Here is a 57,671-nt window from a genome sequence, read left to right on the forward strand (position 1 = left end):
CCAACCCCCCCCCCCCCCTAAACTTTTCAATATGTGTTGGGCGCGCGGGCCCCCCACAACTCTTCTAGATCGGGAGTCCCGCGCGGCGACGCGGGCCGGTGTTGGGCGGGGCGTGGCATGCTTGGCAGTCCGACCTTTGAAGGAGTACGCGTGTCGACTGGCGAGGCCGTCCAGGCCGCCCCGGCACGGCGGTCCCTGCGACCGCTGCTGTCCGGCCTGACCGTGACCACCGTGCTGGGGCTGCTGTTCGGCGTGCCCTGGTGGACGCTGCTGCTGTCCGGCGCGCACTGGCCGACCCCGGTGGTCGCCGCCGGCACCGCCCTGTTCGCCGCCGCGGCGCTGGCGTTCCCCTACCTCATGTTCCAGGGCCACGCACGCGGCAAGGACTGGGCGTCGCGCATCGCCGACACCACGCTCGGCGTGATCTGGGTGCTGTTCGTGTGGGCCGTGCTCGGCAACGTGCTGCGTGGCGCGCTGGCGCTCGGCGGCGTCGCCGACCCGCTGCGTTCCCGGATCACGGCCGCCGCGGTCGCCGTGGTCGCACTGGTCCTGGTCGTCTGGGGGTACGCCGAAGCCATGCGCGTGCCCCGGGTGCGCCGGGTCGAGGTGGTGCTGCCCCGGCTCGGCAAGGGGCTCGACGGCCTCAAGGTGGTCCTGCTGACCGACACGCACTACGGGCCGATCGAGCGCTCACGCTGGTCAGCCGGGGTGACCAGGGCGGTCAACGCGCTGAACCCCGACATCGTCTGCCACACCGGCGACATCGCCGACGGCACCGTCGCGCAGCGCACCGCGCAGGCCGCGCCGCTCGGCGACATCCGCGCCACGCTGGCCCGCACCTACGTGACCGGCAACCACGAGTACTACGGCGAGGCCGAGGGCTGGCTCGCGCACATGCAGCACCTGGGCTGGGAGTGCCTGCACAACCGGCACCTGGTCGTCGAGCGCGGCGGTGACCGGCTCGTCGTGGCGGGCGTCGACGACATCACCGCCTCGCACTCGCGTACCGGCCACTCGATGGACCACGCGGCGGCGCTCGCCGGGGCCGACCCGGCCCTGCCGGTGCTGCTGCTCGCCCACCAGCCCAAGCAGATCACCGCGGCCGTCGCGCACGGCGTGGACCTGCAGATCTCCGGCCACACCCACGGCGGCCAGATCTGGCCCTTCCACTACCTGGTGCGCCTGGACCAGCCCGCCGTGCAGGGCCTGTCCCGCCACGGCGAGCGCACCCAGCTCTACACCAGCCGCGGCACCGGCTTCTGGGGCCCGCCCCTGCGCGTCTTCGCCCCCAGCGAGATCACCGAACTCACCCTCCGCACCGCCTGACCCGGCCCCGGGAGCCGCCCCACGGCGCTCGCGGCGCAAGATCGTCCAACTTGCCTGGCACCTGTGCGTATCTTGAGCGTTGATACGCACAGGTGCCAGGCAAGTCCGATGATCGTGGTGTGGTGAGCTCCCGCACCGAAGCCGCTGCGCGGCGCGGGCACGGACGCGGTACGGGTCAGGAGTCGGCTTCGGCTTCACGGCGGGCTTTGGCTCGGCGTTTGCCCTCGTGCATGGCTTGGACGCGGGCGATGGGGATGGCGTGGCCCTCGGCGATCAGGTCGGCGGGCAGGGCCTGCGGGGCGGGCATGGCGTCGGCCCAGGGGTCGGTCTTGGCGACCAGGTCGGGCACGGTGCGGATGGTGAAGTCGGCGGGCGTCACACTCTCCAGGTCCGGCCAGGCCACCGGGAAGGACACGGGCAGGCCGGGGCGGATGCGGGGGCTGTAGCAGGCGACGACGGTCGCGCCGCCGGAGCGGGTGGCGTCGAGGAAGACCTTGCCGTGGCGGTCCTCGCGGATGAAGGCGGTGGTGGCGCGTTTCGGGTCGAGGCGTTCGGCGCGCGCGGCCACGGCCCGGGTCGCGGCGGCGACCTCCTCGGGGTCCGATTTGCCGTCGAGCGGCACGAAGACGTGCACGCCCTTGCTGCCGCTGGTCTTGACCGCGCCGTCGAGCCCGCAGTCGGCCAGCGCCTGGCGTACCAGCAGCGCACCGTGCACGGCCTTGCCGAAGGTGTCGTCGCCCTCGGGCGGGTCGAGGTCGAGGATCAGGTGCGTCGGCGACAGTGGTGACTGCACCAGGGACAGGGCCGCGTGATACTCGACGGCCCGCTGGTTGGCGAACCAGATCAGCGTGCGCCGGTCGTTGCCCAGGGCGTACGTCACCTCGCGGTGGGAGGCCTCGGCCCAGACGGCGGCCCGGGGCACCCAGTCGGGCGTGTACTTGGGCAGGTTCTTCTGCATGAACGCCGGCTGCCCGGGGCGGATCCGGATCACCGACAGGGCCCGGTCCCGCAGCGCGGGGATGATCCGCTCGTGCACCGCGTCCAGGTAGTCCACCAGGTCGCGTTTGGTCGCGCCGGCCTCGTCGAACAAGGGCTGGTCGAGGTTGGTCAGCGCCACCCCGTCGCGGGTCTCACCGTCTTTCGGCATGTGATCACCATTACCCGGCGGCGACCGCCCGTCAACGCGAGTACGGAAAACGGGGTGGGCGAATGCCGCCCACCCCGTCGCCGGTCACGGTGTCACTGCGCGCGCTTGACCTCGGTCGCCGGGTCGCCGTCCACGGCCGCGGCCAGCTGCGGCACCAGCACGTCGAGCAGGTACGGCAGGCTCAGCGGGGTGATGAACGAGGTCGCGCCGCCGAGCAGCTCGCCGTTCTCCAGGAACACCTCGCGGGCCTGGGTCTTCACGTCGAGTTTGGCGTACAGCGGGTCGGCGTGGATCTTGGCCTTGTCGGCGTCGCGCTTGTCGACCAGCCAGATCATCACGTCGGTGTCGAGCAGGTCCGTGCGCTCGCGGCTGATGCTCTTGCCGAACTCCTTGCCGGTGATCGCGTCGAGGCCCTCGGGCATCTTGAAGCCCAGGTCCTGCAGCAGGCGGCCGCGCGGGTCCTGCGCGCCGTACACGTAGTAGCCCTCCCACTGGGTGGCGACGAGCGCGGTGGCCCCGGCGAACTTCGGGTTGGCGGCCTTGGCGGCGGCGAACTTCGCCTCGACGTCGGCGACGACCTTCTCGGCCTGCTCCTTGCGGCCGACGGCGGTGCCGACGATGCGGGTCGCCTGCTGCCAGGAGACGCCGTAGTCGATGGTGTCCTTGGGCTGGGCCAGCGTCGGCGCGATCTTCGACAGCGTGGCGTAGTCCTCGCCGGACAGGTTCGAGTACAGGCCCACGATCAGGTCGGGGCGCAGCGCGGCGACCTTCTCGAACTTGATGCCGTCGGTGTTGGTGAGCACCTCGGGCTTGGCGGCGGAGCCGAGCTCGTCGGTCGCCCAGGGCCAGACCGCGCCCGGGTGCCCGCCGAACCACTCGGTGGTGGCGACCGGCACGACACCCAGCGCCAGCAGCGCGTCCTGCTCGACGAGACCGACGACGACGACCCGCTTGGGCTCTGCCTTGATCTCGGTGGCGCCGTACTTGTGCTCGATCGAGACGGGGAAGGCGGCCGAGGACGCGCCCTGGCTGCCGGAGGTGCCGGACGGCTCCTGATCGGTGCCGCACGCGGCGAGGCCGAGGCCGAGGATCCCCGCGGTCGCGGTGGCCGTCAGCGTACGGACGGGAGAGAGAAGCCGCACGATTGTTCCTTTCTGCGCTGGTGGGACCGCCCCCTGGCGGGTCCCGCCGAGGAGCATAGGTTAGCCTCGCCTAATCTCTAACCCGGGGTTGATCTCAAGGAGCGGTGATGACCCAGACGACCGGCGTGCTGCCCGCGCCGCACGCGGCCGAAGCCGTCCGTGCGGCCCGGCACGCCTGGCGGCGCGGCTGGCTGGTGATCGGCGTGCTCGCGCTGGCCGGCGTCGCCGCGCTGAGCATCGCGGTCGGCAGCCGCACCATCGCGCTCGGCACCGTGTGGCAGGTGCTGTGGCACGACGACGGCTCCGCGCAGTCGGACATCGTGCACCAGCTGCGCATCCCCCGTACGCTGCTCGGCCTCGGGGTCGGGGCGGCACTCGGGCTGGCCGGGGCGCTGATGCAGGCGCTCACCCGCAACCCGCTCGCCGAACCCGGCCTGCTCGGGGTGAACCTGGGCGCGTCCTCGGGCGTCGTCGTCGCGATCGCGTTCCTCGGCCTGACCTCGCCCAGCGCGTACGTGTGGTTCGCCTTCGGCGGCGCGGCGCTGACCGCGACGGCCGTGTTCGCCCTCGGCGGGTCCGGACGCTTCCCCACCCCCGAACGCCAGGTGCTGGCCGGTGTGTCCATCACCGCCGTGCTCGGCGCGCTGGTCTGGGCGGTGCTGGTCACCAACCGCGGCACGTTCGACCGCTACCGGCACTGGGACGTCGGCTCGCTGGCCGACCGCGACGGCGACACCCTGCTCCGGGTCGCACCGTTCCTGATCGCGGGGATCCTGCTCACGCTGACCCTGGGTGGCCGGCTCAACGCGTTGAGCATGGGCGACGAGGCCGCCACGGCGCTGGGCGCGCACCCGGGCCGCATCCGCCTGCTCGGCGTCGCCGCGATCACGCTGCTGTGCGGCGCGGCGACCGCCGCGTGCGGCCCGATCTGGTTCCTCGGCCTGGCCGTGCCATACATCGCCCGGCTGATCACCGGCCCCGACCACCGCTGGATCCTCGCCTACGCCGTGGTGCTCGGCCCGATCCTGCTGCTCGGCGCGGACGTGCTCGGCCGGGTGCTGACCGCCCCGTCGGAACTGCAGGTCGGCATCGTCACCGCGTTCCTCGGCGCGCCGGTCTTCATCGCCCTGTGCCGCCGCCGGAAGCTGGGTGCCCTGTGAGCCGCACGAAGCAGTTCGTGGTGCGTACTCCCGGCGGCGCGCTGTCGCTGCGGGTGCCCGCGCGTGCGCTGCTAGTCGGCGTCGTGCTCGTGCTGGCCGCCGCCGCGATCGCGGTGGTCAACCTGTCCAGTGGGGACTTCCCGATCCCGGTCGGCGACGTGCTGCGCAGTCTCGTCGGGCAGGGCGACCCGGGCACCGACTTCATCGTGCACGAGCTGCGGCTGCCCCGGTCGCTGGTCGCGCTGCTGGTCGGCGCGGCGCTGGGCGCGAGCGGCGCGGTGTTCCAGGGCCTGACCCGCAACCCGCTGGGCAGCCCCGACTTCGTCGGCATGACCGTCGGCGCGGCCACCGGCGCGCTGGTGGTGATCCTGCTGCTCGACGGCAGCGGCGGGCAGGTCGCCGCCGGCGCGATCGCCGGCTGCGTGCTCACCTCGATCGCGATCTACCTGCTCGCCTTCCGCGGCGGCACCCAGGCGTTCCGCCTGATCCTGATGGGTGTCGGGGTGTCTGCCCTGCTGGAGGCGTTCAACTCGTACCTCATCGTGAAGGGCCGCCTGGACGAGGCGCTCGCCGCGCAGGTCTGGCTCATCGGCAGCCTCAGCGGCCGCGGCTGGACCGAGGTCACCATCGTCGGGCTCACCCTCGCGGTGCTGCTGCCCGTGGTCCTGTACTACGGGCGGCACCTGAACATGCTGGCGCTGGGCGACGACACCGCGACCCTGCACGGCGTACGCGTCGAGCGCAGCCGGGCCGTGCTCGCCCTGGCCAGTGTGGGGCTGGCCGCGGGCGCGACGGCCGCCGCGGGTCCGATCGCGTTCGTGGCGCTGGCCGCTCCGCAGCTCGCGGCGCGGCTGACCCGCTCCCCCGGGCCGGGCATCCTGCCCGCCGCCGCGATGGGCGCGGCGCTGCTGGCCGGCAGCGACTGGGCGGCCCAGCGGGTGCTGCCCGACAACGACATCCCCGCCGGCGTGGTCACCGCCGCGATCGGCGGGCTCTACCTGACCTGGCTGCTGGCCCGTGAGTGGCGGCGCGGCCGATGAGCACGAAGGAGCAAGCGATGCGGCTGCGGGCCGAGAACCTCACCCTGGCGTACGACCGGCGCGTGGTGGCCCGCGACCTGAGCGTGCAGATCGCCGACGGGTCGTTCACGGTCATCGTCGGGCCCAACGCCTGCGGCAAGTCCACGCTGCTCAAGTCCCTCGCCCGGGTGCTGAAGCCGCAGTCCGGCACGGTCTACCTCGACGGCGCGGCGATCGCCTCGCTGCCCTCGCGCCAGGTCGCCAAGCAACTCGGCATGCTGCCGCAGTCGCCGGTCGTGCCGGCCGGGATCGTGGTCGAGGACCTGGTCGCGCGGGGCCGCTTCGCCCATCAGCGCCTGCTGCGCCAGTGGTCGGCCGACGACGAGGCAGCGGTGCGCGAGGCGATGGCGGTGACCGAGGTGTCCGAACTGGCCGACCGGTTCGTCGACGAGCTGTCCGGCGGCCAGCGCCAGCGGGTGTGGCTCGCCGTCGCGCTGGCCCAGCAGACCCCGATCCTGCTGCTCGACGAGCCGACGACGTACCTGGACCTGGCGCACCAGTTCGAGGTCCTAGACCTGTGCGCGGAGCTGCACGAGCAGGGCCGGACCGTGGTCGCCGTGCTGCACGACCTCAACCAGGCCTGCCGTTACGCCACCGACCTGGTCGTCATGCGCGGCGGCGAGATCGTCGCCCAGGGCGCGCCCGAGGCGGTCATGACGGCCGAACTGGTCGAGCACGTCTTCGGCGTAGCCAGCGAGGTGATGACCGACCCGCAGACCGGCACGCCGATGGTCGTACCAGCGGATCGTCACCGCCGCCGCGCCGCCCGGACCGTCGGCGCTCACCCGGATCGTCACGTTGGGTGATGGCGAAACAAAGGAGGTGACCGCGTGCGGCTACATCTATTTTGATGTGGCCACATCAAAATAGATGTAGCCGCACGCGGTGGCACCTTTATCCGGCGAGGGCCGGGGCCGCAGCGTGGGTCAGCGAACGCGCGATCTCGCCAGCGCGGACGGCGGTGTTGGACAGCAGCGTCGAGCTGATGCCGTGGGTGTGCTCGGTCGGGCCCTGCACGTAGATGCCGCAGCGCACGTCGCCTCCGGTCGTCACACGGTAGTCGCGTTCGACCTGAAGCTGCCCGTCCTCGCGGCGCAGGCAGTGCTCGCCCAGCTCGCCGAGCAGCTGCAGCGGGTCGCTGCTGCGGTAGCCGGTCGCGCACACCACTGCGTCGACCTCGAACGCGGTGCGCTCGCCGGTCGGCAGGAACTCGACGGTCACCCGGACCCGGTCCGCATCCTCGACGAGGTCCACCACCCGGGAGGCGTGCATGAAGCGCAGTCGCTCCTGGCCCAGCACCTTCTCCTGGTACATGCGGCGGTAGAGGGCCTGGATGACGTCCAGGTCGACGACCGAGTAGTTGGTGGAGCCGTAGTAGTCCATCAGCATCCGCTTGACCTGCTCGGGCGCGTCGTAGAAGTGGTCGACGGCGGCGGGGTCGAAGATGCGGTTGGCGAACGGGCTGTCGTCGGCGGGGGTGTAGCCGTTGCGTCCCCCGATGATTACATTAGGGTTACCTTAGCAAGGTAAGCCTTGCCTTTCGGTTCGCGCCAGCGGGCCGAGACGGTTCAGCGTTCCGGTCCAGAGGAGGGCACCCATGCGGGTCGCGATGTTCGGTTACCAGACCTGGGGGCACCGCACGCTCCAGGCGCTGCTGGAGGCGCCAGACCTCGAAGTGGTCCTCGTCGTCACGCACCCGAAGAGCGAGCACGCGTACGAGCGCATCTGGAGCGACTCCGTCGCCGACCTCGCCGCCGAACACGGCGTGCCCGTCCTGATCCGCGAGCGCCCCGACGACGAGGAGCTGATGGCCGCGCTCAAGGAGGCCGACCTCGACGTCATCGTGGCCACCAACTGGCGCACCTGGATCCCGCCGCAGGTCTTCGCCCTGCCCCGGCACGGCACCCTGAACATCCACGACTCGCTGCTGCCGAAGTACGCCGGCTTCTCACCGCTGATCTGGGCCCTGCTCAACGACGAACCCGAGGTCGGCGTGACCGCGCACATGATGGACGACACCCTCGACGCCGGCGACATCGTGCTGCAGCGTGCGGTGCCGGTCGGCCCGCGCGACACCACCGCCGACCTGTTCCACAAGACGCTCGCCCTGTTCGGGCCGATCACCGTCGACGGCCTGCGCCTGATCGCGTCGGGCCGCACCGACTGGACGCCGCAGGACCGCTCCCAGGCCAGCTTCTTCCACAAACGCGCCGACGAGGACCTTCGCATCGACTGGACGTGGACCGCGCAGGAGCTGGACCGCCTGGTCCGCGCCCAGTGCGACCCGTACCCGAACGCCTACACCTACTACCGCGGGCAGCGCATCCGGGTGACGAAGGCGTCCGTCTCGCAGGCCGTCTACGGCGGCACCCCGGGCCGGGTCTTCTACCGCGAGGGCGACGGCGTCGCCATCGTCGCCGGGGCCGACGCCCGCCGGGGCAGGAGCAAGGGCCTGGTCATCGAGCGGGTACGCCTCGACGACGGCACCGAGCTGGCCGCCACCGACCTGTTCCGGACCATGGGCGGCTACCTGGGACACTTCCCGGCTTGACATCCTCCCCGCCCTAAAGGACGGGGATTCCCTTGGTCGCCCTCGGGTTTTCCTGTTTCGCCGACGACTGCCCCGTCCGAGAGGTTCCTCGTTGAGGTCTTACATCGTCTCCGCAGGCTGTCACCGCCAGTCCGGCGGCCAGGATGTTGCGTGCCGCGTTCACGTCACGGTCGTGGACGGCCCCGCACGGGCACGTCCACTCGCGCACGTCCAGCGGCATCTTCTGCGCGAGTGCGCCGCAGGTCGAGCAGAGCCGGGTCGAGGGGAACCAGCGGTCCACGACGATCAGTTCCCGGCCGTGGTGAGGTCGGTCCTGGGCGCCCTGCCTGCGTTGCCGCTGGTGGGTTTCCCAGGACCGCCTCCCGAACCCGCCGTGCGCCTTTCAGCGCAGCGGGCTCTCCGCAGGTCTCGGTGGGTGGTTTGCGTGTCCTCATCTTTGGGCTGGCCAGGGGTGTGGGATCGCTGCGCCCCGGTAGCGGTAGCGTGTGGTTGCCATCGTGGCGGGGTTGAACAGCTGTCCACGTTCGCTGACCGGCCACCATCCGCCGTTGCAGTAGATCCGGCGGATGGTCTTCCAGTTGCTCTTGGGGTGTTTGCGCCGCGCCCATCTGATGACCCTCTCCCACGCGTAGTGGCCGAGGTACTGGAACGTGGCGCTGGAGACCCCAGGCCGGAAGAATGTGCACCAGCCCCGCAGCACTGGGTTGAGCTCGTGCAGCAGAGCGGGCAGCGGCAGGTTGATGCTGCGGCGGCAGATGTCCTTGACCTTGGCCATCACGTTCTGCAGTGCTTTGCGCGACGGATAGGTGTAGACGTACTGCCGTTGGGTGCCTCGCTTGCGGTGGCGCTGGATGTGCCACCCCAGGAAGTCGAAGCCCTCATCGATGTGGGTGATCTTCGTCTTCTCCACAGACAGGCGCAGCCCCATCGGGGCAAGGACCCCGGCGACCTGGGCCCGCATGTCTTCAGCGTGCTCACGAGTCCCAGCCACCAGCACCAGGAAGTCGTCGGCATACCGGACCAGCCGGTAGTTCGCCTTACCCTGGCGCTTGCGCCTGGCCCGTTCGCCCTGGGTGGAGTTCGGCCCGCCTGCGGTCTGGGCGATGTGCTCGTCCAGGACCGACAAGGCGACGTTCGCCAGCAGCGGCGACAAGATCCCCCCTTGCGGGGTGCCGGTGTCGGTGCCCTTCAGCGTGCCGTCCTCGGCGAGGATGCCCGCCTTCAGGAACGCCTTCACCAGGGCCAGCACACGCTTGTCGGCGACCCGTCGACGCACCCGGTCCATCAGGGCCGTGTGATCGATGGTGTCGAAACACGCCTCGATATCGCCCTCCACCACCCACTCGTAGTAATGGGAGGCGAAGTGGCGGGTCTCGGCGATCGCGTCATGCGCCCGGCGCTTCGGGCGGAAACCATAGGAACACGGCAGGAAATCCGCCTCGAAGATCGGCTCCAGCACCAGCGTCAGGGACGCCTGGACCACCCGGTCGGTCACGGTCGGGATGCCCAGACGGCGCAACTTGCCGTTCGCCTTCGGGATCATCCGCTGCCGGACCGGGACCGGTCGGAAGGCGCGGGCCTTCAACTGCTCCCGCACCCGGCCGAGGAACACCTCGACTCCAGGGTTCGCCTGCACGGCGTACGCGCTGCGGCCGTCGATCCCGGCCGTGCGCGCCCCCTTGTTGCCCCGCACCCGAGCCCACGCCACCAGCAGGAACGCGGGATCGGCCACGAGATTGAACACATCATCGAACCGGCGATGAGGATCATGCATCGCCCAACGGTGCAGCTTGGTCTGGATCTCCAGTACCCGAAGCTCGGCGCGCATCAGCGCCGACTCCAGCTCGTCGGTGTTCACCAGCGGTCTCCCGGCATTCCAGCGTCCTCCCTGCTGACCTGCTGGCCCCCTTCGCCATGCGGCCGGCTCTCCCGGCCTCGGACTACTACGGAGCCTCCGCCCCGCCCCGCGGCCCTCGGTCGGCGATGGACCTGGCCCGGCAGTGCGGCTGGATGCCGCAGCCAGGCAGTCACAGGACGGTTCCCACGTTCACTGAGCAACCGCTCGACCAGGGAGGCACCCGGCTCTACCCCGGCAGCATCGCCACGCCTACGCCGCAGACATTCAGCGTGGCCTCCACAACCGCTGAATGGACGCGACCATGGAGTCGGCTCCCCACCCGAACGGGAGACCGCGCACTGCACAACGGCCCAGATCCGCCAGGTTTCGGGCCGCCACAAGGCTTACGAGGCTTCAACCACCGGTTCGCTTGCGCTGTACCTTCTGGTCTCGCTAGCCGGACCCGCCCCGTCTGGCAGTGCCCGGACGTCCCGACGTTGTCAGGGCTGCTTCCCACCCGCACCGGCATCCCCCGGCCCAGGCTGCCCCCAGCTTCTACGCGGCCGCTGCGACGGCCACGCGATGAAGGCCTTCCACCTCCATACGGTCACTCAGCGCCTCGTGGCGCACCCAGGCCGTCTTGTACTCCAGCATGGTGCGCAGCTGCCGCCAGGCCGCGTCGCTGATCGCGCGGGCCAGGTTGTGATTCTTGACCATGTTCCGTACGGCCAGGTCCTCGATCACGATCGCTTGGGTCTCACGAACGAGCCGAGTCGTCAGTTGGTGCAGGTGGTCGCGCCGCCGGTCGGCGATCCGGGCATGGATCCGGGCGACCTTGATCCGGGCTTTGGTCCGGTTGGCCGAGCCCTTCTGCTTGCGGGCCAGGTCGCGTTGGGCGCGGGCCAGCAGCTCCCGGTCGGCGCGTTCATGCCTCGGGTTGGTGATCTTCTCCCCGGTCGACAGGATCAGCAGGCTGTCCAGGCCGGCGTCGATCCCGACCATGCCCGTGGCGGGGGTCTGGATGATGACGTCGCCGCAGAGCAGGGACACGAACCAGCGCCCGGCCGCGTCCTGCGACACGGTCACCGTCGACGGCGTACAGCCCGCCGGCAGCGGCCGCGACCACACGATGTCCAGAGGCTCGGCCATCTTGGCCAGGGTCAGCGTGCCGTCACGCCACCGGAACGCGCTGGCCGTGTACTCCGCCGAGCGGCGCGAACGTCTTTTGGACTTGTACGTGGGGTGTCTGGCGCGTTTTGCCCAGAAGTTGGTGTAGGCGGTCTGCAGGTGCCGCAGCGCCTGCTGCAACGGCACGCACGACACCTCGTTCAAAAACGCGAGGTCGTCCGTCTTTTTCCACGCGGTGAGCAGGGCCGAGGTGGCGTTGTAGTCGATCCGCTCCTGCCGCTGGGTCCATGCCTCGGTGCGGGCCTGCAGGGCCATGTTGTAGACCAGCCGGACGCACCCGAACGTGCGCGACAGCTGCGCGGCCTGCACGTCGGTCGGGTAGAAGCGGTACTTGAACGCGCGCTTCACCGCCCCGGCCACAACCAGAATCCTAACAGGACGGCCGTGCGGTTTCGTACGGGCGTACGGGTGGACGCCGGTCCGCCTCGGCGGCGGATCGGCGGTGCGTGTCCTGCTGCGCAGGAGTCCCGTTTCCTCCCCGGCCTGAAGGCCGGAGTATCCACGGAAGGAATCTGATGACGGAACTGACCGAGCTGCTGGCCGACCTGGTCCGCATCCCCAGCGTCGGCGGCAGCCCGCACGAGGCCGGCATCCAGGAGGTGCTCGCCGACTGGATGCGCGCCGAGGGCCTGGACGTCGACCTGTGGGAGCTGCCGCTGCCCGAGCTGACCGCCCAGCCGACCTTCCCCGGCATGGAGGTCACCCGGAACAAGGCGTACGGGCTCGTCGGCCGGCTGCCCGGCACCGGCGGCGGCCGGTCGCTGATGTTCAACGGGCACATCGACGTGGTGCCGCCCGGTGACCTGTCCGCCTGGACCGACGACCCGTACAGCGGCCGCGTCGACGGCGACCGCCTCTACGGCCGGGGCGCCTGCGACATGAAGGGCGGCCTGGTCGCCGCGCTGTTCGCGATCCGCGAGCTGAAGCGCGACCGCCCCCGCGGCGACGTGCTCATCGCGTGCGTGGCCGGCGAGGAGGACGGCGGGCTCGGCACGTACGGCCTGCTGGAACGGGGCTGGCGGGCCGACGCTTGCGTCATCCCCGAGCCGACCGGCCTGGCCGTGGTGCCCGCCAACGCGGGCGCGCTGACGTTCCGGCTGTGCGTGCCCGGCACGTCCGCGCACGCGTCCCGGCGCACTGCGGGCGTCAGCGCGATCGAGAAGTTCCTGCCCGTCTTCACCGCGCTGCGGGAGCTGGAGGCGGCCCGCAACCGCGACGTCGACCCGCTGATGCGCCGCTGGGACATCCCGTACGCGCTGGAGATCGGCACCGTGCAGGCCGGCGACTGGTCGTCGTCGGTGCCCGGCGAGCTGGTCGCCGAGGGCCGCTACGGCGTCGCGCTCGGCGAGTCCCCGCAGGCCGCGAAGGCGGAGCTGGAGGCCGCCGTGGCGAAGGCGTGCGCGGCGGACGGCTGGCTGGCCGAGCACCCGGTGACCGTCGAGTGGTGGGGCGGGCAGTTCCTGCCCGGCCGCAACCCCGACCCGGCGTTCACCGCGGCACTCGTGGAGGCGACCGGGGCCGCGCCGGAGCAGTGGGGTGCGCCATACGGCAGCGACCTGCGGCTGCTCGCCGCAGCGGGCATCCCTACCGTCCAGTACGGACCCGGCGCGATCGAACTGGCCCACGCCCCCGACGAGTACGTGCCGATCTCCGAGGTCGTCACCGCCAGCGCCACCCTGGCCCGCCTCGCGGCCGCCCACTGCCGCTGACCTCCCCGAACCAGGAGAAGACATGCCACAGTTCACCAGCGGCCGCGTGCTGCGCGACGCCCTGCGCGGGCAGGCGGGCCGGATCACCGGCAGCGCGCTGCTCAGCACCGGGCACCAGGCCGGCGAGGCCATGGTGCCGGTGGTGATCGGCCTGGTCGTGGACCGTGCCGTCGGCACCGGCTCCTCGTCCGAGCTGCTGGCCTGGCTCGCCGTGCTCGGGGCGGTGTTCGTGACCCTGTCGTTCAGCTTCCGCTTCGGCGCACGCCTGGGCGAACGCGCCGCCGAGCAGGCCGGGCATCTGCTGCGGGTACGCCTCACCGACCGGGTCCTCGACGCGCACGGCGGGGCCGACACCGGTCGGCTGCCCGGCACGCTGGCCAGCGTCGCGACCAGCGACGCCGGGCGCGTCGGCATGGTCGCGCTCGCCCTGCCGCTGGGCATCGCCGGCATCCTGGGCCTGGTCGTCGGCGCGGTCGCGCTGCTGCGGGTGTCGTTGCCGCTCGGCCTGCTGGTGCTGCTCGGCACCCCGCTCATGATGGGGCTGGCCCACCTGCTGGGCCGTCCCCTGCAGCGGCGCAGCGAGGTCGAGCAGGACCGGATCGCGCACACCGCCGGGCTCGCCGCGGACATGGTCGGCGGCCTGCGCGTGCTCAAGGGCATCGGGGCGGAGCGGGCCGCCGCCGAGCGCTACCGGCTCAGCAGCCGGGCCGCGCTCACCGCGACCGTGCACGCCGCCCGTGCCAAGAGCTGGCACGACGGCACCCTGCTCGCCGTCAACGGGCTGTTCCTGGCGATCGTCGCGCTCGTCGGCGGGCGGCTGGCCGCCGACGGGGACATCAGCGTCGGCGCGCTGATCGCCGCGGTCGGCATGGCGCAGTACCTGATCGGGCCGCTGTCGATGCTGGTCTGGGTCAACGGGGAACTGGCCCAGGGCCGCGGCAGCGCCGTACGCATCGCCGAGGTGCTGTCCTCTCCCCCGGCCGTCGGCGGTGGCGCGCCGCTGCCCGGCCCCGTCACCGGCCGCCTCACCGTCCGCGGCCTCACCCACGGCGGGCTGCGCGACCTCGACCTCGACGTCCCCGCCGGGCAGCTCGTCGGCGTCGTCGCCGCCGACCCCGCCCACGCCGAGGCCCTCGTCGACCTGCTCGGCCGCGAGCGCGAACCCGACTCCGGCGCGATCACCCTCGACGGCCACGACCTGTCTACCCTCGACCCCGAGGCGGTACGCGGCGCGCTGCTCGTCGCCGCCCACGACGCCGACCTGTTCGAGGGCACCCTGCGCGACAACGTACTGAGCCCGGCCGCCGACGCGCTGCCCCTGCCGCAACAGCGCACCGGCGACACGACCGCCCCGCCGTCGCCGACGTCCAGCCCGGAGCAGCCGCCCACCGCGGCCTCGAACACCTCACCCGCCGCTGAGCTGCTCGCCACGGCGCTGGCCGCGTCCGGCGCGGACGAGGTCGCCGCGACCCTGCCCGGCGGCGTCGACGGCGTGCTCGCCGAGCGCGGCCGGTCGCTGTCCGGCGGGCAGCGCCAGCGCGTCGCCCTGGCCCGCGCCCTGGCCGCCGACGCCCCGGTGCTGGTCCTGCACGAGCCCACCACGGCCGTCGACGCGGTCACCGAGCTGCGCATCGTGCACGGCGTACGCCGCCTGCGCGAGGGCCGTACCACCGTCGTCATCACCACCAGCCCGGCGCTGCTGGCCGCCGCCGACACCGTCCACTTCGTCGCCGACGGCGCGCTCACCGCGTCCGGCACCCACGAGCAGCTCGTGCGCGAGCACACCGGCTACCGCACGACGGTGCTGGCATGACCGGCCAGGAGGCGACCCCCATGTCCGAGCAGCGGGAACTGCTGCCCATCGCCACCGGCAGGCAGACCGTCGCCGCGCTGCGCGCGCTGCTGCGCCCGCGCCGGTGGCTGGCCGCGGCCGGGCTGCTCGTGCTGACCGCCGCCACGGGCATCGGGCTGGCCGTCGCGCCGCTGCTCGGACACGTCGTCGACCTCGTCACCACCGGCGCGCCCGCGGCCGCGATCACCACCCCGGTCGTCGCCCTGGCCGTCGTCGCCGTCCTGTCCGGCGCGGCCACCGCCTGGGGCCTGACGCTCATCGCCCGGCTCGGTGAAGGAGCCCTCGCCGAGCTGCGGGAACGTTTCCTCAACCGGGCGCTGCGGCTGCCGCTGGGCCAGGTCGAGCGGGCCGGCTCCGGCGACCTGACCTCCCGCGCCGGCAACGACCTCAACGCCGTCGCGTCCGTGGTCCGCTCCGGGCTGCCCGAACTGGCCCGGTCACTGCTGGCGATCTTCCTCACCCTGGCCGGGCTGGCCGTGCTCGACTGGCGCTTCATGGCCGCCGCGCTGCTGGCCGCACCCGTGCAGCTGTACACCGTCTGGTGGTACGGCGGCCGGGCCCTGCCGCTGTACGCCCGCCAGCGCGTCGCCGTCGGCGCACAGCAGCAGCAGCTCCTGGAGACCATCGGCGGCGCGCCGACGGTACGCGCGCTGCGCCGCCGCGAGCAGCACCTCGGCCTGGTCACCGGCCGCTCGCAGGACGCCGTGGACCTGACCATGCGCGGGGTCAACCTGGTCACCCGCTTCTACGCCCGGCTCAACCTGGCCGAGTTCATCGGCCTGTCCGCGGTGCTGGCCACCGGTTTCCTGCTGGTGCGCTCCGGTGAGGTCAGCATCGGCGCGGCCACCGCGGCGGCCCTGTACTTCCACAACCTGTTCACGCCGGTCAACATCGCGCTCGGGCTCATCGACGACGTGCAGTCGGCGACCGCCGCGCTGGTCCGCATCGTCGGCGTCGCCGACCTGCCCGAACCCGCCGCGCCGCCCGCGCCGCGTACGCCCGCCGACGCCTCCCTGCACGCCGACGCCGTCAGCCACTCCTACACCGCCGACCGCCCCGTGCTGCACGAGGTCACCATCGCGGTGCCCGCCGGGCAGCGGGTCGCGCTGGTCGGCGCGAGCGGCGCCGGCAAGAGCACCCTCGCCGGGCTGGTCGCGGGCGTGCACGAGCCGACGTCGGGCAGCATCCGCGTCGGCGGTGTCGGCATCGGCGACCTCGACCCGGCCGGCCGCCGGGCCGTCGCGCTGATCACCCAGGAGGTGTACGTCTTCGCGGGCACGCTCGCCGAGGACCTGCGCCTTGCCCGCCCCGACGCCACCGACGCCGACCTGACCGCCGCCTTGGAGCAGGTCGGGGCCGCCGAGTGGGCTGCCGCACTGCCCGACGGCCTAGCCACCGTGGTCGGCGAGGGCGGCCACCGGCTGACCGCCGCGCAGGCGCAGCAGCTCGCCCTGGCCCGGCTGGTGCTCGCCGACCCGGCCGTCGCGGTGCTGGACGAGGCCACCGCCGAGGCGGGCAGCGCCGGAGCCCGGGTCCTGGAGGCATCGGTCGTCGCCGCGCTGCAAGGACGGACCGGCCTGCTGGTCGCGCACCGACTCACCCAGGCGGCGCTCGCCGACTGGGTGGTCGTGCTCGACGAGGGCCGCATCGTGGAGAGCGGCTCCCACGACGAACTGCGCGAAACCCCCGACGGCCGCTACGCCGAACTATGGCGCGCCTGGTCCGGCCGCCGCGACGCCGACCACGCCGCCTGACCCTCCCGGCCGCTCTGGTGTGCTGCAGTTTCAAGGAAAGTGGCCTTTGGCCGGGGCTCTTTCCTGCACTTTCCTTGAAACTGCAGCGACGCCAGGCGTCGGCGACGCCGGGCGGACGAGATCATGGAGCGAGGGCGTCGCCCTCGGCGGCGGAGCGGGCGGCGATCGCGGCCTGGATGCGGCGCTGGGTGCGCAGGGCCTTCTTCGCCGCGACGCTGACCCAGCCGTCGAACACCGTCTGGCCCTTGTCCTGCGCCATCAGCCGCTCCAGCGTCGGCACCACGCTCTCATCGCCGGTCGAGCCGAGCGCGACGGCCGCCCAGTACCGCAGGTCCGGGTCGTCGTCCTCGGCGGCCGCGAGCAGCCGGGGTAGGACGTCCGGTGTGAACTTCGACAGCGCGCTCGCGAGGTAGCCGATCCGGGTGTAGCCCCGGTGCTCGAACGCGTCCCACAGGGCCGCGAGCGCCTCGTCGCCACCGATCGCGGCCAGCGCGTCGGCCGCGCGCTCGCGCAGCCACTCGGGTTCGGACCACAGCACCTCGGCCAGCGCGGGCACCGCGGACTCGTCGCCGATCCGGCCGAGCGCGCGTACGGCGTGCTCCTGGCCCATCCAGTCGCCACGTTCCAGCAGTGCCAGCAGGCCCGGCACCGCGGCCCGCAGGCGCAGTTCCGCACAGCCCATCGCGGCCCAGGCCTGGCAGTTGTAGCGGGTGTCGGCCAGCGCGGCGAGCAACGGCTCCGCCAGGGAGTCGTCGACGAATACGGCGGCGTGGTTCAGCGCCCGGCAGTAGAGCGAGCGGTGGTAGTGCGGGTAGTCGCCGACGAGCGCGCGCAGCGCCTCCAGCGCGGATTCGTCGCCGCCTTCCTTCGCACGGTCGAGGAGCCGGGACAGGTGCTCCTCGCGCTGGTCGAGGTCGCCGTCCATGAGTGCGCGCTGATCAGGGTTCACCCGGCAACGGTAGTCCCCGCCGCCGCGGCCGGTGCCGCCCGGTGCTGTCCCCGGCGCAACGGCGTCCCTGCCCCGCCGGGCGGCAGGATGACCGCATGACATTTCACATCTCGGTGTACCGCATCGCCGACCGCGAGCTCTTGAAGGAGCGGCCGCCGACGGATATCGGGGCGCTGTACGCGTGGATGGCCGACCGTCCGGACCTGACGGTCTTCGACGAGTTCCTGGGCGCGAACTGGGCGATCGGCGACCACTGGTCCGATCATGCCGAGCGTCTCGGGTTGCCGATCCTGGCGTCGCTTTACGAGGTCGGGTTCACCCACGGTGTGCAGGTCGAGGGCGCGGGTCTGGACGCGCTGGAGAGCGAACTCGATCAGCTCGTCGCGGAGTGGCGACGCCTTTATCCACCGCCGGACGAGGATGGCGGGCAGGACCCGCAGCCGCTGACCCAGCTGCTGGAACGCGCCGATCACATGCGTACGGCGATCCGGATCGCCAGGCAGGTCGACGGCTTCATCGACATCGGCTGAGCCGGCCGTTCCCGGCCCACCCGGCCCTCGTTGCGCAGGATGTGGGCACAGCATGGACGGCCGGTCGCCGGGTCCTGATCTCGGGCGCGAGCATCGCGGGTCCCTCCCTCGCCCACTGGCTGCACGAGTACGGCATGACGGCGGTGGTGGTCGAGCGCCACGAGGGCATACGTCCCGGCGGGCAGACCGTCGACCTGCGCGGGGCAGGACGCACCGTCGCCCGGCGGATGGGCGTCGAGGATGCCGTCCGGGCCGCCTCCACCGGGGAGGACGGGGTCGCCTTCGTCGACGCGCGCGACCGCGTCCGGGCCGCGTTCGCCGCCGACGCGTTCGGCGGGGAGGGCTTCGTCGCCGAGCTGGAGATCCTGCGCGGCGAGCTGGCCCGGCTGCTGCACGAGCGCACCCGCGAGCACACCGAGTACGTCTTCGGCGACCGCATCACCGCCCTCGACGACCGCGACGACGAGGTCCGGGTCTCCTTCGCGCACCGTCCCGATCAGTCCTTCGACCTGGTCGTCGCGGCCGACGGCATCGGCTCCACGACGCGCGCGCTGGTGTTCGGCGACGAGGCGCGGGTGACCCCGCTCGGGCTCTACACGGCCTACCTCACCATCCCCCGCGCCGCGTCGGACGGCTCGTGGGCGCGCTGGCACAACGCACCCGGCGGCCGGGTCGTCGCACTGCGCCCGGACAACCTCGGCACGACCAGGGCGCTGATGTCGTTCCTGTGCCCGCCCCGCGGCTTCGAGCGGCTCGCGGTCGCCGAGCAGAAAGAGCTGCTGCGCCACGTCTTCACCGGCGTCGGCTGGGAGGCGTCGCGGGTGCTGGGCGAGCTGGACGCCGCCGAGGAGTTCTACTTCGAACTCGTGGGCCAGGTGCGCGCTCCGCGCTGGAGCAGCGGCCGGGTCGCCCTGCTCGGTGACGCCGGCTACTGCGCCTCGCCCATCAGCGGTATGGGCACCAGCCTGGCCCTGGTGGGGGCGTACGTGCTGGCGGGTGAGTTGGCCTCGCACGCCGGTCATCGGGCCGCGTTCCGATCCTACGAGCGGATCATGCGGCCGTACGTCACGCAGGCGCAGCACCTCCCGCCGTTCGTGCCGCGCATCGCCCATCCGCGCAGTCGGGCCGGGATCGCTGTCCTCAACACGCTGCTGGCCACGGCCGCGAAGCCCGCCTTGCAGCGCGTCGCCGGGCACGTGCTGTCCCCACCGCCCGAGAAGATCGACTTGCCGGACTACCCGCGCTTGCGCCGGTCACCGCGTTGACACGGCCCCATGCGGGTCACGCCAGCACGGCGGCGCTCACGGTGTCGACGTACCAGCGCTGGAAGCGTTCGGCGGACCAGCCGCGGGTGCGTACCAGCCAGTCGTAGTTGCGGGCGTCCATCGCCAGCCACAGCACGTCGGCGACGCTGCCGGCGTCGTGCTCGGGGCGCACCCCGCCGGTCGCGACGAGTTCGGCGGCGAACATGCCCATGCCACGCCGCCGCTCCTCGACGCTCTTGGACCAGATCGCGGCGGCGTCGGCGTCGGCGGTCGCCGCACCCGCCAGCGCGATCATCACCCCGGCGTTGCGCTCGTGCACCTCGGTGAGCTGCCGGGCGTAGCGGACAAGCTTCGCCCGCGGGTCGACCAGTGCCTGGATCTCGGCGACGAAGGCGCGGTCGGGCAGCGCCACCGGCTCGTCGTCGCCGGCCGTGGTGACGTCGACCAGATCGGACAGCAGCTGGCGTTTGCTGCCGAACACCGCGTAGACGGTCTGCACCGCGACGCCCGCCTCGGTGGCGACCGCGGTCAGCGGTGTGGCGGCGTATCCGGACTCGACGAACAGCCGCCCGGCCGCGTCCAGGATGGCGCGGCGGGTCTGGCGGGCCTGCTCCTGTCGCCGCTCCGACTCGTACCGCCTCTTGACAGCCACCGCCTCACTGTAGTGCTCTATTGGTTAGAGTGACACTCTAACCAAAGGATGTGATCGTATGCCGTTCGGTGTGCTCCAGGAGATGCCCGGCGTGAGCGAGGCCGAATACCGGCTGGTCGAGCAGCACCTCGGCCCGGACCGGCCGCCGGGCCTGCTGGCGCACGTCGCCGGGCCGACCGAGGACGGCTGGCGGATCATCAACGTGTGGCAGGACGAAGCGGCGTTCCGGCGATTCCAGTCCGAACGACTGGTGCGGGCCGCGGGCCTGGCCGCCCAGTCGGACGGCTTCGACGCCGGCAAGAGCGCCGGATTCCGGGCGATGACCGTCGACGGCGCGGAACTGCCGTTCTGATGGCCGACACCGCCGGGCTGCGTGCCCGCAACACCGCGTTCTGGACGCAGGCAGCGCCCGGCTGGATCCGGCACGCCGACCGCCAGGACGAACTCGGCAGCCCACTGGGCGCGGTCGCGATGGCCCGGCTGAGTCCGCGTCCCGGCGAGCGCGTCCTCGACGTCGGCTGCGGCTGCGGCGGCACCACTGCGGAATTGGCGGCGGCGGTCGGACCGACGGGCGCCGTGCTCGGCGTGGACCTGGCGGAGTCGATGGTGGAGGCAGCGGCCGCCCGGTTTCCCGCCGACCGCCACCCTGGTCTGCGGTTCACCGCCGCCGACGTGGAGACCACCGGTGACCTGCCGGGAGCGCCGTTCGACGCGGCGTACTCCAGGATGACGCTCATGCTGCTGGCCGACCCGGTCACCGGCTGCGCCAACGTCCGGCGCGCGCTGCGTGCCGGCGGACGGCTGGCCGCGACCGTATTCCGGGACGGCCCGGCCAACCCGTGGCTGACGCTCGCGGTGGTCGGTGCCGCGCCGCACGTGGCGGCACTGCCGCCGCTTCCCGTCGGCGACGAGCCCGGCCCGTTCGCGTTCGCCGACTCGGCCCGGGTGCGGCGGATCCTCGACACGGCGGGCTTCGACGGGATCACCATCGAACCGCACGACGTGGTCATGACCGCACCCGGCGACCCCGACACGACGGCCGAGTGGCTGATCGAGATCGGACCCGCCGGAGCCGCCTACCGGGCCGCCCCGACTCCGCATCAGGCGGCCGCCCGTGCTGCTACGGCCAGGCTGCTCGACCGGTTCCACGGACGCGGGACCGGCTACCGGCTCCCGGTCGGACTCTGGCTCATCACCGCGACGGCACCGTGACGCCTCCCGAGCCCACTTCTTCGAGCACGTCCCACTCCTCCAGAACGGTAGACCACATGAGAACCCGCAGCCGAAGCATTTCCCTGCTCGCGTCGACGATCCTCGGCCTGACCCTCGGCCTGACCGCCTGCGGCGACGAGGCGGACCCGGCACCACCGGCGGCGGCCGGCACCTCGGCCGCCGCGCCGCCGGACTCCTGCGGCGGGGCAGGCGACCGGGTGAAGGACCATCTGAACAGCGCCGAGGTCAGCTCGGTCGCCGTGAACGGCCAGTGCACCTCGGTAGTGATCACCACGACCCTGGGCGACGACGCCGCCACGGCGGCCCTCCGGTTCTGCGAGTCCGCCGCCGAGGTCGCCTACACCGGGGACGTGAACGCCGTCACCGTGCTGGCCGCCTCGGGCGCCGAGCTGGCCATCGGCATCTCCGGCGCGAAGTGCATGGCCTCGGCCTGAGATGCAGGAACGAGCATAGACAGTGATACATGGCAATGACACCATGTGTCGATGCGTCGCATACCCCTCCTGTGCGTGCTCGCCATGCTCGGCACCACCGCGCTGGCCGCACCCGCCTCGGCGGCACCTGTCACTCCGCTCAGCGACCCGGTCTACGACTACACCACCGCCATCCGCGAGACGGTGTACGTCGAGACGACCCTCGACAACGACGGCAACGGCACCCCCGACAAGGTCGTCGCGGACATCATCCGGCCCCGCGAGGCCGCCACCGCCGGGGTGAAGGTGCCCGTCATCATGGACGCCTCGCCCTACTACCAGTGCTGCGGGCGCGGCAACGAGTCCGAGAAGAAGGTGTACGCCGCCGACGGCACCGTGTCGAAGTTCCCGCTGTACTACGACAACTTCTTCGTGCCGCGCGGCTTCGCGTTCATCGCCGCCGACCTGGCCGGCACCAGCCGCTCCACCGGTTGCGAGGACGTCGGCGGCACCGAGGAGGTGCAGGGCGCGAAAGCGGTGATCGACTGGCTCAACGGCCGCGCCGTCGGGCGTACCGCGAGCGGCGCCGTGGTCAACGCGACGACCTGGACCACCGGCAAGGTCGGCATGATCGGCAAGTCGTGGGACGGCACCGTCGCCAACGCGGTCGCCGCCACGGGCGTGCAGGGCCTGGAGACCATCGTGCCGATCGGCGCGATCTCCAGCTGGTACGACTACAACCGGGCTAACGGCATGGTCAACCCGAAGGTCAGCTCGGTGCCGAGCCTGCACAACACGGTCAACGGCCGCCCGTCGGGCACCTGCACCGCCGTGTCCAGCGCCCTGAGCAGCGGAGCCGTCAGCAACGGCAACTACAACTCGTTCTGGGCCGCCCGCAACTACGTCACCTCCGCGGCCTCGGTGCACGCCAGCGTCTTCGTCGTGCACGGCATGAACGACCTCAACGTGCAGGGCGTGCACTTCGGACAGTGGTGGGACGCGCTCGCCGCCAACAACGTGCCGCGCAAGATCTGGCTGTCCCAGGAGGGCCACGTCGACCCGTTCGACTTCCGCCGCGCCGCCTGGGTCGACACGCTGCACCGCTGGTTCGACTACTGGCTCAAGGGCATCGACAACGGCATCATGAGCGAGCCGATGGCCGACGTGGAACGGGCCGCCGACGTGTGGCAGACCAGCACCGTATGGCCGCCGTCGGGCACCACCACGACCAACTACGTGCTGCAGGGCACCGGCAACCCGGGCGTGCTCACCACGTCCGGCGCGGGCTCGGGCAGCCTGTCGCTGACCGACGCGCCGACGCTCAGCGAAGCCAACGCGGTCAGCTCGCCGACGACCGCACGCACCGGCCGCAAGGTCTACCAGACCCCCGTGCTGACCTCTGACCTGCGCATCTCCGGCACTCCGACGATCACGCTGCGGGTCCGCTCCAGCAAGGCGACCACCACCCTGACCGCGAAACTCGTCACGTACGGCACCGCCACCCGGGTCAACTACCGCGCCTCCGGCGAGGGCATCAGCACCCTGAGCACCGAGTCCTGTTGGGGCTCCTCGTCCAGCACCGACGACGCCTGCTACAAGAACACGGCGAAGGTCGTGTCGAGCGCGGCATACCAGGTGCTGTCCCGCGGCTGGATGGACGGCCAGCACCGTGACTCGCTGACCAGCACCACCGCCATGAACACCAGCACCTACTACACGATCACCTGGAAACTGCGCCCGATCGACCAGGTCATCCCCGCCGGCCACCGCCTCGGTCTGGTCCTGACCCTCACCGACCCCGAGTTCGTCACGGCCCACTCCACCGGCGCCACGGCCACCATCGACCTCACCGGCACCGTCCTCAAACTCCCCATCGCCCCCGCAGGCGCCTTCACCGCCCAGTCCCTCACGCCCCAGCCCGCCGCCCCCGTCATCGTCGACGGCACCTGGAGCCCGACCACCGGCACCCGCTTCCAGTAAGGACAAAGGAAGGGCACCTTCACAACGCTCCGCGTTGTAGAAGGTGCCCTTCCTAACTCGGGATCCGGGCTGACCAGCGCAGGCCCAGCTCACCGGTCGTGCCCACCTGGAGATTGCCGCAGACCACGAAACCGTCGTGCGTTCCGTCGGACACCGACAGGTACACGAACCCGGCCCGATGCCGTTCCGGCACCTCCGGGAAACCCTCGACCTCGGTGAGGTCGCCCACGGCGGCGATGAGCAGCGGCCGGTAGTGAAACCGGGTGTTCATGGCGATCACACCCACGAACATCACGTCGACCGCCTCCTCGAACTCGGCGGATTCATGGCCAGGGTCTGCCCGGCCATGGCTGCGCAGCACGAGTGTCCGGTGAGACGCCGCGTACATCCACGGCTGGAATGTGCGTTCGAACCGCAGCGGCAGATCCGCGTTCAGTTGCCGCACGTGTCTCTCCTTATCCAAGGCGCGGTTCAGCTGCGAATGCTGAACAGCTGGCCTGGCCAAAACTTGTGCTCCTCACCTGTGAGCGGACCTGCGTCGAGCCGAACGATCGGCAGTCCGTGGTCGGCGTCGACACCGATCACCGTGCCGAACACCTGCGGCCCGAAGTCGGTACGGACCCTACTCCCGATCACTACGCGGCTTCCATCCGCGACGAACCACTGCGGCCCGAACGTAGGCGCGGCCACTGCTCGGCCACCTTCCGTCAACGACTGTCGGTCATCCATGCCTCGATCAGATGGCAACACCGTCAGGACCACCAGCAAGCACATGCGGACCACCGGCATGTCCTCATCACACGACGGCGAGGCGTTGCCCCTGCTTCCCTCACACACCGAGACTTCTATCGCAGGTCGTTCCCGGATGGATCGGAGGCACGAGGTGGGTCAGCCGCCCAGGGATCTCGACCCGACGCTTTCGCTCCTGCACTTCTTCGGGGCCGAGGTACGCCGCAGGCGCTGCCTGCTCGGGCTCTCCCAGGCCGCGCTGGGCAGGATGCTGTTCCAGCACAGGGATCTCGTTCGCAAGATCGAAGCGGCGGAACGCACACCGACGAAGGAGTTCGTCGAGCGTTGCGACGAGGTGCTGGACGCTCAAGGCGCGTTGCTCGGCATGTGGCCGCTGCTGGAACGCGAACGTTGCCTCCGTTCGGCGAACGACGCGATGGTGTACCGGTCTGAGGCAGCCGACCGCAGCGTGCTGGACTGGTTGCTTTTCGAGCCCGGCTACCTGCGGCCGGTGGCGGCAACCAGTGGATCTGCTGTGCCGGGCGTTCATACACTTCAACGACTCCGCCAGCGCGACCACGCGGAAGGAGGCGGTGCGACCTACTCCGACGTGCTCAAGCTGCTCGACACCGACGACACCGACATGGTCGGAGGTGCCCTCGAACTGGCCGGTTACCAAGCGGTCGACCTCGGTGCCGACGGGGTCGCACAGCGGCACTATCTCCGAGCCCTGGCCCTTGCCATGACTTCCGGCCAACAGCTCTACGGCGGTTACCTCATCGCGGTCAGCCTCGGCCATCTGGCCCTGCATTGCGGCGATGCACGGCAGGCGGCCAGATTGGCAACCGCCGCGCTGCGCGGCTCCGCATCCCAAGCCGGCCCAGGTGTCACTGCTGCCTTCCGGCTCGTGCTGGCCCGCGCACACGCCCGTCGCGGCGACAAGGCCGCCTGCTGCGCCGCGCTCCAACAGGCCGATGCGGACCTGGCACGGCGCGATCCGGCCGACGAACCGGCCTGGATCCGCTACTTCGGCGAAGCCGAGGTCGCCGACGAGAAGGCGCACTGCTTCTTCGACCTCGGATGGTACGAACCGGCCCAGCGTGAAGCCGCGCGGGCCGTCGCCCTGCTGAACCCGAGCCGTGTGCGGCGCCTCGGCATCGACACCGCGCTGCTCGCGTCGGCACTGGCCCGCGCGGGCGACATCGACCAGGCATGTGTGCAGGCACGGCACGCCATCGACCTGGCTGTCAGGACAACGTCCTTCCGGGCGGCACACCGGGTCGCGATGATGCTGGCCGAACTGCACCGACACCGAAACCTGCCCGCCGTACACGAGCTCGCTGAGTATGCGTTCTCCCGCTCCGCGGAGCTGAACCCGGCCGCCTACGCGACGGTCCATCGGCCGTCGAGCACGGCGCGGTAAGCGCCCAACTCCGCCTCCAGCGCCGAGACCAACGCCGCCGAACTCGACAGGGAGTGCCCGACCCCGGAAAGGCTGATCAGGCCGGCCAGCCGATGGTGCCGGCGGAGGCTGTGCGCCAGTGCCAGCACATCGCCGATCGGCGCGACCTCGTCCCGTTCGCCGTGGATGAGCAGGGCCGGAGCCTTGAATTCGTGGGCCCGCACAGCCGACCTGGCGTGGGCCAGGCGGGCGGCGTGGGCACGCTGGAAACGTGGCGCTGTCGTTGTCCAGCGCACCGGGTCGATGATCGCGGAGCGGGCCACCGCCAGCGCAAAGGGGCCGTCCTCGCAAACCGCGCGCAATGCCGTGTAGCCGCCCGCGCTGGCTCCGGAGATGAAGACCGCGCCCGGCGCGGCCCGGCCGGTGGCCAGCAGATGCCATGCCACGTTGCGGCAGTCCTCGACGTCCCTGATCCCCCACTGTCCGTCGAGCGCCTGACGAAACGGTCGCCCGTATCCGGTGCTGCCTCGGTAGTCGACGTCCGCGACAGCGAAGCCCCGGCTGGTGAAGTACTGGATCTGCCAGTCAAGACGCAGATCGCTGTGGTGGGTAGGCCCGGCATGCGGCCGGACGATCGTCGGGGCGGGTCCGGAGGCATGCCCGGCGGGCGGGTAGAACAACACCGTCACCTCGCCGCCTGCCGAGGAAACCCGCATCACCTCGGGGAGGGCAAGGTCCGCGGACCGGTCCACCGCCTCTGGACAGCGCAGCACCTCGACTTCTCCCGAGCCGCCGACCGCAGCCAACGCCACCTCGGGTGCACGATTCGGCGAGCTGCCGATTATTGCCACCCGGTCACCGACCACGGCCAGGTAGGGCTTCAACGAGGTGTAGGGAAGCTCGACGGTTCGCAAGGGCCGACCGGGTTCGGCCACGGCCAAGCGGCATGACGGGCCCTGTTGGAGCGTCATCGCGACTCGTTCGCCCGGCAAGAAGGCGTAGTTGGCGTAACCCAGCTCCCACGGCGCGGCCGCGCACTCGGCCTGCACCGGCGCGACGGCCTCCACCCTCCCTGCGCGGTGGCGGTAGAGATTCCACCAACCGGTCCGGTCGGACATGAAGTACGGGTACCCGTCCGGGCCCCACCGCGGCTGGACGGCCGACTCGCCCGGACCGCCGGCCACCTGACGTGCATCCCCTATCCGTCGGCCGTCGAAGTCCGCGACCCACACCTCGCAGGAGTCCCACGGCATGGCGTCGGAGCCCCATTGCGACCAGGTGAGCCGTCCAGCGGTCAAGGCCGGAGAAGCGAGAAAGGGGGCTCGTCTGAGCACCTGCTCCTGGCCGGTCTCCGGGCTGATCGCGAGCAGTTGGTCACCCGACCCGGTCTCCCGCACACAGAGCAGAAGGCCGTCGCCGAAGGCCAGATCACCGTGCGCATGGGGTGAGTCCGTACAGGCGGCACCATCCTCTGCCCTTCGGATCTGACCATCGGACGCGCCAACGACCCAGGTGCCCAGAGCGGAGGAGACGATCGCACCGCCACCGTACGCGTGCACGCTGTTGCCGATGGGCAGTCCACCGAGGGTCACCCCGCGCTCCGCTGTCCACGTGGCCATGACCTGGTCGTCTCTGCCAGGCAGCGACTCCAGCCAATGCAGCCGGTCACCCCAGGCCGACAGTCCGTCGTACGACGTCGACCGACGCGCCACCTGCGCGGCGGGAAGGCCTGTCTCATCGCTCACCGGGCCATCCGATCACATGCCGGGGCCGCGTACGGCATGTCACGCCGGGCCACCGGATGCGGACGGTCATCACGTCCGCCCTGGTCGCCTGGATATCCGGGCCCCGGTCGACGTCAATGAACGGGTGGCCTCGCCGGCGTACTGCAGTCAGTGCTGCGACGACGAGCGCCGGGCGGGCCCACAAAACCATCTCCCAGCGGCTTGCGGGCCCGCCCTCCACTCTTGTCCTGAAGCATGATCAAGCCGACCCCAGCCTGGGAACGTTGGCCACGCTAGAGGGCCAGGTGCGATCGCAGATCCTGGGCGAGCCGGTCGAGCTGCTCTCCTGCCTCCACCACGAGCACGATCCGCGCGTGCCAGCCCTCGTCACGTCTCGGTCGCAGCGTGACGCCCAGGGTGACGTGGCCCCGGCCGTCGTGGACGGCGTCGAGGCGCAGTTCGTCGTTCAGCGACCGCCAGCTGCGCGGGCCGTTCCACCCTTGCCAGGCATCAGCCAACCCCTGCACGTACTCGACCAGGTCCCACTCCCCGCCGTCCGGCGGGACGGCCAGCGTGACCTCGGCCTCGGCACGCATCCCGCCATCGTGGATCTCGACGTGCACCCGCGCCACGTACCCGTCCTCCCACGGATCGACCGGGGCTCGCAGGGTCCACTGCGCGGGGCTCGGCGGAAAGCGCAGCACGATCGACTCGGACATGGGCACAGGTTAGCCCGCCGCGCCACGATGGCCGGACGGGCGCTGATCGGTCAGGGGCCGCCGCAGACGGTGACCCCGGTGACGTTGACCGCCTTCCAGGCCGCCTGCACGGTCTTGTGCTCGATCGAGCAGCTGCCGTAGAGGTCGGCCGCCGCCGCCTGGGTGTACGCCCGCATGTTCGTGTACGTCGTGGTGGACACCGCGTACACGTTCAGCGCCCGGTACCAGATCTTCTCGGCCTTGGCGCGACCGATGCCGACGACGTCGGCGACGTCGCCGCAGAGCGGGCTGTAGCCGTACGCGGTCGCGCCGGTGCCCTCGGCGAGGTTGAAGAAGAAGTGTTTGCCGACACCTGCCGACACGTGCGGTGGGGCCCCGGGGGTGCCCGGACCGAAGCAGCTGTGCGACGAGCCGTCCAGCGACGGGTCGAACAGGTTGCCGAACGGCTCACCGGTGCCGAGGATGTCGGCCTCCTCGCCGATCAGGTAGTCGCCGGGGTCGCCGGGCGCGGCGGCGTAGAACTCGACCATCGCGCCCCAGATGTCGCTGCTGGCCTCGTCGATGCCGCCGGACTCGCCGCTGTAGACGAGGCCGACCAGGGCGTCGGTGTAGCCGTGGCCGAGTTCGTGGGCGAGGATGTCGATCGAGGTCAGCGGGTGGATGTTGCCGGCGCCGTCGCCGAAGGTGAGCTGCCCGCCGTCGTAGAAGGCGTTCACGTAGTTGTTGCCGTAGTGCACCCGCGACGTGATCCCCGCACCGGTTCCGGTGCGCCCGGAGCGGTTGTGTACGAACCTGAAGTAGTCGTAGGTCTTGGCCGAGGCGAAGTGGGCGTCGGCAGCGGCGCTGGCCCGGTCGGTGGTGGCGTAGTTGCCCCACAGGTTGTCGGCGTCGACGAAGAGCACGCACGGCCCGATGGTGGTGTTGCGCATGTCGCAGGTGCGGTTGCCGCCGTGCGACGGGTCGATCATCTGGTACGCGGTGCCCGACAGCGTGGTGTCGATGCGCACCGGTCCGGCGTAGATCGCCCGTCCGGTGCCGAGCACGGTCTTGACCTCGTCGTCGGTGGCGTAGACGGCCCCGGTCGCGGCGTCGGCCAGCACGTGCAGTCGCGACGGCGTCTGCCCGTCGGGGGCCCAGCCGCGTACCACGGTCTCCCAGGCCAGGCGGCCGCCTGCGGCGGCGTCGACGACCAGCTGCGGCGTGCCGACGCTGGTGACGCTGCCGCTGAACGCGGCCTTGGCGGACCGGGCGGCGTCGGCGGCGCTCACCTGCGGCGTGAGCGCGGACGGCACGGCGACCCCGAGGCCCTCGGTGCCGGTGGCTCGATTGGCACGGTCGAGGTGCACGACGACGTCGCCGCCGCGCACGGGTAGCCCCCGCAGGGTGCGCCGCAGGCGTAGATGCGTGCGCCCGTCCGGGTCGGTGACGGTGCGGGTGACGCTGTACGCCCCGCCGTCCGGCGACGAGCCGTCGGGCCGTGCGCCGAGTGCGGCCAGTGCGGCCGTGGTGGAGTCGGCGGCGCGGACGGGGTCGTCGGCCGCGCCCGCCGGACTCGTGACCGTCGCGGCCGTGGCGACCGCCAAGACTGCGACGAAGGTCGTGGTGAGGGTGCGTCTCATGGAATTCCTCCCCAGAAGACATGGCAGTGCCGGTGATGCACTGATGCCCTTGTATATACGAGGTGTTCCGATGAGGACAGATAGATGTAAGGCAATTGATTGCGCGGACCGCCGCTACCGCCGTACCCGTTCCCGGATGGCGAGCAGGCCGAGTGCGAGCAGCAGCGGTGCGATCAGGCGCAGCACCAGCTCGATCCAGTCACCGGTCGGCGTGAGCGCCACGTCCGAGCCGCGCAACAGCGTGGACGCGGCGCGCAGGGTGTAGCGCAGCGAGTCGGCGTACCCGGTGGGGGTCTGGAAGCCCCAGCGGGCCAGGGCGGCGCTCGCGGCGGCGACGACCACGCCCAGGGTCACGAAGGCCCGCCAAGCCCGCTGGCCGTATCCGGACAGCAGCCAGTACAGGCACAGCAGCAGCCACTCGCCGAGGGTGCTCACCGCCGCCCGCCAGTCCCGGGCGTTCAGCCCGGCGCGCACGGCCCGGCGCAGGCCGATGCGGCGCATCTCCATCTCGCCGTAGTAGAAGTCGGACGCGGCCCGCTGGTCCTTGCGGTCCTGCATCATGCTGCGCAGCGCGTGGTAGTCGGCCTGCACGCTGTCCACCGAGGGTGCTTCGCGGCTGTCGTCGCCGGGCAGCGCCCACCGGGCGTGGCCGCGTACGCGGTGCTCGTCGGCGAGGGTGACGCGGTGGGTGACCCACAGGTCGCGGGGCGAGGTGCGCCAGCTGTGCCAGTCGTCGACGGTCAGCTTGTCCAGGTGGTGCGCGCCGGCGAAGGAGCACTCGGACAGGTCCACGTACGACAGCCTCAGCTGGCTCAGGTCGGTGCCGAGCGTGCGACCGAGCACCGGCCGGTCCTGCATCCGCCAGGCCTCGACGGTCGAGGCTGCGGCGGCGATCGCGGACGGCCCGCCGAGGTCGACTTCGAGCAGGTCGAGGCGGGTCGGACCGGCGCAGGTGAGGCGTACGCCGCGGTGGAAGCCGGCCCGGTGCAGGTTGGCGCGGTCCACGTCGCCGAGTTCGATCAGGGCCCGGTGCTGGAACGTGGTGCGGCGCAGGTCGAGATGGGGGGTGCGCAGGCCGCTGACCTCGACGGAGCCGGCGAGCGTGGCGCGGGCCAGCGACACCGTGCCGGCGCAGGTGACGTCGGTGATCTCCACGTCGCGCTCGAAGCTCGCGTCCCGCATCCGCAGCAGGCCGCCGATGGCGAGCCCGGCGAACGCGACGTAGCCCTGCATCCCGGCGTCGTCGAAGATCGCGACTCCGCCGACCTCGACGTTCCTGATCCGCAGCGGTCCCCGGAACGTGGTGCCGGCGCACCTCAGGTCGCCGGCGATGGCCAGGTCGGCGAGCAGGACGTCGTCGAGTCGCAGGCCACTGAGGTCGAGGTCGGCGAGCACGCGGCGGCCCTGCTCGTCGGTGGGGCGGCTTTCGAGGTGGTGCGCCAGGCACCGGTCGTCGACGACGGCCTCGTTCGAGCACTGTACGCAGTTCGCCACGGGCGCGACCCTAGCCCATGCCCGCGAACGATCCGCAGGCTGTCTGTCCATTGCGGATCCCGTGAAACAGTCGGAGATTTCCGCCCGATCTACCGTTAACAGCCCTCTCGCCCGTTTATTCGGCTAATATTGCGTCGTTTGTTGCGTCGTTATTCGGGTACCGTCGAACCGTGGCCACCATGTACGACGCGGCCCGCTCCGCCGCTCGTGAACGCCGGGCGCAGGCCCGCGCGTACCGCCCGGTCGATGTGATCGTGCTGGTGTACCTGGCCGTGGTGGCGGTGCTCGTCACCGCCGGACACGACCAGGTCGAGCGCTGGTGGGCCTACCTGCTCGCCTACGCCGCGATGGCGTCAGCCGTGCTCGCGCTGATCACCGCGCAAGCGCGGCGACCGGATGTCGCGGCGCTGGCCGTGTTGCGGACGGCGTACCCGATCGTCCTCGCGCCGCTGGCGTACACGCTGGTGGGGCCGACCGTGCTGGTCGTGCGCGGCGGTTACCGCGACGCCGGGATGAACGCCTTCGACGCCGCGCTGTGGGGCGGGCAGCTCTCGCGGTGGCTGGACGGCCTCGTCTCGCGCCCGCTCACCGAGCTGATGTACGCCGCCTACATGAGTTACTACCTGTACATCGTCGTGCCGCCGCTGCTGCTGATCCTGCGGCGGCGGCAGGCCGCGCTGGAACGGCTCGTGACCACGGTCGCCGCCGCGGTGTACACCTGCTACCTCGGCTTCCTGATACTGCCGGTGCTGGGACCGCGTCACTCGCCGGCCGGGCAGCTCCATCCGCCTGAGCTCACCGGCTACGTCCTGGCACCGGCACAGCAGTGGCTGATGGCGCACGCCGACCCGGTCGGCACCTGCTTCCCGTCGGCGCACGTCGCCGGGGCGTGGGCGGTCGTGCTGGCGGCCCGCCGGATCTGGGGGCGGACGGTGTTCCGCCGCCTGCTGCTGCCGACGATCCTGCTCACGGTGTCGGTGGTGTACACGCGCTACCACTACACGGCCGACGCCGCCGCCGGGCTGGCGGTGGCGCTGGCCGCGGACGCCCTGGTGAGCAGGACCGGGCGGCGCGTCAGCGGCGGCTCGGCAGGCGCACCACGCTGACGAAGAAGTCGTCGATCTGCTTGACGACCGAGATGAAGCGCTCGAAGTCGACGGGCTTGGCGACGTACGCGTTGGCGTGCAGCTGGTAGCTGCGCAGCACGTCCTCCTCGGCCTGCGAGGTGGTCAGCACCACGACCGGGACGCGGCACAGGTCCGGGTCGTTCTTGATCTCGCGGAGCACCTCGCGGCCGTCGCGGCGCGGCAGGTTCAGGTCCAGCAGGATCAGGTCGGGGGTGTTGGCCTCGGCGAACTCCCCCTCCTTGCGCAGGTAGGCCAGCGCCTCCACGCCGTCGCTGACGACGTGCAGGGTGTTGCGCATCTTGTACTCCTCGAACGCCTCCCGCGTCATGAGCACGTCGCCCGGGTCGTCCTCGACCAGCAGCACCTCGATGGGCCGGCCACCCTTGTCGTCCATCATGCGGTCAGCTCCTTGTGCTGGGTCGGCACGGCGGGCAGGGTCGCCGCGCCGGAGTTCTCACTGATCGGCAGCGAAAACGTGATGGCCGCACCGTCGGTCCGGGTGTCGTCCACCCAGATGCGGCCGTCGTGATACTCCACGATCTTCTTGGCGATCGCCAATCCCATGCCGGTGCCCGGGTAGGCGTCCTTGGCGTGCAGCCGCTGGAAGATGATGAAGATCTTCTCGGCGAACTCGGCCTCGATGCCGATGCCGTTGTCGCTGACCGTGATGTCCCAGGAGTCGTCCGTACGCACGGCGCTGACCTCGATGCGCACGGGCACGTCGGTACGGCGGAACTTGAGCGAGTTGCCGACGAGGTTCGCCACCAGCGTCTCCAGCAGCGCTTCCTCGCCCGCCACCGTCGGCAGGTCGTGCCAGGTCAGGGCGTCCGCACCGTACTTCTCCTCGACGTTGAGCTGCTCGGCGACGTCACGCAGCACGGAGTCGAGCGAGACCTGCTGGAAGCCGCTGGTGTTGCGGCCGATCCGGGAGAAGGCCAGCAGGTCGTTGATCAGCCGCTGCATCCGCTGCGCGCCATCGACCGCGAACAGGATGTACTGGTCGGCGCGCTCGTCGAGCTGCCCGGCGTAGCGGCGCTGCAGCAGTTGGCAGAAGCTGGCCACCTTGCGCAGCGGCTCCTGCAGGTCGTGCGAGGCGACGTAGGCGAACTGCTCCAGATCCCGGTTCGAGCGCGTCAGCTCGGACGCCTGCAGCTGCAGCTGCTGGTTGATGACCTCGACGGCCTGCCGGGCCTCGCGGACCTCGCTCAGGTCGGCGGCGATCTGGCGGCGCATCGCGTCGATGTCGCGGCCCAACCGTTCCAGTTCCGGCGATCCGGTGCCCGTGATCTCCGTCTCGTACGCACCACTCGCGACGTGGCGGACCTGCTCGGCGAGGCTCGTCACGGGGCGGCTGATCATGCGGTTGATGAGCATGACCAGGCTGGCGCCCATCACCAGCACCACCAGGCCGGCCGCGATGAGCAGCACGACGAGGTTCTCGCTGCCCGACTGCACGCTCGCCACGGCGGCGTTGCGCAGCGTGACGATCTCTTGCTGCAGCGTGGCGAGCTGCTCGCGTGCCCGGTCGAACCGCTCGCGGCCGCCGGACTGGTTGAGCAGCTGCTGCCCGGCCTGTGGGCCCTGGTCACGGGTCGCGGTGATGCCCGGCTCGGCGACGGTGGACCGCCAGGTGGTCGCCGCCGCACGGGCGCGCTCCAGCTGCGCGCGGACCCCCGGCTCGTCGGCCAGCAGCGGGATCATCGTCTCGTACAGCCGCTCCTCGGCCTCGCGGCCGGTGCGGTACGGGCCGAGATCGGCCGGGTCGCCGCTCAACGCGTACCCGCGCACGCCGGTCTCCTGGTCGACCAGGGCCGCGCCCAACTGCTCGCCGGACAGCCGCAGCACGCCGGTCTTGTTGAGCACCACGTCGAGCTGGTCCAGGTTCGCCGTGGCCAGCAGCGCGGCGCTGACCGCGAGCACGGCCAGCAGCGCGGCGGTCGTGGTGGCCAGCGCCGTCACCCGGGCGCGCAGCGACCAGGTCCGCGGGTGGGTGAACGTCATACCCTTGATCAAGAGTTCGGTTCCTTACTCAGCAGGACGATCGCGACGTCGTCGGCCAGCGGACCGCCGTTGAGCGTCTCGGCCGACTCGACCAGACTCGCCGGCAGCCGTTCCATGGTGTCACCGCGGCCGAGCCTGGTGGCGCACAGCCCGACCAGGCCCTCGTCACCGAGCCGGTCGGGGCTGTCGCCCAGCCGCCCCTCGACCAGCCCGTCGGTGTAGAGCAGCAGCGACCAGTCCTCGGGCAGCTCGACGTCGGCCCGCTCGCGGGGCGCGTCACCCACGCCGAGCAGCAGCCCGTACGGCACCTCGACCGGAACGGCCCGGCCGCCGGACAGCAGCAGCGGCGGCGGATGCCCGGCCAGCCAGCACGACGCCCGCGCGGCGGCCAGGTCGATGCGCAGCACCGCCATCGTCGCGAAGGTGCTCGGATGGCTGCGCTCGCTGCAGAGCACCTGCTCCATCGCGGTCAGCGTCTGCTCGGGGGCCACCCCGGCCAGGGTCAGCGCCCGCCAGGCCACCCGCAGCTCGACGCCAAGCGCCGCGCCGTCGACGTCGTGGCCGCTGACATCGCCGATCATCACGTGCACCAGCTCCGGGCTGGTCTGCACCACGTCGAAGAAGTCCCCGCCGAGCAGCGCCTCGTAGCGGCCGGGCCGGTAGAAGGTGTGCACCGCCAGCCGGTCCGTGGTCATCAGCGGCTGGGGCAGCAGGCCGCGTTCCAGCCGGGCCGACTCGGCCTGGCGCAGCTCGACCTCACGCAGCCGACGCGCGTTCTCCTCGGCGTACTTGCGCTCGACGGCGTACTGCACCGAGCGCTCCAGCAGGGCCCCGTCGACCTGGCCTTTGACCAGGTAGTCCTGCGCGCCCTCGGCGACCGCGGTGATGCCGATGTGGGCGTCCTGCTGGCCGGTGAGCACGCAGACCGCGGTGCCGGGCGCGGCGGCCAGCACCCGGCGCAGTCCGTCGATGCCCTGCGCGTCCGGTAGGCCCAGGTCCAACAGGATGCAGTCGACCTCACCCATCTGGTCCCGGGCGTCACGCAGCGTGCGCGCGACGGTGAGCTGGATCGCCGCGTCCTGCTCGCGCAGCAGCTCCTCGACCAGGAATGCGTCGCCTTCGTCGTCCTCGACCAGCAGCACCCGCAACCGGGTCAGCCGAGCCGGGCCTCGCGGCTGGGTCGGCACCGATGCAGCGGCGAACATGGATTCCCTATCGTCACGGCCGCAGGTCGGCGCTGAATACGGTTTCCTCCACCGCACTGCAGATCATGCCTGCGCCGAGCCGCTCCGCACAACTCAGGGCAGCGGGCCCTTGCCGAAGCGTTATGCCACCCCCAGCGGGTGTTCAGCCAGGTGGCCGCGCTTCGCCGACGACCCGCCGAAAGGCCTTGTGCCGCTTGCACGGCAGGCTCATCCTCAAGGTAATCACGGGTGGCGCACGGACCTCTTGACGGCATGGCCGCACTGCCCGATGATCGCCCGATCTGAAGTGATTTGCGGGGGCTCGGGCCAACGCACCTGACCTGAGGCGGTGACCTGATGAGCTCGCGCTACCGCAACCCACTGGTCAACATCGCGTCCATGCTCGTCTGCGGCCTGCTCGCCGGGGTCGTCGTCGCCGCGGGGGTCTTCCCCGCGGTGGCGCTGTCCGGCATGGCCGCGGTCGTCGGCGGCGACGCCTTCGGCAAGCTGCCCGATGAGCTGATCGTCAAACGCTCGCCCCAGCTGAGCTACCTCTACGCGGCCGACGGCAAGACCCTGCTCGCCACGATGTACGACGAGAACCGGCGCGACCTGCCGCTGGCCGACGTGCCGCTGATCGTGCGCCAGGCCGTGCTCGCCGCGGAGGACCAGAAGTTCTACGAGCACAACGGCGTCGACATCAAGGGCATCGCCCGCGCCTACATCGCCAACAAGAGGGCCGGCGACGTGGAGCAGGGCGCCTCGACGCTGACCATGCAGTTCGTCCGGCTGTCCATCTCGTACTCGGCCGACACCGCGCAGGAGGTCGTCGACGCCACGGAGGACACCGCCAAACGCAAGATCCGCGAAATGCGCTACGCCATGGCCATCGAGCAGCGTATGACCAAGGACGACATCCTCGAGGGCTACCTCAACACCGCCTACTTCGGCAACCGGGCCTACGGCATCTTCGCCGCCGCGCAGGTTTACTTCGGCAAGGAGCCCAAGACGCTGACCGCCGCCGAGGCCGCGTTCCTGGCCGCGCTGGTGAAGTTCCCCGGCGACTTCGACGTGATCAGCCTGAAGGGCCAGGCGCTCGCCGTCGCCCGGCGCGACTACGTGCTCGACGAGATGGTCGGGACCGGCGCGCTCACCGCGCAGCAGGGCGCGGTGGCCAAGAACGAGCCGCTGAAGGTGACCGGCAAGTTCACCCCGAACGGCTGCGTGCAGAGCACCAACATCAAGTGGGGCTTCTTCTGCGACTTCTTCCAGCGCTGGTGGAACCAGCAGCCGGTGTTCGGGGTCACCCCGTACGACCGTGAGCGCTCGCTGAAGTCGGGTGGCTTCCGTATCGTGACCTCGCTGGATCTCACCGCGCAGTCCGCGATGGACCGCAGCATCGACCGGTCGGTGAACAAGAACCCGGACCTGCCCGGCGGCAAGTGGAAGTACAAGTCCGACGCGGTCCTGCTGGCGGCCGTCGAGCCGGGCAGCGGCAAGGTGCGCGGGCTGGCCGCCAACCGCAACTTCCGGATCGACAGCAAGACCAAGCCGCAGAACGGCAAGGCGTCCAACCCGGCGCTGGCCCGCCGCGGCATCCGGGGCAGCTACCCGAACACCACCAACCCGCTGCTGACCGGCGGACCCGACATCGGCGGCTACCAGCCCGGCTCGGTCATGAAGATCTTCACCATGGTCGCGGCGCTGGAGCGGGGCTACCCGCTGTCCACGGTCATCAACACCCGCGCGCCGTACGTCTCCCGGACCCGTATCACCGGCACCCCGAACTGCGGCGGCTACTGGTGCCCGACCAACTCGGGCGGGCGCAACTTCGGCCCGCAGAACATGTGGAACGGCTTCGGCAGCTCCATCAACACGTTCTTCGTGCCGCTGTTCGAGATGACCGGCGGCGCGCGGGTCATCGACACCGCCAAGCGCATGGGCCTGACCTTCTACGACAACCCGCGTTCGACCCTCGACGACTACTACTACTCCACCCAGGCCGCCGACGGCTGGGGGCCGTTCACGCTCGGCGCGTCCGACCACACGCCGCTGCAGATCGCCAACGCGTTCGCCACCCTGGCCGCCGACGGCGTCTACTGCGAGCCGATCCCCGTCGAGTCGATCACCACCAGTAAGGGCGAGAAGCTGGCCGTCGGCGACCGGCGCTGCAAGCAGAACATCCCGGTGGACGTGGCCCGCGCCGCGATCGACGCGGCCCGGTGCCCGGTCGGCGACCGCTCGCTGTACGGCAAGTGCCAGGGCGCCACGGCCCGCGACTCCCGCGAGATCATCGGCAAGCACATCGCCGGCAAGACCGGCACCACCGACAACTCCAAGTCGGTGACGCTCACCATCACCACCAAGCAGCTGGCGATCTCCGGTTTCCAGACCGATCCCGACTGGGCGCAGGTCAACCACGCCATGTCGCACCGCGTCATCAACCCGGCGGTGCAGTACGCGCTGCGCGACGCGATGAAGGGCAAGGAGTCGATCCAATTCCAGCGGCCCAGCAACCTGCGGCTGGTCACCGGATCGCAGGTGGCCATCCCGGCGGTCAAGTGCCGCACGGTGCCGCAGGCCCGGTCGATCCTCAGCGGCAAGGGCTTCAAGGTCGAGATCGCGCCGAAGCAGGTCGACTCGGACTGCCCGAAGGGCACCGCGTCCGGCACGAACCCGTCGGGCCGCACCATCAAGAACGGCGTCGTGGTGATCGAGGTCAGCAACGGCAGCAAGGCCAAGCCGAGCGCACCGCCCAGTCCGGCTCCGAGCCCCGGCAATCCGGGCAACGGGCCCAATCCACCGCCCCCGCCGCAGCTCGCGGCGATGTTCGACGGCTGAGAGTGCGGGCCGCTCACCCCAGCGGGTGAGCGGCCCGGCTCTCAGCTTAGCCGGCCTCGGACTCCGGGAACGCCGCGCCGATCGCGGGGGTCGGCGTGAACGTCGCCGGCATGCCGATGTAGCCGTTGATCGCGCCGATCGACGGATAACGCTGTGCGGCCCGCTCGTCGACGACGTAGTCGGGGATGCGGCGCAGGATCTCGTCCAGCATCACCACCGCCTCCACCTTCGCCAGGTGCGCGCCGACGCAGCGGTGCACCCCCGAACCGAACGCGACGTGCCGGTTCGGCGCACGGTCCAACCGCATCTCGGCCGGGCAGTCGAAGGCCGCCGGATCGCGGTTGGCGGCGGCGAACGCCAGCATCACCCGCTCGCCGGCCGCGATGCGCTGACCGCCGAGCACCGTGTCCCGGGTCGCCGTACGCGACATGAACTGCACCGGGGCCAGCACCCGCAGGAACTCGTCCACGGCCGTGGGCAGCAGCCCCGGGTCGGCGATCAGCCGGTCGCGTTCGGCGGGGTTGCGGTGCAGCCAGTGCAGGGCGTGCGAGACCAGGGCCGTGGTGGTGTCCACTCCGCCGGCGACGACGAGCCCCGCGGTCGCGATGACGTGGTCCAGCGGGAGCAGTTCGCCGTCGTCGCCGGTCGCGGTGGCCAGCACGCTGATCAGGTCGTCGGTGGGCTCGGCCCGGCGGGCCACGACCAGCGCGCCCAGCACCGCCATCATCTCGCCGACCGCGGTCATCGCCTCCGTCCAGGTCTCGCTGCCGGGCGGCGAATAGGTCAGGAGGTGGATCGGCCCGGCATAACGCTCCCAATCCGCCAGCGGCACACCGAGAATGCCGAGAGTGACGATCGCCGGTACCGGGTTGGTCAGCTCGGCGACCAGGTCGGCCTGGCCCTTCTCGGAGAACCGGTCCAGGCAGGCGGCGGTGACCTGGCGGATGAACGGCTCGCGGCGGCGGGACTGCTCCGGCGACAGCGGGCCGTTGAGCAGCCTGCGGTAGACGGTGTGCAGCGGCGGGTCCAGTTCCTGCGGCACGTTCAGGGCCGGGATCGGCGGGTTGCTGGTGCCCCGCATCGGCCCGGCCGGGTCGGTGTGGTCCTGGTACGAGGAGTACACGGCGTGATCGCGCAGGGCCTCCACCACGTGCTCGTACCCGGACACGACCCAGGTCCCGCCGTGGGCGGCGGTGTGCGCGACCGGGCAGGACGCGACGTTGCCGTCGGAGATCTCCTGCCAGCGGTCGCGGTAGTCCGCGCCGTGGTGGTCGAGTTCGATCGTCGTCCGTGCCGCCGGGTCGCGTAGGCCGTCCGGGTGTGCCTGCATGGGCATCCTCCTCAGTCACCGTCCATGATGGACCGCGGCCGCCGCCCCGCCCAGCGGGAAGTTTCAGCCTCCCGGGCGGTGGTGCGCCGAGCAGGCCGGACCGATGATGACCGAGTGGTGGAACTTACCGTGCTGAGTACCGTGCTGGTGCTGTTCAAAGCTGCTTTCGCGGGCGAGGATCTGGACCGCAAGCTCGGCGCCGACGTCATCTCCACCGTGCTGGGCGGGCTGCTGCGCACCGCGTCGCCCACCGATCCGGTGCTGCTCAAAGTGCTGGACCTGGCCGAGAAGCTCGACGTCAGGGACTACAAGCAGGCCATGGCCGCCGGACACCGCTATCTCGCCGAGGCGCACCTGGGCCCCACCCTGCGCACCGACCGGCTCCACCTGGCCCGCGCGCAGCTCGTCGCCGCGGCCTCGGCGGCGGAGGCGATGGAGGTGCCGATGCTGGTGGCCAACGCGGAGTACGCCGTCGCCAAGTGCGACGCGCTGCTCGCCGCGCCCGCGGACGCCGCGATGGCGCTCGACCGCGCGACGGCGGCACTGGAAGGGGCCATCGAAGCCATCGACACCTCCGGGGCCGCATACCGCTGGCGAATGCTGCACGAGGCCAAGTTCAGCCAGGACGGCTCGGTGACCAACTGGCTGACCCGCGCCGCCGACCGCAACCTGATCAGTCAGCGCGACCTCGACGCGGCGGGCAAGGCAGCCGACACCCTGCAGCGTGAGCTGCAGGAGCTGACAGCCCTGTACAGCGAGGTGCAGACCGCGCTCCTGGCCGGCACGGACGGGGCCCACCCGGTGCTGTGGACGCAGCCCGCGGGCCAGACCGTGCAAGGCGGTCTCGACGCGAAGGCCGTGACGACGCTGGCCGGCGACGCCCCGGTCCGCGGGTTCGGCCTGAGTCTGCGAGTGGAGCAGCGCCGGGTCGGCCTCTCCGCGAGCGCGACACCCATCGTCGAGCTGGCACTGGACCTGACCGTGCACGACGACCGGATCCTGCACTGCCGCGGCGTGGTCCTGCCGTCAGTGGGGCCGCCGACCGCGGCGGCGGGTTCGGCGCCATACCTGCGCGGGCTGACCTCGCTGCTGGCTCCGCTCAACCCGCCTGGGGCCACCACGTTCACGGTGCCGAAGGGCAGGCACCGCCGGGTGCTCACGCTGCCGCTCGACAACGACGCGGTGGACACCGTGAAGATCAGGATCTCGCGGCCGTTGTCCGGGGGACGGCAGGCCCCCACCGGGGCGTGCCTCTACATACCGCTGCCGCGGTGACCGCGGCAGCGCCGTAGCTTCGCTCGATCGAGCGAATGGCGGGTTCCAGGCCGCGGTGCCATCATCGCTTGATGGTCGTCGCTCGCCGTACGCTGCTGGGGGCTGGTCTGGCCGCGGTGGGCGCGGCCGTCACCGGATGCGGCGAGCCACCACGCGACCACACCGCCACCTGGGTGCCGCCCGACGGCACGCCCGCCGGCACCGCACCGGCGACACCGAACCCGACGACCACGCCCTCCCCGTCCGCGTCGCCGAGCCCACCGGGACAGGCCGCGTACGCCGCCGACGTCACCAAAACCCTGCGCCGCTACCTGCCCGAAGGCGCGCAGACGCTGCGGCATGACGGCTTCCCGGGCGCGGTCGCACTCGTGCTGGTCGACGGCCACGCCACGGTGCACACCGCGGTCGGCGAGGCGCTGCGCTACGACGCCGGGCCGAAGCTGCTGCCCGCCGGGCGGCGGGTGCCGATGCGCCCCGACTCGGTCTTCGACCTGGCCTCGGTAACCAAGGTCTACACCACGATCCTGCTGCTGCAGCAGGTCGACAAGGGTCGGGTGGAGCTGGCCGCGCCGGTCGCCGACTACCTGCCCGGATTCACCGGCGCCGGTAAGGACGCGGTGACCGTCGCGATGCTGCTCACGCACACCAGCGGCCTACCCGTCGGCGCGAAGGTCACCGGCCTGCCCGACGACGCGGCACGGTGGAAGGCCGTGCTGGCGAGCCCCCTGGTGTCGGGCGCGGTGCCCGGCCGGACGTTCCGGTACTCCAGCGTCGGCCTGATGGTCGCCGGGAAGATCGTCGAGAGGGTCACCGGGCAGCGCCTCGACCTGGCGCTCAAGACCGGCCTCACCGGGCCGCTGGGGCTGCGCGACACGGGTTTCCTGCCGAAGACCTGGCTGTCGAGCGGGGCGCGGAGCACCCGGCTGGTCGCGACCGACGCCCGCTCGTCGCGCGGCCTGCTGCGCGGCACCGTGCACGACGACGTCGCCAACCACCTGGGCGGGGTCGCCGGGCACGCGGGCGTCTTCGCCAGCGCCGCCGACGTCGCCGCGATCGGGCAGCTCCTCCTCGACGGCGGCGTGTACCAGGGCAGGCGCATCCTGGCCGAGGCCACCGTGCGCAGGATGCTGACCGACGCCAACACCGGCAAACCCGCCGTCGACCCGGAACGCCCCACCCGCACGTCCGCGCACGGCCTCGGCGTCGTGCTGAACCAGCGCTGGTTCATGGGCCGGCTCAGCAGCGCCCGCACGTTCGGCCACACCGGCTTCGCCGGGCCGTCGCTGCTGGTAGACCCCGATCGCCGGCTCGTGCTGGCCCTGCTCACCAACCGGGCCCACCCGAACTGGAGCTGGGCCGACCCCGATCCGGCCCGCGTCGCCGTGGCCGACGTCCTCGCCCGGGCCGTCGGCTGACCAAGACCGCTCGACCTGCCCGGCACCTGGGCGAATACACACTCAAGATACGCACAAACGCCAGGCAATTCGGTGGATCACGTACGCAGGTACGACGCGCCGTTGAGGTCGATGATCGTGCCCGACGCCCATTCCGCCTGCGGCGATGCCAGCCAGTGCACGGCGGCGGCGACCTCCTCCGGCTGCGCGACCCGGCCGAACGGGCTCTGCGCCCGGATCTCGTCGGCCCGGTCGGACTTGAGGTGCTCGCTGACCATGTCCGTCTCGACGAAACCCGGCGCGACCGCGGCCACGGCGATGCCGTGCGGGGCGAGCGCGACCGCCAGCGACTGCGTCAGCGAGTTCAGCCCGGCCTTGCTCGCGCCGTACGCGACCTGGCCGGGTTCGCCGCGGAACGCGCCGCGCGAGGACACGTTGACGATGCGGCCACCGCGCTCGCGCATGTGCCGTGCCGCGCACCAGATCGCGTTGGCCGCGCCGACCAGGTTCGTGTCGAGGGTGGCCCGCCACTGCTGCTGCCAGTCCTCGTAGGAGGTGTCGAAGATCGGGTGCGGGGTGAACACTCCGGCGTTGTTGACCAGCACGTCGAGCCCGCCCAGCGACGCGGCCGCGCCGTCGACCATGGCGCGTACCGCCTCCGGGTCGGCCAGGTCGGCCTGGACGACGACGTGACCGTCGCCGGGCAGCGCGTCGCGCAGCTGCTCCGCGGAGCGCACCGACGCTCTGCAGTGGATCGCCACCCGGTCGCCGCCGGCCGCGAACGCCTCCGCCACGGCCTTTCCGATGCCCCGCGAGGCCCCCGTCACCAGCACTGCGCGTCCCGTCATGTCGATCATCTTGCCAGCGGGCACGCCCTCGGCCAACGGTCCTGCGACCAGCGTCACCGCCACCCCAGCGGCGGGGCCGACGATCCGGATCCGCACGGCCCGCTGGGCGCGGTGGTGCCTGGATGTGCTGGAGTGGACCGGTGGACGCCATGGACATCGCGGCGCAGTTCGACCTCGGCGCGGGCGCGAAGCTGACGGAAGGTCCGGTCGCCGAGGGCCGCCAGGGCGCGGTCCGGCGGCTGGAGACCGCCGACGGCCGTTGGGCGGTGAAGACCCTCTTCCACCCGGCCGACGAGAACTCGGTTCAGGCGGCGACGCTGTTCCACGAGGCGGCGTACGCGGCCGGAGTGCCGACACCGCAGGTCCGGCGCACCACCACCGGAGCGGTGTTCGCCCGCGTCGGGAACCGCCAGGTCAGGGTGTACGAGTGGGTGGACCTGGAAGAGTCCGATCCCGGCCTCGATCCCGAGCTGGTCGGCACGGTCCTCGCCGCCGTACACCGGGTGCCTGGCGACGCGGATGGGCCGGTCGACCCGTGGTACCGCGAACCGGTCGGCCCCGACCGCTGGGACGAGCTGGTCCGGGAGCTGACCACCGCCGGGGCCCCCTTCGCGGGCCGGCTGGCCGAGGTGCGCGACGAGCTGGTGGCACTGGAGGCATGGCTCGAACCGCCCGCGGCGGTGCGGACCTGCCACCGTGACCTGTGGGCCGACAACGTCCTGCCCACCGCCGCCGGTGGCGTGTGCGTCATCGACTGGGAGAACAGCGGCCCCGCCGATCCGAGCCAGGAACTCGGGTGCGCGCTGTTCGAGTTCGCGCGCACCGACCCGGGCCGGGCCCGCGCGCTGACGGCCGCCTACCGCCAGGCGGGCGGCCCCGGGACGGTGGCCCGGCGCGGCGACTTCTCGATGCTGATCGCGCAGCTCGGGCACATCACCGAGATCGCCGCGACCGACTGGCTCCGGCCGGAAGCCCGTTCCCGTCGGCGGTCCGACTCCGCGGCCTGGATCAGCGAAGTCCTCGACGAACCGCACACCCGGGACCTGCTGGACGCGCTACTAAGGGCCGTCGACGCCCGCTGACCGGGCCCGGCCACCACGCGGTGATCGCTGAACTTGCCGGGCACCTGTGCGAATCCACGTGCAAGATACGCACAGGTGCCCGGCAAGTCGGATGATCTTGTGGTGGTGCGGTCAGGCCGTGGCGGCCGCCATGCGCTCGCGCAGGGTGCGGGGGCGCAGGTCGGTCCAGTTGGTCTCGACGTAGGCGAGGCAGGCCTCGCGGGTGTCCTCGCCGAACACGGTGTGCCAGCCCGCCGGGACGGCCGCGAAGGCGGGCCACAGCGAGTGCTGGTCCTCGTCGTTGACGAGCACGAGGTAGCGGCCGTCGGCGTCTTCGAACGGGTTGGTCATGACTTCTCCTGAACATCGGCGCCGGCCGGGGCCGGCGGGTTTGCGGTCGCCGGGACGAGCCCGGACAGGGTCGATTCCGGTCGCGCCACCGCGGCGGTGAGCACGCTCACCAGGTCGGCGGCGATCCGGTCGGCGGTGGCCCGGTCGAAGCGGGCCGTGGCGTACTCCAGCTCCACGTGCACCGGGGTGTCCCCGGCGGGCTCGTAGAAGCTGACGGTCAGCTCGGCCCGTACCGTGCCGGTCGGGATCTGGTCGAAGCGCAGCACGCCGTCGCCGAGGCGGGCCTCCTCGTGGTGCACCACCATCACCCGCGGCCCGTCCAGGCCCGGCGCGGCAGCGTCGAGCACCGCCGCGAACGGCACCTCCTGGTGGTCGAGCGCGGCCAGGTCGGCGGCCCGGACCCGGTCGAGCAGCGTGCTGAACGCCGGGTCGCCGGAGGTGTCGGTGCGCAGCACGACGGTGTTGTAGAAGCAGCCGGCCAGGTCGGTCAGCGCCTCCTCGGTGCGGCCCGCGACGAGGCTGCCGATCGGCAGGTCCGTGCCGCAGCCGTACCCGGTGAGCAGGGTCGCGAACGCGGCCTGCACCACCATGAACATGCTGGTGCCGGTGCGCCTGGCCAGCTCGTCGACGCCGCGGTGCAGGCAGGTGTCGAGCAGGAACTCGACCGTCTCGCCGCGCCGCGACACGACGCCGTCGCGGGCCCGGTCGGCGGGCAGGTCCAGGTCGGGCATGCCCGCCAGGGTCTGCGTCCAGTACGCCAGCTGCCGCGCGTGCCGGCTCGCCGGGTCCTTCGGGTCACCGAGCAGGGTGTACGCCCAGCGCGTGTAGTCGGCGTAGCCGACCGGCAGCGGCTCCCACGCCGGGGCGAGCCCTGTACTCCGAGCCGCGTAGGCGGTGGCCAGGTCGCGCAGCAGCGGGACCACGGACCACTCGTCCACGCCCAGGTGGTGCGTGGTGAGCAGCAGTGTGCGCCGCTGCGCGCCGTGCTCGTCGGAGCCGATGACCAGGCGGGCCCGCAGCGGCGGCTGCTCGCCCAGGTCGATGGTCTCCCGGGCCAGCACGTCCAGGCGCAACGCCAGCGGCGTGCCGTCGTCGGCGACCGGTTCGAGCATCCGCTCCCCCAGCACGCGACGCTGCGCGCCGCCCGCCACCGTGTGCAGCGGCTGGTGCCGGGTGATCACGTCGCGCAGGGCCGCGTCCAGGGCAACGACGTCCAGGTCGGACGCGGGCACCGCGAACGCGATGTCCCAGCCGGGCCGGTCCACGGCCCGGTGCAGCCGCCACGGGTGCAGCTGTACCGGCGCGAGCCGGTCGGCCACGTCGCCGTCGGACTCCGCTGCCGCGCCGCAGGCCGCCCGGTCGTGGGGGCTGGTGTGGACGAGCTGCGGGCGGTCGCCCGCGACCGCGCGGTCGAGACGTTCAGCCAGCTCGGCGACGGTCGGGGCGTCGAAGACGTCGCGGATCGCGAGGTCCGAGCCCAGGGCGGTGCGCACGCGGCCGATCAGGCGCATCAAGGCCATGGAGTGGCCGCCCAGGTGGAAGAAGTTGTCGTGGACGCCGACCTCGGGCAGGCCGAGGACCTCCGCGAACAGTTCCGCCAGCTGGTGCTGCCGGGCCGTGGCCGGCTTGGCGTCGCCGGCCAGCGAACCCCAGTCCGGCGCGGGCAGCGCCTTGCGGTCCACCTTGCCGTTCGGGTTGACCGGCAGCGGGCCGTCGAGCACCACGACCAACGACGGCACCATGTACTCGGGCAGCACCGCGCCGACGTGCGCCCGCAGCACCGCCGGGTCCGCCGCACCGTCCGGGGAGACGTACGCGACGAGCCTGGTGGTGTCGCCGGTGCGGTCGGCGACCACGGCGGCCTGGCGGACCGTGTCGTGCCCGGCGAGCACCGCCTCGATCTCGCCCGGCTCGATCCGGAAGCCGCGGATCTTGACCTGGTTGTCGGCCCGGCCCAGGAAGTCGATGTTGCCGTCGGCCTTCCAGCGGGCCCGGTCGCCGGTGCGGTACATACGCGCCCCCGGCCCGGCGAACGGGTCGGCGACGAAGCGCAACGCGGACAGGCCCGGCTTGCCGAGGTAACCGCGGGCCAGGCCGCGGCCGCCGACGTACAGCTCGCCGACGAGACCGACCGGCACCGGCCGCAGCCGCTCGTCGAGGATGTACGTCACCGTGTTCGGGTCGGGGCGGCCGATCGGCACCGGCGCGTCCCACTCCGGCACGGCCCGCCACAGGGTCGAGTTGACCGTGGCCTCGGTGAGGCCGTACGCGGCGAACAGTTTCAGGTGGCCGGCCCAGCGGTTGATCAGGCCGGCCGGCACCGTCTCCGTGCCGACCAGCACGCACAGGCCCTCGGGCAGGTCGGCGTCGGGCGGCAGGATGGACACCAGCGACGGCGGCAGGATCGCGTGGGTGACCCCGTGCGCGTACAGCAGCTCCGACAGCGCCGCGCCCGGCGTGCGGGCCTCGTCCGGGGTGATGACCAGCGCGGCCCCGGTGCACAGCGCCATCGACACCTCGAACGCGAACACGTCGAAGCCGATCGAGGCGAACTGCAGCACCCGGCTGTCCGCGGTGACGCCCATCGGGTCCACCGCGGTCTCGACCAGGCTGCCGATGCCCTCGTGCGACACCGTCACGCCCTTGGGGCGCCCGGTGGAGCCGGAGGTGTAGATGACGTACGCGGCGTGGTCCATGCCTGTCGGCGCGGGCAGCACCGGACGGACCGGGGTCGTGTCGGTGACGTCGTCCAGCACCAGGACCGGGGTGTCCGACTCGGGCAGCAGGCCCTTGGCCTTGCCCGTGGTCACCACCAGCGCCGCCCCCGAGTCCTCGATCATGTACGCGAGGCGGTCGGCCGGGTGGTTGAGGTCCAGCGGCAGGAAAGCGGCGCCCAGCCGGTTGACGGCGAGCACGGTCACGATGGTCTCCAGCGAGCGGGGCACGGCGACACCGACCACGCTCTCGGGGCGTACGCCCCGGTGGGCCAGGACCCGGGCGAGCCGCCCGGCGCGCGCGGCCAGCTCCACGTAGGACACCTCGCGCTCCCCGTCGATGACCGCGACGGCCTCCGGGGCACGGGCCACCCGCAGCGCGAATGCCTCGGGCAGGGTCAGCTCGGCCACCGGCCGCGCGGTCTGGTTGAACCCGCGCAGCACCTGGTCCAGCTCGCCCTCGACGAGCAGGTCCAGGTCGGCCAGCGGCCGGTCCGGCTCGGCGCAGACCGCGTCGGCCAGTCGCGCCAGCCGACGCCCGAGCAGCTCGACCGTGGCCCGGTCGAACAGCGCGCCGCGATACGTGAGCAGGCACTCCAGCTCGTCGCCCGCGCCTTCGAGCACCTCGACCACCAGGTCGAATCGGGCCGTGGTGGTCGCCAACGGTTCGTCCGAGCAGTCCAGGCCGGACAGCCCGGCCCAGTCCGCGGCGTGGTTGCGGTGCACGACCATGACCTGGAACAGCGGGTTGCGGCCCGGCGAGCGGGCCGGGTTGACCGCCTCGACGACCGCGTCGAACGGCACGTCGGCGTTGGCGAACGCGGCCAGGTCGGTCTCGCGTACCCGGGCCAGCAGCTCGGTGAACGACGGTGACCCGGACAGGTCGGTACGCAGCACCAGCGTGTTGACGAAGAAGCCGACCATGTCGTCGAGCCCCTCCTCGCCACGGCCGGCGATGGGTGCGCCGAGCGGGAGGTCGTCGCCCGCGCCGAGGCGGTGCAGCAGCGTCGCGGCCAGCGCGTGCGCGGCCATGAACATGCTCGCCCCGGACGACGACGCCAGCTCACGCAGGCGGGCCCCGGTCGCGGCGGGCAGGGTCAGGCTGACCGAGCCGCCACGGGCGTCCGGCGTCGCCGGGCGGGCCCGGTCGGTCGGCAGGGCCAGCTCCTCCGGGGCTCCGGCCAGGGCATTCGTCCAGTACGCGAGCTGCCGCGCGGCGAGGCTGTCCGGGTCGGACGGGTCGCCGAGCAGGTCACGCTGCCAGAGCGTGTAGTCGGCGTACTGCACCGGCAGCGGCGTCCAGTCCGGGGCATGCCCCGCCAGGCGTGCTTCGTACGCCGTGGTCAGGTCGCGCAGGAACGGGCCGTCGGACCACTCGTCGGTGGCGATGTGGTGCAGCAGCAGCGCGAGCACGTGCTCGTCCGGCCCGGCCTCGATCAGCGTGCCCCGCACGGGCAGCTCACTCGCCAGGTCGAACGGGCGCGCCAGCACCTCGTCGATCAGCTGCGTCAGGGCGTCACCGTCGGGCAGCCCGCGCCGGGCGACGTCCGACGCCGGGACGAGGTCGAGCACCGGGCGGGCCTGGTCGGCGGGCAGGATGCGCTGCGACGGCTCACCCTCGACCGCGGTGAACACGGTGCGCAGGGACTCGTGCCGGGCGACCACGTCGTGCAGGGCGTCGTGCAACGCGGCCCGGTCCAGCGGCCCGCGCAGGCGGACGACCAGCGGGAAGTTGTACGCCGCGGAAGGTCCCGCGAGCTGTTCCAGCAGCCACAGGCGCTGCTGGGCCGCCGACAGCGGCAGTTCGCCCGCCCGGGGACGGGCCACCAGCTCGGCCCGCGCCGTCGAGGCGGCCGGGTCGATCCGGGCGGCCAACTGCGCCACGGTCGGGGCCTCGAACAGGTCCCGGATGGACAGCGTCGCGCCCAGCGCGGTGCGGGCCCGGCTGACCAGGCGGATCGCCAGCAGCGAGTGGCCGCCCAGTTCGAAGAAGCTGTCGTCCACACCGACCGCGGGCAGGCCCAGTAGCTGCGCGAACAGCTCGCACAGTGCCTCCTCCGCCGGGGTCGCCGCCGGGCGGCTGGCCGCGCCGGTGAGCACGGTCGCCTTCGGCAGGGCGCGCACGTCGAGCTTGCCGTTGACGGTCAGCGGCAGCCGGTCCACGGCCGTCAGGGCCGCGGGCACCATGTAGTCGGGCAGGGTGCGCTTGAGGTGCTCGCGCAGCGCGGGCAGCACCGCCTCGTCGGGGCCGTCCCAAGCGGGGCCGCGTACGACGTAGCCGGCCAGCCGCTTCGCGCCGTCGCCGGAGCTGTCAACGATCACCGCCGCGTGCGCGACGGCCGGGTGTGTGCCCAGCGCCGACTCGATCTCGCCCAGCTCGACCCGGTAACCGCGGATCTTCACCTGGTCGTCGGTGCGGCCGAGGAAGTCGATGTTCCCGTCGGCACGGCGGCGCACCAGGTCACCGGTGCGGTACATGCGATCGCCCGGCGCGCCGAACGGATCGGCGACGAAGCGCTCGGCGGTCAGGTCGGGGCGCAGGTGGTAGCCCCGGGCCAGGCCGATGCCCGCGATGTACAGCTCACCGGGCGAACCGGGCGGCACCTCGCGCAGCATCGCGTCGAGCACGTACGCGCGGGTGTTCCAGATCGGCGCGCCGACGGTCGGGGTGTCGCTGTCGAGCGTGCCCCCGCCGAGCGTGTTGATGGTGTACTCGGTCGGCCCGTACAGGTTGTAGCCCAGCGTGCCGGGGGTGTCGCGCAGTGCAGCCCAGACCGCGTCGGACACGGCCTCGCCGCCGAGCAGCACCAGCGGCGGCCGGTGCCGGCCCGGCCCGTCCTCGAGCAGCCCTTCCTCGATCAGGTGCTGGGCGTAGGTCGGGGTCACGTTGACGACGTCGACGCCGTGCCGGTCGCAGTACGCGACCAGCGCGGGCGCGTCGCGGCGCAGCTGCTCGTCGCAGACGTGCACCTCGTGGCCCTCGACCAGCCAGAGCAGCTCCTCCCACGACATGTCGAACGCGAACGACACGGTGTGCGCGACCTTCAGGCGGTGCCCGCCGGCGGCCTCGATCACCGGGTTGAAGATCGCCTCCCGGTGGTTGAGCTGCATGTTCGTCAGCCCGCGGTACGCCGTGACGACGCCCTTCGGGCGGCCCGTCGAACCCGACGTGAAGATCAGGTACGCGGGGTGGTCCAGCCGCCCCGCCACCCCGGGCGCGAACAGCGGCCGCTCCGCGTCGGCCAGGTCCCCGCCGCCGTACGCGGCCAGCTCGGCGCGGGTGTCCGCGTCGTCGAGCAGCACCAGGTTCGCCAGCCCGCCGGGCAGCCGGCCGGCGACCGCCGACGTGCTGAGCACGCACATCGGCGCGGTGTCCTCGATCATGAAGCCGAGGCGCTCGGCGGGCAGGTCCAGCTCCAGCGGCAGGTACGCCGCACCGGTGCGCAGCACCGCGAACAGCGCCACCACCATGTCCACGGTCCGCGGCAGGGCCAGCCCGACCACGGTCTCCGGGCCCGCGCCCCGCGACAGCAGCAGCCGCGCCATCCGGTTGATCCGCGCGTCGAACTCGGCGTACGTCAGCGTCAGCGCCCCGTCGACCAGCGCCGTCACGTCCGGCGTCCGGGCCGCCTGCTCGGCGAGCAGGTCCGCGACGGTCAGCTCGCCGATGTCGTGCCCGGTGCGCGCCCACTCGGCGGTCTGCGCGTCGCGCTCGCCGGGCAGCAGCAGGTCCAGCTCGCGCACCGGCGCGTCCACGCCTGACACCAGCCGGTCCAGCACGACCAGCAGCCGGTCCAGGACCGCCTGGGCGGCCGGGCCGTCCACGATGTCGGGCCGGTGGTCCAGCGCCAACCGGATCGCCCGCTGCGGGGTCACCACCAGCGTCAGCGGGTAGTGGGTGGCGTCGACGCCGTCGACGGCCTCGATGCCGTGCCGGGCGCGCAGGTCGGCGCTGCCGTCCTCGTCCACGAAGTTCTGCAGCACGTACAGCGTGTCGAACAGGGTCGCGTGCCCGCTGTCGCGCTGCACCTGGCCCAGGCCGACGTGGTCGTACGGCATCAGCGCCAGGCGCTGGTCCTGCACGCGGCGCAGCAGGTCGCCGACCCGCTCGCCCGCCCGCGGTGCGATCCGCATCGCGACCGTGTTCAGGAACAGGCCGATGACGTCCTCGACCCCCTCGACCTCGCTGTGCCGTCCGGCGACGGTCATGCCGAACACGGCGTCCGGGCGGCCGGTCAGCGCGCCCAGGGTCAGGCCCCACGCGGTGGTCAGCACCGTGTTCAGGGTCAGCCCCTGCTCCCGCGCCACCTGCCGGACCCGGTCGCTGACCTGCTCGGGCAGCCGCGCCTCGACGCGCCGCGGCACGGCCGGGGCCGGGGTCCGGTCCGCCGGGCCGATCAGCGTCGGCTCGGCCAGTCCCGCCAGCGCCTCGCGCCACGCGGCGGCGGCCTCCTGCTCGTCCTGCGCGCCCAGCCAGGCCAGGTGATCGCGGTAGGAGCCCGGCACGGGCAGCCCGGTCGCGTCGCCGTCGCGCTCGTACAGGGTGAACAGCTGCTCGACGAACAGCTCCTCGGACCAGCCGTCCCACAGGATGAGGTGGTGCGTGATGACCAGGCGGTCGCGGCCGCTCGGCATCCGGATCAGCAGCATCCGGCACAGCGGCGGCCGGGCCAGGTCGAACCGGGCCACCCGGTCGGCGGACATCAGTTCGGCGGTACGCGCAGCGGCCTGCTCGTCGCTCAGCTCCGCCAGGTCGGCCACGCTCACCGGCAGGTCCAGCCCGTCGGCGACGAACTGCGCCGGCCGGGACAGCCCTTCACTGGTGAACCCTGCCCGCATCGCCGTGTTACGCGCCAGCAGCACCCGCCCCGCCCGCCGCAGCCGCTCCACGTCGACGCGGTAGCCGAGGTCGAAGGCGTCCTGCCCGGTGTAGACGTCCAGCGTCGCGGTGTCGTAGCTGGCGTGGAAGAACAGGCCCTCCTGCAGCGGCGACAGCGGCCACACGTCCGACACCGGCCCCGGGCTGACCGCGGCCAGCCGCTCCACCTCCTCCCCGGTCAGCTCCAGCAGCGGTCCCGCCGGGGTGTCCCGCCGCGCGGGAGCCGCTGCCGCGAGGGCGGTCAGCGCCTGGTGCCACAGGTCGGACAGCTCGTCGAGGTCGGCGGTGGAGAGCAGAGCCGCCGGCCAGGTCCAGGTGGTGGTGAGGGTGGTGCCGTGTGGGCTCTCGGTGGCCACGACGTCGAGTTGCAGCAGGTGTGTGGCGGGCAGGCCGCCGTTGACCGGGGTGATCGCGGCGGACTCCGGGGCGGGCGTCCACGCGGCCCCGGTCGCGGCCGGGAAGCGGCCGAAGTAGTTGAACAGCACCTGCGGCGTCGCCAGGCGGGCCAGCAGCGGCGCGGTCTGCGCGTTGAGGTGGCGCAGCATGCCGTGGCCGATGCCGCCGTCGGGCACCGCCCGCACGCGCTCGCCGACGGCCGCCATCAGCGCGACCGGGTCGGCGTCGGCGACCGGCAGCCGCACGGGCTGCACGCTGGTGAACCAGCCGACGGCACGGGACAGGTCCAGGTCGGGTTCGAGCTGTTCCCGGCCGTGGCGCTCGACGTCCACGAGCAGTTCCCCGGCCGCCCGGCCGTGCCGTTCCTGCCAGCCCCGTACCGCCGTGGCCAGCGCGGCCAGCAGTCCATCGGTGATCTCGCCACCCAGCGCGGGCACCGCCGACAGCAGTGACGCGGTCACGTCGGCGGGCAGTGCGGTGATCCGGCTGGTGGCGGCGTTGCCGGAGCCCGTGGTGTCGGCAGCGCCCGGCTGAGCCGGCAGGACCGCGCCGGGCAACAGGTCCGCGCCGGGAGCGAGCGTCTTCGCCCAGTGCTCCAACTCGCCGAGGCGCTGCGGCTGCTGCGCCTGGGCGGTGACGGCGTGGGCGAACCTGCGCAGTGACGTGTCCACGGGCGGCAGGCAGGGGGCGGTGCCTGAGGTGGCGGCGTGCCAGGCGGCGGCGAGGTCCTCGAACAGGATGCGCCAGGACACGCCGTCGACGGCCAGGTGGTGTGCTGCCAGCAGCAGGCGGCCCGGCCGGTCGCCGGCGTCGAACCAGACGGCGCGCAGCACGCTGCCCGCGTCGGGGTCGAGCAGCGCGGTGGCCGTGGCGGCGTGCTCGGCCAGCAGCTCCGGCAGCGCCCCCTCGTCCACGCCCGACACGTCCACACGCGCCAGCAGGTCGGCGGCGGCGAGCGTGCCGGTCGGCTCGGTGCGCAGGGTCCACAGCACCGAGGCGATGCGCTGCAGGCGCAGCCGCAGGCCGTCGTGGTGGTCGAGCACGATCTGCAGCGTCGCGGCGATGGACCGCTCATCGGCTCCCGCAGGGGTGACGAGCAGCATCGGCATCGTGAACCGGTCGATCGCCACCCCGGTGTCGCGCAGCCAGTGCACGATCGGCAGCAGCGGCACGTCCCCTACCCCGTCGCCCGAGGTCACCGCTGCCCCGGCCACGGCGGCGGCCGACGCTGGGCCTGCCGACCCGGCACCGGCCGGACCCATCTCCGACGCAGCGGAGGACATCCCGGTGGGTGAGTACATCGTTTTTGATGTGGCCACATCACTTTCGATGTGGTGCGACGACGGAGCACCTGCCGCCGCGGCGAGGTCTGCCAGGCGGCGCGGGGTGCGGGCGGCGAGCACGCCGCGCGGGCTGATCGGCAGCCCCGCGCGCCGGGCACGGCTGGACACGCCGATGGACAGGATGCTGTCGCCGCCGAGGGCGAAGAAGTCGTCGTCCGGCCCGACCGGCGCGGTCCCAAGGACCGCCCCGACGATCTCGCACAGCACCGCGACCGGTCCGGTCGCGGCCTCGCCCGTGATCGTCCGAGTTGCCTGGCACTCGTGCGTATCTTGACCGTGCTTTCGCCCACATGCCTGGCAAGTCGGGTGATCGAGCGGCGCCGGGTGGCCGAGGGCGGTCGGGCGGGGGGCGGGCAGGGCGGCGCGGTCGAGTTTGCCGCTGGAGGTGCGCGGGAGGGCGTCGAGGACGACGAACGCGGCCGGGACCAGGGCCGAGGGCAGCGCGGACGTGGCCGCCTCGCGGAGCGCGGCCGGGTCCAGCACGCGGCCGGAGGCCGGAACCGCGTAGGCGACCAGCTGGACGCCGCCGGGTCCGTCGGTGCGGGCGATGACGGCGGACTGGGCCACGTCCGGGCGGCTGGTCAGCCACGACTCGACGTCGGCCGGGTCGATGCGTACCCCCCGGATCTTGATCTCGAGGTCGGTGCGGGCCAGGTAGGTGAGCGTGCCGTCGGCGGCGCGGACGACGATGTCGCCGGTGCGGTACATGCGCTCACCGGGTGCGCCGGCCGGGTCGGCGACGAACCGGGACGCGGTCAGGGCGGCGCGGCCGAGGTAGCCGCGGGCCAGCTGCGCGCCGGAGACGTACAACTCGCCGGGCACGCCCACGGGCACGGGGCGCAGGCAGTCGTCGAGCACGTGCAGGCCGGTGTTCGCCACGGGGCCGCCGATCGGCACGGCCGGGCCGTGCTCCCCGTCGTTGGGCCACCAGGTGACCTGCACGGCGGTCTCGGTCGGGCCGTAGAAGTTGTCCAGGCGGGTGCCGGTCGCCGACTCCCAGCGCCGAGCCAGGTCACCGGTCAGCGCCTCGCCACCGCAGGAGACCCAGCGCAGGTCGCGCGCCCACGAGCGGTCCGCGAGCAGGTCGTCGGCGAGCAGGAACGCCTCCACCATGGACGGCACGAACGTCGCGGCACTGACCCGATGCGCCCGCATGAGCGCGGCCAGCTCAGCCGGGTCGTGCTGCGCGCCGGGCTCGGGCAGCACCACTGCCGCGCCGGCGGTGAGCGGCCAGAACAGCTCCCACACAGAGGTGTCGAACGTCGCCGGGGCGAGTTGCAGCATCCGATCGGCTTCGTGCAGCCCGAAGGTGCGCTGCGACCACGCCAGCTGGTTGCCGATCGCCCGGTGCGTGACCAGCACGCCCTTGGGCCGCCCGGTGGAGCCGGAGGTGTAGATGACGTACGCGGGGTGCTCGGGGTCCACGGGTGCCGGCGTGCCCGCGGCCTCGTCGGTCCCGGCGAGCACGTAGGACAGCCCGGCCCGGCGGGGCAGCCGGGACAGCAGGTCCGGGGTGGTGACCACGGTGGCGACCCCGGCGTCGGCGAGCACCGCGTCGAGGTTCGGCGACGCGGGGTCGACCGGCAGGTATGCGGCCCCGCTGTACAGCACGCCGAGCATGGCGGCGACCTGCCGGGCCGAGCGCGGCAGCGCGACCGCTACGACCTGCTCGGGCCCCACGCCCCGGGCGGTCAGCCGGGCGGCCAGTGCGGCGGCGCGGGCGGTCAGGACGGCGTAGCTGAGCTGTTCGTCGGCCGCGATGACGGCGGCCGCATCCGGGGTCCGGGCGGCTTGCGCGGCGACGAGCCCGGCCAGGCCGGTGCCGGGTACGCCGGGGACCGGCTGCCCTTCACGCAGCGGATCGGCGGTGGACTCACCGCGCAGCGGCGCGGGGGCGTCGCCGAGGTCGATCGCGCCCGCGAGCAGGTCCGGTGCGGTGAGCACGGCGTCGAGCAGCGCGGGCAGCCCGGTGCGCAGCCGGGTCAGGGTCGCCGCGGGAAGGCGGGCCGGGTCGTGCTCGATGACCAGCGACAGCTCGTCGCCGGGGACGGCGAGCAGGCTGACCGGGTAGTGGGTGGCCTCGCGGTAGGACACGTCCGCGACGCGGACCGCGCCGGAGGCGTCGCGCAGGTCGCCGTCGGCGGGCAGGTTCTCCACGGTGACGAGGCTGTCGAACAGCTCGCCGCCGCCCGCGAGGCGGGTGATCGCGGTCAGGCCCAGGTGCTGGTGGTCCAGCAGCGCGGTCTGCGCCGCCGCGAGCCGGGACAGGACCTCGCGTAGCGGCTCGTACGGGGCCCAGCTCACGCGGACCGGGACGGTGTTGATGAACAGGCCGATCATCGACTCGACGCCGGGGGTGTCACCGTCGCGACCGGACACGGTGCTGCCGAACAGCACGTCCCGGCGGCCGGTGAGGCGGCCCAGCAGCAGGCCCCACACGCCGTAGAGCAGGGTGCTCGCGGTCACGCCGTACGCCCGGGCGGCGGCGGACAGCCGTGCGCCGGTGCCGTCGGGCAGGGTCACAGGCACCAGCCGGACCTCGCCGGAGGCGTCCTCGGCCGCCGGTCCGGCGACCAGGGTCGGGCCGTCCACCCCGGACATCGCCGAACGCCACGCGCCCTCGGCTGCCGCGTGGTCGCGGGCCGCCAGGCGGCGCAGGTGCTCGCGGTACGGCGTCACGGCGGGCAGCCGGACGTCGCCGGTGGCGTACAGCGCCATCAGCTCGCGCAGCGCTACCGTGGCCGACCAGCCGTCGGTGACGATGTGGTGGTGCGTGAACACCAGCGTGTGCCGGTCGCCGCCGTGGTCGACGAGCAGATGGCGCACCAGCGGCCCGACGGCCGGGTCGAACACGGCCGCCTTCTCGTCGGCGAGGATCTGCGCGCACAGCTCGGCCGACGACGCGGCCTCCATGCGCGACAGGTCGACCTGCCGCCACGGCGCGGTCGCCGTCGCGGACACCGCCTGCACGAGCCGCCCGTCGGCCAGCTCGTGGAACGACGCGCGCAGCGGCGCGTGCCGGGCCACGATCGTGTCCACGGCCCGGCGGACCGTGTCGGCGTCGACGGGCCCGTGCAGCTCGACGACCTGCTGCACCTGGTAGCTGCCGTCCCCGGTGTAGGCGTGGAACAGCAGCCCTTCCTGCAGCGGCGACAGCGGCAGCACGTCGTCGAGCCCCGGCACCAGCGCCGCGAGCGCGTCCACGTCGGCCTGGACCAGCTCGACCAGCGGGAAGTCCGACGGGGTGTGCCCGCCCGCGCCCGGCACCGCGGCGGCCTCGGCCAGCTCGCCGAGCGCGGCGAACCAGCCCTCGGCCAGCTCGCGCACCGCGTCCTCGGTCAGCAGGTCCGCCGGAAACGCCCAGGTCACCCCGAGCGTGGGCCCGTCCGGTCCCTCCTGCGCGAACGCGTTGACCTCCAGTGTGTACGGCGCGACCGGCATCGCCGCGTCGTAGCCGCCGGCCAGCATGCCGA

General features: G+C 72.3%; 41 protein-coding genes (1 of these 41 cut by a window edge). 20 read left to right on the forward strand and 21 right to left on the reverse strand.

The window, feature by feature from the left end; all coding sequences use genetic code 11:
* The first annotated feature begins 150 nt into the window (after positions 1-150).
* Positions 151-1,326, forward strand: a complete 1,176-nt coding sequence (locus tag AB0B66_RS09305; RefSeq protein ID WP_360525449.1) for a metallophosphoesterase — start codon at positions 151-153, stop codon at positions 1,324-1,326.
* A gap of 175 nt (positions 1,327-1,501) precedes the next feature.
* Here the strand turns inward: AB0B66_RS09305 and AB0B66_RS09310 are convergent, their stop codons facing one another.
* Positions 1,502-2,473, reverse strand: a complete 972-nt coding sequence (locus tag AB0B66_RS09310; protein ID WP_360525452.1) for an ATP-dependent DNA ligase — start codon at positions 2,471-2,473, stop codon at positions 1,502-1,504.
* A 92-nt stretch (positions 2,474-2,565) separates the two neighbouring features.
* Entirely contained in the window at positions 2,566-3,615 is a 1,050-nt protein-coding gene (locus tag AB0B66_RS09315; RefSeq protein ID WP_360525455.1) for an ABC transporter substrate-binding protein, read from the reverse strand.
* A gap of 107 nt (positions 3,616-3,722) precedes the next feature.
* Here AB0B66_RS09315 and AB0B66_RS09320 point away from each other — a divergent pair, with 107 nt between their 5' ends.
* The 3 genes from AB0B66_RS09320 to AB0B66_RS09330 are packed head-to-tail and all read left to right on the forward strand — an operon-like array spanning position 3,723 to position 6,660.
* A complete protein-coding gene (locus tag AB0B66_RS09320; RefSeq protein WP_360525458.1) occupies positions 3,723-4,775 on the forward strand; it encodes an iron chelate uptake ABC transporter family permease subunit in 1,053 nt (350 codons plus the stop codon).
* On the forward strand, positions 4,772-5,815 hold the full coding sequence (locus tag AB0B66_RS09325) for an iron chelate uptake ABC transporter family permease subunit (protein WP_360525461.1): 1,044 nt from the start codon (positions 4,772-4,774) through the stop codon (positions 5,813-5,815). The genes AB0B66_RS09320 and AB0B66_RS09325 overlap by 4 nt, the downstream gene beginning before the upstream one ends.
* Positions 5,812-6,660, forward strand: a complete 849-nt coding sequence (locus AB0B66_RS09330; RefSeq protein WP_360525464.1) for an ABC transporter ATP-binding protein — start codon at positions 5,812-5,814, stop codon at positions 6,658-6,660. The genes AB0B66_RS09325 and AB0B66_RS09330 overlap by 4 nt, the downstream gene beginning before the upstream one ends.
* Before the next feature lie 88 nt (positions 6,661-6,748).
* Here AB0B66_RS09330 and AB0B66_RS09335 read toward each other — a convergent pair whose 3' ends face one another.
* Positions 6,749-7,357: a SidA/IucD/PvdA family monooxygenase gene (locus tag AB0B66_RS09335; RefSeq protein ID WP_360526293.1), complete on the reverse strand. Its 609-nt coding sequence runs from the start codon at positions 7,355-7,357 to the stop codon at positions 6,749-6,751.
* A gap of 94 nt (positions 7,358-7,451) precedes the next feature.
* Here AB0B66_RS09335 and AB0B66_RS09340 point away from each other — a divergent pair, with 94 nt between their 5' ends.
* Positions 7,452-8,405 carry a methionyl-tRNA formyltransferase gene (locus AB0B66_RS09340; protein ID WP_360525467.1) on the forward strand — a complete coding sequence of 318 codons (954 nt, stop codon included), beginning with the start codon at positions 7,452-7,454 and terminating at the stop codon, positions 8,403-8,405.
* Between the two features lie 13 nt (positions 8,406-8,418).
* Here AB0B66_RS09340 and AB0B66_RS09345 read toward each other — a convergent pair whose 3' ends face one another.
* The 3 genes from AB0B66_RS09345 to AB0B66_RS09355 form a co-directional block, all read right to left on the reverse strand.
* Entirely contained in the window at positions 8,419-8,694 is a 276-nt protein-coding gene (locus tag AB0B66_RS09345; RefSeq protein ID WP_360526296.1) for a zinc ribbon domain-containing protein, read from the reverse strand.
* Between the two features lie 141 nt (positions 8,695-8,835).
* Entirely contained in the window at positions 8,836-10,263 is a 1,428-nt protein-coding gene (ltrA, locus tag AB0B66_RS09350; RefSeq protein ID WP_360525470.1) for a group II intron reverse transcriptase/maturase, read from the reverse strand.
* Positions 10,264-10,797: 534 nt separating this feature from the next.
* Positions 10,798-11,790, reverse strand: coding sequence for an RNA-guided endonuclease TnpB family protein (locus AB0B66_RS09355; RefSeq protein ID WP_360525473.1), 993 nt, complete (start codon positions 11,788-11,790; stop codon positions 10,798-10,800).
* A 155-nt stretch (positions 11,791-11,945) separates the two neighbouring features.
* Here AB0B66_RS09355 and AB0B66_RS09360 point away from each other — a divergent pair, with 155 nt between their 5' ends.
* Genes AB0B66_RS09360 through AB0B66_RS09370 form a run of 3 tightly spaced genes read left to right on the forward strand, consistent with a single transcriptional unit; the run spans position 11,946 to position 16,745 of the window.
* Positions 11,946-13,139 (forward strand): ArgE/DapE family deacylase, encoded by a 1,194-nt coding sequence (locus AB0B66_RS09360; RefSeq protein ID WP_360525476.1) that lies wholly within the window; start codon positions 11,946-11,948, stop codon positions 13,137-13,139.
* Positions 13,140-13,161: 22 nt separating this feature from the next.
* Positions 13,162-14,952, forward strand: coding sequence for an ABC transporter ATP-binding protein (locus AB0B66_RS09365; protein ID WP_360525479.1), 1,791 nt, complete (start codon positions 13,162-13,164; stop codon positions 14,950-14,952).
* Complete coding sequence (locus AB0B66_RS09370; RefSeq protein WP_360525482.1) at positions 14,949-16,745, forward strand: ABC transporter ATP-binding protein; 1,797 nt, start codon at positions 14,949-14,951, stop codon at positions 16,743-16,745. The genes AB0B66_RS09365 and AB0B66_RS09370 overlap by 4 nt, the downstream gene beginning before the upstream one ends.
* A gap of 121 nt (positions 16,746-16,866) precedes the next feature.
* Here the strand turns inward: AB0B66_RS09370 and AB0B66_RS09375 are convergent, their stop codons facing one another.
* Entirely contained in the window at positions 16,867-17,694 is an 828-nt protein-coding gene (locus AB0B66_RS09375) for a HEAT repeat domain-containing protein (protein WP_360525485.1), read from the reverse strand.
* 95 nt (positions 17,695-17,789) lie between these two features.
* Here AB0B66_RS09375 and AB0B66_RS09380 point away from each other — a divergent pair, with 95 nt between their 5' ends.
* Both AB0B66_RS09380 and AB0B66_RS09385 read left to right on the forward strand, forming a co-directional pair.
* Positions 17,790-18,224 (forward strand): hypothetical protein, encoded by a 435-nt coding sequence (locus AB0B66_RS09380; RefSeq protein WP_360525488.1) that lies wholly within the window; start codon positions 17,790-17,792, stop codon positions 18,222-18,224.
* A 41-nt stretch (positions 18,225-18,265) separates the two neighbouring features.
* Positions 18,266-19,489 carry an FAD-dependent monooxygenase gene (locus AB0B66_RS09385; RefSeq protein ID WP_360525491.1) on the forward strand — a complete coding sequence of 408 codons (1,224 nt, stop codon included), beginning with the start codon at positions 18,266-18,268 and terminating at the stop codon, positions 19,487-19,489.
* 16 nt (positions 19,490-19,505) lie between these two features.
* On the opposite strand, the gene AB0B66_RS09390 is transcribed toward AB0B66_RS09385, so the two are convergent.
* Positions 19,506-20,141: a TetR/AcrR family transcriptional regulator gene (locus tag AB0B66_RS09390; RefSeq protein ID WP_360525494.1), complete on the reverse strand. Its 636-nt coding sequence runs from the start codon at positions 20,139-20,141 to the stop codon at positions 19,506-19,508.
* Between the two features lie 58 nt (positions 20,142-20,199).
* On the opposite strand from AB0B66_RS09390, the gene AB0B66_RS09395 reads away from it, so the two are divergent.
* Genes AB0B66_RS09395 through AB0B66_RS09410 form a run of 4 tightly spaced genes read left to right on the forward strand, consistent with a single transcriptional unit; the run spans position 20,200 to position 23,767 of the window.
* A complete protein-coding gene (locus AB0B66_RS09395) occupies positions 20,200-20,493 on the forward strand; it encodes a hypothetical protein (protein ID WP_360525497.1) in 294 nt (97 codons plus the stop codon).
* The gene (locus AB0B66_RS09400) at positions 20,493-21,353 is read left to right on the forward strand and encodes a methyltransferase domain-containing protein (protein ID WP_360525499.1); all 861 of its coding nucleotides are present in this window, start codon (positions 20,493-20,495) and stop codon (positions 21,351-21,353) included. Before AB0B66_RS09395 ends, AB0B66_RS09400 begins: the two co-directional genes overlap by 1 nt.
* 56 nt (positions 21,354-21,409) lie before the next feature.
* A complete protein-coding gene (locus AB0B66_RS09405) occupies positions 21,410-21,808 on the forward strand; it encodes a hypothetical protein (protein ID WP_360525502.1) in 399 nt (132 codons plus the stop codon).
* 51 nt (positions 21,809-21,859) lie between these two features.
* Positions 21,860-23,767, forward strand: coding sequence for a Xaa-Pro dipeptidyl-peptidase (locus AB0B66_RS09410; RefSeq protein WP_360525505.1), 1,908 nt, complete (start codon positions 21,860-21,862; stop codon positions 23,765-23,767).
* A gap of 52 nt (positions 23,768-23,819) precedes the next feature.
* Here the strand turns inward: AB0B66_RS09410 and AB0B66_RS09415 are convergent, their stop codons facing one another.
* Together AB0B66_RS09415 and AB0B66_RS09420 are read right to left on the reverse strand one after the other, a co-directional pair.
* On the reverse strand, positions 23,820-24,212 hold the full coding sequence (locus tag AB0B66_RS09415; protein ID WP_360525508.1) for a hypothetical protein: 393 nt from the start codon (positions 24,210-24,212) through the stop codon (positions 23,820-23,822).
* A 26-nt stretch (positions 24,213-24,238) separates the two neighbouring features.
* A complete protein-coding gene (locus AB0B66_RS09420; RefSeq protein ID WP_360525511.1) occupies positions 24,239-24,556 on the reverse strand; it encodes a hypothetical protein in 318 nt (105 codons plus the stop codon).
* A 94-nt stretch (positions 24,557-24,650) separates the two neighbouring features.
* Here AB0B66_RS09420 and AB0B66_RS09425 point away from each other — a divergent pair, with 94 nt between their 5' ends.
* On the forward strand, positions 24,651-25,919 hold the full coding sequence (locus AB0B66_RS09425; RefSeq protein ID WP_360525514.1) for a helix-turn-helix transcriptional regulator: 1,269 nt from the start codon (positions 24,651-24,653) through the stop codon (positions 25,917-25,919).
* Here AB0B66_RS09425 and AB0B66_RS09430 read toward each other — a convergent pair.
* From AB0B66_RS09430 to AB0B66_RS09445, 4 genes are all read right to left on the reverse strand, one after another.
* Complete coding sequence (locus tag AB0B66_RS09430; RefSeq protein ID WP_360525517.1) at positions 25,880-27,643, reverse strand: prolyl oligopeptidase family serine peptidase; 1,764 nt, start codon at positions 27,641-27,643, stop codon at positions 25,880-25,882. The two genes, AB0B66_RS09425 and AB0B66_RS09430, sit on opposite strands and share 40 nt — an antisense overlap.
* A gap of 272 nt (positions 27,644-27,915) precedes the next feature.
* The gene (locus AB0B66_RS09435) at positions 27,916-28,341 is read right to left on the reverse strand and encodes a DUF6228 family protein (protein WP_360525520.1); all 426 of its coding nucleotides are present in this window, start codon (positions 28,339-28,341) and stop codon (positions 27,916-27,918) included.
* 50 nt (positions 28,342-28,391) lie between these two features.
* The gene (locus AB0B66_RS09440; RefSeq protein WP_360525523.1) at positions 28,392-29,960 is read right to left on the reverse strand and encodes a M4 family metallopeptidase; all 1,569 of its coding nucleotides are present in this window, start codon (positions 29,958-29,960) and stop codon (positions 28,392-28,394) included.
* Positions 29,961-30,074: 114 nt separating this feature from the next.
* Complete coding sequence (locus AB0B66_RS09445; protein ID WP_360525526.1) at positions 30,075-31,454, reverse strand: hypothetical protein; 1,380 nt, start codon at positions 31,452-31,454, stop codon at positions 30,075-30,077.
* A 179-nt stretch (positions 31,455-31,633) separates the two neighbouring features.
* Here AB0B66_RS09445 and AB0B66_RS09450 point away from each other — a divergent pair, with 179 nt between their 5' ends.
* The gene (locus tag AB0B66_RS09450; protein ID WP_360526299.1) at positions 31,634-32,560 is read left to right on the forward strand and encodes a phosphatase PAP2 family protein; all 927 of its coding nucleotides are present in this window, start codon (positions 31,634-31,636) and stop codon (positions 32,558-32,560) included.
* Here AB0B66_RS09450 and AB0B66_RS09455 read toward each other — a convergent pair.
* From AB0B66_RS09455 to AB0B66_RS09465, 3 genes are read right to left on the reverse strand one after another with little or no spacing between them, the layout of a single operon-like run.
* Entirely contained in the window at positions 32,529-32,978 is a 450-nt protein-coding gene (locus AB0B66_RS09455; RefSeq protein ID WP_360525529.1) for a response regulator, read from the reverse strand. The genes AB0B66_RS09450 and AB0B66_RS09455 overlap by 32 nt on opposite strands.
* Positions 32,975-34,594, reverse strand: a complete 1,620-nt coding sequence (locus AB0B66_RS09460; RefSeq protein WP_360525532.1) for a CHASE3 domain-containing protein — start codon at positions 34,592-34,594, stop codon at positions 32,975-32,977. Before AB0B66_RS09460 ends, AB0B66_RS09455 begins: the two co-directional genes overlap by 4 nt.
* The gene (locus AB0B66_RS09465; protein ID WP_360525535.1) at positions 34,591-35,787 is read right to left on the reverse strand and encodes a fused response regulator/phosphatase; all 1,197 of its coding nucleotides are present in this window, start codon (positions 35,785-35,787) and stop codon (positions 34,591-34,593) included. The genes AB0B66_RS09460 and AB0B66_RS09465 overlap by 4 nt, the downstream gene beginning before the upstream one ends.
* 336 nt (positions 35,788-36,123) lie before the next feature.
* Between AB0B66_RS09465 and AB0B66_RS09470 the strand changes: the two genes are divergently transcribed.
* The gene (locus AB0B66_RS09470; protein ID WP_360525538.1) at positions 36,124-38,607 is read left to right on the forward strand and encodes a transglycosylase domain-containing protein; all 2,484 of its coding nucleotides are present in this window, start codon (positions 36,124-36,126) and stop codon (positions 38,605-38,607) included.
* A 46-nt stretch (positions 38,608-38,653) separates the two neighbouring features.
* Here AB0B66_RS09470 and AB0B66_RS09475 read toward each other — a convergent pair whose 3' ends face one another.
* Positions 38,654-39,937, reverse strand: a complete 1,284-nt coding sequence (locus AB0B66_RS09475) for a cytochrome P450 (protein ID WP_360525541.1) — start codon at positions 39,935-39,937, stop codon at positions 38,654-38,656.
* A 129-nt stretch (positions 39,938-40,066) separates the two neighbouring features.
* On the opposite strand from AB0B66_RS09475, the gene AB0B66_RS09480 reads away from it, so the two are divergent.
* Positions 40,067-41,212, forward strand: a complete 1,146-nt coding sequence (locus AB0B66_RS09480) for a hypothetical protein (RefSeq protein WP_360525544.1) — start codon at positions 40,067-40,069, stop codon at positions 41,210-41,212.
* Positions 41,213-41,283: 71 nt separating this feature from the next.
* On the forward strand, positions 41,284-42,627 hold the full coding sequence (locus AB0B66_RS09485; protein WP_360525547.1) for a serine hydrolase domain-containing protein: 1,344 nt from the start codon (positions 41,284-41,286) through the stop codon (positions 42,625-42,627).
* 77 nt (positions 42,628-42,704) lie between these two features.
* On the opposite strand, the gene AB0B66_RS09490 is transcribed toward AB0B66_RS09485, so the two are convergent.
* Positions 42,705-43,454, reverse strand: coding sequence for an SDR family oxidoreductase (locus AB0B66_RS09490; RefSeq protein WP_360525550.1), 750 nt, complete (start codon positions 43,452-43,454; stop codon positions 42,705-42,707).
* A gap of 149 nt (positions 43,455-43,603) precedes the next feature.
* Here AB0B66_RS09490 and AB0B66_RS09495 point away from each other — a divergent pair, with 149 nt between their 5' ends.
* Complete coding sequence (locus AB0B66_RS09495) at positions 43,604-44,536, forward strand: phosphotransferase (RefSeq protein ID WP_360526302.1); 933 nt, start codon at positions 43,604-43,606, stop codon at positions 44,534-44,536.
* A 111-nt stretch (positions 44,537-44,647) separates the two neighbouring features.
* On the opposite strand, the gene AB0B66_RS09500 is transcribed toward AB0B66_RS09495, so the two are convergent.
* The gene (locus AB0B66_RS09500) at positions 44,648-44,866 is read right to left on the reverse strand and encodes an MbtH family protein (protein WP_360525553.1); all 219 of its coding nucleotides are present in this window, start codon (positions 44,864-44,866) and stop codon (positions 44,648-44,650) included.
* A protein-coding gene (locus AB0B66_RS09505; protein WP_360525556.1) for an amino acid adenylation domain-containing protein crosses the window boundary here: on the reverse strand, positions 44,863-57,671 show its 3' portion. Its footprint extends 3,082 nt past the window's final position; the window shows 12,809 of its 15,891 coding nt (coding positions 3,083-15,891); the start codon falls outside the window, past its right edge; the stop codon is at positions 44,863-44,865. Before AB0B66_RS09505 ends, AB0B66_RS09500 begins: the two co-directional genes overlap by 4 nt.

The sequence above is a fragment of the Catellatospora sp. NPDC049111 genome, from assembly GCF_040648615.1.
Taxonomy (GTDB): domain Bacteria; phylum Actinomycetota; class Actinomycetes; order Mycobacteriales; family Micromonosporaceae; genus Catellatospora; species Catellatospora aurea.

Bases quoted from the DNA above. Each gene is read 5' to 3' on its own strand.
- AB0B66_RS09370 (WP_360525482.1), top strand. From the start codon at position 14,949: ATGACCGGCCAGGAGGCGACCCCCATGTCCGAGCAGCGGGAACTGCTG.
- AB0B66_RS09500 (WP_360525553.1), bottom strand. From the start codon at position 44,866: ATGACCAACCCGTTCGAAGACGCCGACGGCCGCTACCTCGTGCTCGTC.
- AB0B66_RS09475 (WP_360525541.1), bottom strand. From the start codon at position 39,937: ATGCAGGCACACCCGGACGGCCTACGCGACCCGGCGGCACGGACGACG.
- AB0B66_RS09365 (WP_360525479.1), top strand. From the start codon at position 13,162: ATGCCACAGTTCACCAGCGGCCGCGTGCTGCGCGACGCCCTGCGCGGG.
- AB0B66_RS09330 (WP_360525464.1), top strand. From the start codon at position 5,812: ATGAGCACGAAGGAGCAAGCGATGCGGCTGCGGGCCGAGAACCTCACC.
- AB0B66_RS09485 (WP_360525547.1), top strand. From the start codon at position 41,284: ATGGTCGTCGCTCGCCGTACGCTGCTGGGGGCTGGTCTGGCCGCGGTG.
- AB0B66_RS09450 (WP_360526299.1), top strand. From the start codon at position 31,634: ATGTACGACGCGGCCCGCTCCGCCGCTCGTGAACGCCGGGCGCAGGCC.
- AB0B66_RS09435 (WP_360525520.1), bottom strand. From the start codon at position 28,341: ATGTCCGAGTCGATCGTGCTGCGCTTTCCGCCGAGCCCCGCGCAGTGG.
- AB0B66_RS09490 (WP_360525550.1), bottom strand. From the start codon at position 43,454: ATGACGGGACGCGCAGTGCTGGTGACGGGGGCCTCGCGGGGCATCGGA.
- AB0B66_RS09420 (WP_360525511.1), bottom strand. From the start codon at position 24,556: ATGCCGGTGGTCCGCATGTGCTTGCTGGTGGTCCTGACGGTGTTGCCA.
- AB0B66_RS09400 (WP_360525499.1), top strand. From the start codon at position 20,493: ATGGCCGACACCGCCGGGCTGCGTGCCCGCAACACCGCGTTCTGGACG.
- AB0B66_RS09380 (WP_360525488.1), top strand. From the start codon at position 17,790: ATGACATTTCACATCTCGGTGTACCGCATCGCCGACCGCGAGCTCTTG.
- AB0B66_RS09360 (WP_360525476.1), top strand. From the start codon at position 11,946: ATGACGGAACTGACCGAGCTGCTGGCCGACCTGGTCCGCATCCCCAGC.
- AB0B66_RS09465 (WP_360525535.1), bottom strand. From the start codon at position 35,787: ATGTTCGCCGCTGCATCGGTGCCGACCCAGCCGCGAGGCCCGGCTCGG.
- AB0B66_RS09310 (WP_360525452.1), bottom strand. From the start codon at position 2,473: ATGCCGAAAGACGGTGAGACCCGCGACGGGGTGGCGCTGACCAACCTC.
- AB0B66_RS09470 (WP_360525538.1), top strand. From the start codon at position 36,124: ATGAGCTCGCGCTACCGCAACCCACTGGTCAACATCGCGTCCATGCTC.
- AB0B66_RS09405 (WP_360525502.1), top strand. From the start codon at position 21,410: ATGAGAACCCGCAGCCGAAGCATTTCCCTGCTCGCGTCGACGATCCTC.
- AB0B66_RS09495 (WP_360526302.1), top strand. From the start codon at position 43,604: ATGGACATCGCGGCGCAGTTCGACCTCGGCGCGGGCGCGAAGCTGACG.
- AB0B66_RS09340 (WP_360525467.1), top strand. From the start codon at position 7,452: ATGCGGGTCGCGATGTTCGGTTACCAGACCTGGGGGCACCGCACGCTC.
- AB0B66_RS09395 (WP_360525497.1), top strand. From the start codon at position 20,200: ATGCCGTTCGGTGTGCTCCAGGAGATGCCCGGCGTGAGCGAGGCCGAA.
- AB0B66_RS09440 (WP_360525523.1), bottom strand. From the start codon at position 29,960: ATGAGACGCACCCTCACCACGACCTTCGTCGCAGTCTTGGCGGTCGCC.
- AB0B66_RS09455 (WP_360525529.1), bottom strand. From the start codon at position 32,978: ATGATGGACGACAAGGGTGGCCGGCCCATCGAGGTGCTGCTGGTCGAG.
- AB0B66_RS09410 (WP_360525505.1), top strand. From the start codon at position 21,860: ATGCGTCGCATACCCCTCCTGTGCGTGCTCGCCATGCTCGGCACCACC.
- AB0B66_RS09320 (WP_360525458.1), top strand. From the start codon at position 3,723: ATGACCCAGACGACCGGCGTGCTGCCCGCGCCGCACGCGGCCGAAGCC.